Here is a 51,739-nt window from a genome sequence, read left to right on the forward strand (position 1 = left end):
TAAAAAAAGGAAAAAATAAAAGAAAATTAAAAAAAAAGTAAATGAAATAAAAAAGAAAAATTAGAACACCCATTCCTGACTTTCAGGAGCTGAATGTTTCTTTCCTTCTTCATCAATATAATATTTAGTTCCATCGCTTCTGTGATGTATGTAAACATGACAGTCATATCCTGCCTTATCAGAAAGGTCTAAATCTTCTACCCATTCTGTAACCCCATTGTTATTAGAACTGGAAGTGCTAGAAGCACTGGATGCAGAATGTTCTGCCTTAGTAATTGCCTTTGCAGTTACAGTGCCATTTCCAACAGCAACTTGTGTACTGTCATCAGTAGCCAATTTGACATCTGCACTATCCAACACATTTCCTTCCATATCATAAAGGGTTACAATTGCACGGTCAGGATATTTGGCAAATGAATCCTTGCTTTCACATACAACGCTGCCATCAGAACCGACTGTTTTTGTAGACTTATCACCATCATTCAAGTTTTTTCCATCTCTGCTATATAGAATATCCACAGAGATGTTTTCATTAGAATGATTGGATCCTACATTTATAGTGCAAACAGTCTTTGCATCTAAAGAATGGTCTGTTGAAAAGCTAGCGTTTATAATATGCATAGGTTCTTTTTCTGCAAATAAATTCAAATCGCTGCCAGAATTCAAGTAAATGAATATGCCTATAACAAAAGTTGCACATAATAAGGCAACAACAATAATTATTGTTTTATTATTATCTAATTCCATTTTTTTCACCCCCTAAAATATAAAATAAAAAAACTAAAAAACTAAAATATCTTATTTAAGAAATTTCTGATTAAAAAACTAAATATCATATTTAAAAAATTTAGGATTAAAAAATTCAAAAATCTTAAAACCATTAAACATAGAAGTCATTCCAGTAAAACAATGCCATAACAGAAATAGCTGTCATTTTCCTTATCAATTCCTAAAATATCATATCCATTATTTTCTATTGTCTTATGAATGTCTACACCACAGGCTTCACCAGAGGGACGGGCCTGATTTGGATATTTGCATTCATCCAAATTGCATTCCTCTCCTTTTGAATGACAGATCATACATGGGCCTGCTCCCATTCCAAATGCCTTATAATATCCAAAGTGAGCACAAAGATTTTCAATATCACAGGATATCTTGCTTATTCCTCCAACATCATCTTCAATGGAAGCTAAACTGACCTGAAATAGGATTGCTGTTTTATATGAATTCACCATACCTATAAACTCCTCAGCCTTAGGAGCGTAAGGGGGACATACAAGAGTTTTTCCATAATTAGGACAGCCAAATTGACATTTTAGTCTTGTCCATGGCTCAACCACAATGGTTTTTGTGTCAATGTATTTAAATTCAAAATTCTTATAATCCTTAGTTAAATCATTAATCTTAACTGACAATTCATCAAAATCGATCATAAAACAACAACCTAAAACATTCTTAATTTTAAAATGAAAATCCCTTATTTTCCAATATGAGGGATTCTTTCATTTGTATTATGGCGAGCCCAATTGGTACCCATGCTTGAATAGAAATTCCCTACATTTCTTTTGACATTAGCAGTTAAAGAATAGTTAAGTCTGACAATCAAACCAGGAGTGTCATTGGCAAATCTTGATTTCACATATTTGACAGTTAGCCATTTAGTCGGCATTTTATCAGCTCCACCGTTGTATTCTCCTCTTGAATTTGAAATCAAGACATTTTTACCGTCTTTGCTAATGTCTACAATCGCCAAATAGTGACCTCGAATATGGAATATTAAAGCAGCCCCCTCCTTTTTTAAGTTCTTTAAAAGCATCATTTATGCCACTTTTATAATAAAATGAACATTTAAAATGATTTTTCTCCAATGCTCTTTTAAGACCATCAGGATGGGATCCATAGCCTCTCCTAGCACCAGAAAGCTTTACCAAATAACTTTCACATACATAATTTCTTAAAACTTGACTGCACATGCTGCTTGATGTAGGACCACATGAATAAACAAGATTCTGTTCATCTCTCACTTCAGCGTATGTGTAGGATTTGCATTTTAAGGATACAGTGATTTGAGGCCAATAATCTCTTTTATTCATTTTAACTATTTTGGTATTAAGTGCCCTTTCAATCACATTCCACTTTTTACGGTAAATGATATGATTCAAAGTAGGTGCCCATTTAGATTGGAAGAAAGTGTACTTTGAAAGCTTGTTATTTAAAAATAAACAGTAACTTCTCTTCTAATAACACTTAAATATTGTGACTTATTTAGAGAGTAGATCATTTGTCCATTAGCAAGAGCATAATTTCCCCCTAATACATCTACATCTGGACGGCCATTCACTAATGGAATCTTATTCTTATAAGGGCTTTTTATATCTCCCACAACACCTTTAATAGTTTTCTTTGCTAAAGATGGAGCAATTTTTGAGTTTCCATTAAAAACAGCAGATATGTTTATCACTCCAGTACCTGCTTTAGGCTTGAATATCATTATTCCTTCCTTATTTGTGGTTTTATTGAACTGCTTGCCATTAACAGTAATCTGTAGAACCTTATTTCCAATGAGTGATTGATTTTCACATCTAAGATAAATCCTCAGATAACCATTTGTTAAAAGCTTTGCATTTCCAATGCTAATTGCACTTGCTCTTGGAACATATAAATTCAAGGATTTTATAACTGCACTATGGTTTTCATCACCATTATAAGTAATTTTCAAAGGATAAGTTCCAAGGGCTAAATTAACCTTAAACCATGCTTTTCCTTGTGCATTGCTTACTGCACTATATGTCTTTCCATTAACTGCAAATGAAACTTTTTGATTAGCCAATCTATTGCCTAATTCATCTTTCAAGTATATGTAAAAATATTTGCCATTAGCCACCAAATTGCTTACAGGGCTAATAACTGAATTAACTTTAGAAGAGCTAACTGGATCCACTGGTTCTTCTTGTGTGATTACATCATCAGATTTTGCTTGTATTACCTGATTGCTGTCTTCCATTTCATCTTGATTAGCGACTTCAGTTTCATCTTGCATTTTTTGAATAGGGACATTTTCCTCTGCATCAAGAATTTCATCACAGGAATCATCAGATATGACTGTTTTTTCTTCAATAAGTCCAAGATCATCAATGGAAGATTCTTGAACGTCTCCATCGACTAAACTGACTGACAATCCATTGGATGGGATATCATCAGATGCATTAACAGCCCCCAATGTTAAAATAAGTAAGAAAAACAAACTTATTATTAAAATATTCTTTATTTTCATGTTATCCCCAACAAAAAATTCAATAAATATTATAAAAATTAGCAATTGTTAAAAAAATTCCCCAATAATTATAAATTTAAAGTATAGATTTAAATATTTGTCTATTTAATTTCGCAAAATTATAAGAAAACAATAATAATAAATTTAAAAATTTAGCAATTAAACTCATAAAATCATAAGCAAACAACAATAATAAATTTAAAAATTTAGCAATTTTACCCAATAATAAGCAAACAACAATTATAAATTTAAAAATTTAGCAATTTTACCCAATAATAAGCAAACAACAATTATAAATTTAAAAATTTAGCAATTTACCTCATAAAATCATAAGCAATCATCAAAATCTTCAATGATTAAAGTGTTTAAGTCATCATCAGATATGTCTTCAATATTCACCAACCTATCTGCTTGATTGGAAAGAACTTTCTCAAAAATGTTTCTGACATATCTTCCGTTTGCAAAATTATCTCCTCTGCATTTATAAACATCTTCAAAATGACCTTTTAAGAAGGATTCTGCCTTTTTATCAAGCTTTAGATTTGATTCTTCCTCCATAGAAACGAATATGTCAAACAATTCCTGAGGATTATAATCTTCAAAGAAGAGATGCTTATTGAATCTTGATTCCAAACCTGGATTGGAATGCAAGAAGTCGTCCATCAGCTGAGGATAACCTGCCACTATAACGATAAAATCATCACGATTGTCTTCCATAGCTTTTAGAATGGTGTCAATAGCCTCTTCACCAAAATCATTTTCACCTTTTGAGGATAGTGCATAAGCTTCATCAATGAATAAGATTCCACCCATTGCCTCTTTGATCTTATCTTGAGTTTTAATTGCAGTTTGACCTACATAACCCATTCCTTCTTGTAGTATTTCCCCTACTTTTTGTTCTAGTTTTAATTGCAGTTTAACCTACATAACCTGCGACAAGACCACTTCTATCAGTTTCAACCAAATGACCTTTAGACAATAATCCAATTTTCTTATAAATTTCAGCAAGCAATCTGGCAACAGTTGTTTTACCAGTTCCTAGATTACCTGAAAATACCAAATGCAAAGACATGTCCGGTTGCTTTATGCCTCTTTCTTCCCGGATTTTTCTAATCTGAATAAGGTTTATTAAGGAATTAACATCACTTTTAACATTTTCAAGACCAACCAGATTGTTTAATTTTGCTAAAATATCCTCTAAGCTTTCTTCTTCAACAGTTTCTTCAGCTTCCTCTTCTGCCTTAGTTTCAGCATCCTTTTCATCATTGGCATCTGAATTTTGATTATTTTTAAAAGCGTCAGGTACACTGTCTAAACCTTTTTTAAATTTATTCAATGAATTATTATCCAAGTCATATTTTGACTCATCACCATCATTTTCATCAAGTTTTTTGCTGGAGAATATGTCATTTAAAACATCCATATAATCAGTGTTAAATGAAGATCCATCAGCAAACATATCATCATTGATAATCTTTAAATTCTCTTTTGAGATTACATCCTTAAACTTATCATAATTAATTATATCTTCCAATAATTCGGTGTTCAATGCATTGCCCATAAGCTGATAATTATAAGTCTTTAAATCATCTAAATTACGTCTTAAATTAATCATATAATTATCAAAAGCAGTTTTCAAATCACCACAATTATTAGAAGCATCATCTGAATCTTTGCTAGAATCATTATTTGAATTGTCTTCCAAATTAAGGAATTGTTGACCTATTCCCCCATAAATGTTAAATAATGATTCAACTATCTCTCCAGAGTTAGGATTCCTGTTTTCCTTAACATATTTGTCAAATTCATAAAAAACAATGAATGATGAAGGCAAGGAGTCTTCATAATCATCAAAGGAATCAGATGATAAATTATTTAAAAGATCATCTTTAGAGAAGTTTATGTCTAAAATGTAATTAATGAAATTCAACTCATCATCACTGATTTCCCCATCATTAAGACCTAAATAGCTTAACCAAAGAAGTATATCATTAAATAAAATAGAATCAAGAGTTACATTATAATTCTCTTTTGCATAGTTCCATAAAGGTGCAGAATCTTTATTTAAGATATTAGAAGATTTTTTTGAAAAATCATTAATTTTTCCAATGAGACTTTTTAAAAGCTTGCAATCTCCATTGTCCATATTATTCCCCCTAAACAAATTTAAATAAAAGGAGTCTAAGATATCATCTTAATAAATAATTATATATTTTAACTAATAATAAAATTTTCTAAATTAAGATTGTGTTGAAAATTAAAAAAAGTACATAATAAAAAAACATAAAAAGAATTTAAAAATATAAAAAAAGAATTTTTAAAAGAATTAGTAAAAGAATTAGTAAAAGAATTAAAAAATGATAAAAAAAAGAATTAAATAAAAAAGATAAAAAAATTATTAGAAATTTAAAGCATATTTTTTGATTTTAGAATTATTTCATCTGGTTTTTCTATTTTTACTTTTGATTCATCAGAGCTTTGCATTTCTACTCTTGAGTCTCTATTTCTTTCCTTAAATTTTCGATATATTATTCTAAAGAACAGATAAAAGATAAAAATATAAAATACAAAAATCAATATAATCCATTGCAATACTTTTAGCATATCCATTTTATACCCTCCTAACTTTTAAAATAATAAATCCTGAATTCTTTTTAGGAAATATTTTAATTGATTTCAACCGAATCATAAAAATTAATTTATGAAGTATAGGTATACCCTTATGGGTATACGACAAATTTGAAAAAAAATAGATTAAATTCTTTATGAAAAAATTCTAAAACCATAAAGAATTTAACCTATATTCTTGAATAGTATTCTAATATTGTAGAGACATCATTTAAAGCCTCATCACTATCTCCAGCTTCAATTGCATTCTTAATACAATTTTCAAGATGCCCTTCTACTATAATATAACCTACTTTGTGTAAAGCAGATTTAGAAGCATTTACTTGCATTAAGATATTCTCGCATGGAATATCTTCATCTATCATACGATCAATTGCATTCAATTGACCTATTATCTTTTTAATTCTTCTATGAAGATTATCAGAATCCATACATTGTTTCAAAATTACACCACCAAAATAATTGATATACCTATTAGGGTATACCTATATTAGAGTTGAACTTTTTAGTATATAAATGTTTCGTGAAATTGAAAATATTGAAAAAAAAAAAATAATCTAAAAAATTAAAAAAATCTAAAACAAAAAAATACAGATGAAAATAGTTTAAATTAAAAATTAAAAAAAAAAAACAGCGGTAAAATACTGATTAAAAAAAATAGTTTAAAATTAAAAACTTGAAAAATAATAAAAATAAGATAATTAAAATAAGATAATTAAAATAAGATAATTAAAAAAAATAAAATAATTAAATTAATTAAAAAATTAATCTAATTATAATTGACCAAATTGTCTTAATTTTTCTGGGAAATATGTATCTACTACATATTCAAGCCCATATTTGGAGAAAGATTGCTGTTCTGCTTTTTTACCTATCTTAAGCATTTTCTTAATTTCGGTTTGCCAGAACTCAGTTTGATACCTTGGGTCTTTTGAAAGCTCTTTCAATCTTAAAACGTCGATATCTTTCAATGGATCAGTTGGAAGATCATATTCAATGATGTCAGTAGCGGTTACTCCCATAAATTTAGCATCAGGAGTAGCCAAATCATGATTTACATGAGCTAATTTTGCACTGCCAGAAATAATTACCTGGCCAATGTGGAATCCCCAAGGGTCTCCGTCGTTACAGATATATACAGGAAGGCCTAATTCTTCATTAACCCTTTTAATAAATCTTCTTGTAGCACGAGCAGCTTGACCTTTAAGTCCTACAATCAAACAATTGAATTTCTTATAAGCATCCTCTTGAACTAACCTGTGGAACATCCCCATGGTTTCCACTGCAAGTACAAAGTCAGCGCCACAATCCAATAGTTCAACTTGGTCAATGGTTGGAGAAATGGTATAACCTGATTTACCAGCTCTTGAAGCGTTGATTTCATAATCTCCATCAAGCAAGGTAATGTCACCATATACAGATGCACCGTCTTCCTCTGGCATTAATCCTAAATCTTCACGGGTAGCACCTAATGCAACTTCCAAGTCTTCACCTACAATGTTAGACTCTTGCTGGTTATTGAATTCAATACCCCAACCTTCTGAGATATAATACATTTCCCTGATAGTTGCGGTTTTGTCTCTTAAAACCAAATCCTTACAGAAATTAGCAACATATACCATTTGACCTAATTTTCTGATTTGCTTTACATTACCAAGTGACCTTTTACCAAATCTGTCACCAAGAATGTAGTAACGTTTATCTTGATCATATACAATATTACCAGTTCCTCTGGAAGGAATTCTTAAGGTAGGAACTTTTTCTTTTTCAATGTCTTCTATAATTTCCTGACCAAAAGCCTTGAGTTTATTAAAGGTATATTGTCTTCTTTGCTCTTTGTGAGTATGTTTATGAGTAGTAGTTTCTTCAGACATCTAATCATTCCTCCTGGTCTTCTAAGTCAAATAATGTAGATTGTTCATCCTTTTTGGATTTTCTTGGCTTTTCATCATCAAATAATGCTTCATCCAAATCAGATTCCTGAACCCTATCCTTACGGCTTGAATGTTCCTTGTCTACTACATGACCAAATTCGTCAAGCTCTTCAAGTAAGGAGTCTACGTAATCTTCCTCTTCTTCCTCTTCTTCAATTTTTTCGCCCATCAATTCTGCTAATGCTCTTCTTGTAACCTTAGCAAGAACCGGTTTATAATCTGGAACACCAGTTTCAGCAAGTGCTGCTGCTTCTTCAATAATAACAGGAACATAATCTTCAAATATCTTGGATCTCATTGCTTTTTCCTTTGCAGCCTTTTTGGATCTGATATGTCTTTGAAGTTTCCTTGCAATTTTCATGGTAGCTTGTCTAATCTCATGAACAATCTCTGGCTCTGGTGCAATACTTTGCTTACCAGTGGATAGATAAGGAACTTGAGTTGAAATGATGTTTACAAATAAGGTTAGTGGAGTATTGTCTAAATCCCTTAGACCGTATCTTCTCCAGTCAATGGATCTTAATGATTCTGTAATTGCACAACTTCCTGCATCAAAGGTCAATGGAACCCTATTAGCAAACCTTAAAATCTCGGATTTTCTTTGTTCATTTACAATTCTACCTGCATCTCCACCATAAGCAATACCCGCTTCGACGATAAATGCAACCCCACCTTTATAGGTGACAGGGCTTCTTGTAATTGTAGTGATGAATTCAGGCTTTAGGATTAATTTCATACCCTTTTCAATTTGCTCTTCACCAATAGGAATAAGTCCTGAAGTAGGAGGAGCCATGAATTTCATTTTGCTGAATGCTTCAACCATAGCTTCCGCTTCTGCCCAAGTCATGTTTTTTGGACGTCTTTTCATATCAATACCAGTGATTTCTTCAAGCTCCTTAATTTTCTTAGCAGACATTCTTGACAAATTGGTAGTCAACATGCTTTTGTAGTTTCTCTTATCAGTGGCTTTTGCAATATGGGTGATATCGTCAGCAGTTACACCTTTAGGGTGAGGCAATACTTCTTTAGGCAATACAGGGACAATTTCTGCTGCTCTTTTAAAGATGTATTTATGTCCTTTAGGATCTCTAAAGGTAATTTTTGCATGTGGGTTAGCAATCATGGTTCTACGAATGTACTCAAATGCACCTTGTTCAGCTAAGGAGTATGATACTTCCTTGAATTGAAGCTGGATACAAACACCAGTGCTTTCTGGAGTGAAATATTCTGTTTTGATAACATCCCCAACATTGTTTTTCACATCCATCTTAAATTCCATTTTGACTCCCTTGAGCTCACCTTTTTCTTTCCAACCGGAAATTACATGGGTAGACTCACCAGTAGTCATTTGGGATAAAAGCACACAACCACTACAACCTAAACCTTGTTGTCCTCTTGATTGAATGTTTCTGAATTTAGAACCTGCAAACATCTGACAGTATACTTGAGTTACAAATTCTTCTGGAATACCTGGACCATTATCTGAATGCCTTAAAAGATAATGTTCCTTTCCTAATTGCTTTAAATCAATTCTGATTTCCGGTAAGATTCCTGCTTCCTCAGCAGCGTCGAAACTGTTTGTAATCAATTCGTGGAATACAATAGTTAAAGATCTTATTTTACCGGAAAATCCTAACATCTGTTTATTTTTTCTAAAGAACTCTGATGGAGTTAATTGGTCAAAATTCTCAAAGAGTTCTTGTGCTTGTTGAGACAAATAAAACCTCCTTTACATATTTTTAATTAATTTAAAAATTAATTAAAATAATAATACTATAAAAAATTTTCCTCATTAAATATATAAAATTATTATTTTTAAAATGGTAATGTATTAATAAAATTATAAATTTAATAAAAATCATTTTAAATAAAATGAAAATTTTATTAAAATTAAACAATAATTAGTTTTATGGAAATTTTTTAAAGAAAGATGAAAAAATTACTAAAATTTTAGACAAAGTAATAATGAAAAAATTATAAAAGTGTGTCAAAACCATAGTAAATACAACACTATATATACATATGTACTTGAAAGTATATAAAAGTTTTCAATTAGTATAAAAATTTTAATAAAAATCTCACCACATACCATAAAAAAATAGGCTAACTATAATTAAATTACATCCCATCAAAAAATTTAATATAAAAATGTTAAACCATACATATATCTTTAATGAAAAATAACAATTAATTAAGAAAATTGATTCGAAACAATAAAAACATTTTCAAATTGTAAAAATAAAAATTTATTAAAATATTAAATAAAAATGAAATTTTTAATTAAAATCTAAAATTAAATTAAAAGCTATAATTTAATTAAAAGTTATAATCTAATTAAAATCCATAATTCGAAAGATAATTAAAAACAATTAGTGAAAAAAGAAAAAGAAAAAATAAAGAATAAATAATAAAAGATAAGTGATTTTGAAAATAAGAATAAAAAATTAAAAAAAAGTAAAAGGAAAAAATTATTTTTAATCTAAGTCATCACGGAATTGAATCTCATCTCTTTCTATTCCAACAACTTCCTTAAATTCTTTCATTTTACGTTCGTTTTTCTTATTTTCTAAAAATGAATAGACAGACTTATGTCTTGATCCATTAAGAATCATTTCAACTGCCTCTTTAGCGACCATAACATTTTCAAGTTCACCAATCAATGAAACAGTTTTTCCATAAATAGCCATATCCACTTCAGCCATATCAACAATTATTTCTCTTGTTTTCCCATCTTTTCCAATAATCCTACCTTTATATCTTGCCATAGCCTTTTTGGATTTTCCAACATACAAAGGCAATTTAATTATTTCCAAATAAGTATCATCTTTATTTAATTTTAATGCCACTCGAGGATTGAATCCACGAGCAATAGCTTTTACAATATGATTTGCTTTCCATACACCAAGAGGATCTTCCATATTTTCATCAGGATAAATAGCTACGGTACATTCCTCACTATCTATATCTAAATGAGTATTGGTTGCATTTTCTATTAATTGTTTGGTTTCACCTTTTGTTCCAATTAAAGCACCTACTCTATCTGCAGGAACTTTAAGATATTCAGTTTCCGGCAATTCATTCACCTCTTTGATTCTTAAATATAAATTCACTTCGTTTAGCTGTCGATTAAAACAGCTTTAAATAAATTATTGAATATCCGATTAATTCTAAATTTAATTCTAAATTAATTCAAAATAAATTCTAGATTAATCCTAAATTTAATCTTTAATTAATTATAAATTAGTTATAATTTAGTTTATAATTTAGTTTTTATTTTAATTTATAAATTAGGTTATATTTTAATTTATAATTTAGGTTATAATTTAATATTTATAATCAGATTTAATAAATATTTTGATAAAAAAATCTAAAACAAACATTTTAATTAATTAGAACACTCTATGGAAACCTTTAGGAACATTAAAAATATTTATTTAATATTTATAAAAAATAGATTTCCTAAGAGCATTTGAAAACTAATATTCAAATTAGTGTTTTCCTATTAAATATCAATTAGTCCTTTATCAATCGATTGGTCAAATCTTCAATGGAAGTATCTACACCCATCTTTGAAAATTCAAAGCTAATGTTCTTCATGTCTCTTTCAAGGAGTTCATTTGCAATTATATGGTCTTTCACAACAGATTGGGAAACATCAATAATTACAGGTTCCTCATCAAAATTGAGAATATTATAACTTGACAAATCACCATGAATCAAATGAGCCTTATTTATGAACCTATCCATTTGATCCACTAACTTTTCATAAAAGTCATTTGGGTCTTCAGGGGGAAGGTTCTTGACAGTTGGTGCAGGATTGCCATCTTCATCACCAATAAATTCAATGATTAGAACATTGTTCAAGCTGGTTATTGCTTCTGGAACATATACTCCAGCATCCTTAAGCCTTGTCAGATTACGAAACTCCTTGTTAACCCAATTGTTAATCAATTGTCTTTTATTGCTTGATCTAACATTAAAACGTGGGTCTCCTGCAATGTAATATTGCATTTTCTTAAAATCAGAAGTAGCTATCCTATAAATCTTTACAGCAACAATGGAACCATCCTCTTTTATTCCCTTTAATACATTAGCTTCCTTTCCAGTACTTATTGCACCATTTAAAACGTCTAAATGTCCTTGATTAGCTAATTTGTAAAGGACTTGCAATGTTGCCTTGTCAAAGATTTCACTAGATACCTTCCTATCTTCAGAATCCTTTATTCTCTTTTGTGAAATCAATTTTTGAATTTCTGCATCAGCTTTAGCTACTCTTGGATTTTCTTCCATAAAAACACCATTTTAAAATTAGAAAATTCGACTAAAAAAAGTTTTTGAAAACATAAAAACAGAAAAATGATATAAATAGAAAAATAATATTTAATAAAAAAAGGATAAATAAGGTAAAAAAAGTAAATATTGCATTTACTGAATTTACATAGTTAAATAACCTTTTCTTTCAAGCCAATTGGATTCGGTTCTTGTGTATCTCCAAATTACATCCGCTTTTTCATAAGATTGGAAATCCCATGGTTTTACAAGAACTACATCACCTTCACGTATCCAAATTCTTTTTTTCATTTTACCTGGAATACGTGTCATTCTGATATTTCCATCAGCACATCTGACTTTAATTTTTCCATGTCCCATAATCTGTTCTACTACTCCAGGAATTTCACCTTTTTTTGGAGTTCGAACTCTTCTATATTCTTGTTGTTGATTATTTTGTGGTTTACTCAAAAATTCTCCTCCTACAGATTCTCCAAATTATTTATAACACATCATTTTCATAATAAATTAATAATTTATGAATTAAATTAAACAAATATTAAATATACTAATTTTTAAATTAAAATAATTTGTCTTGAAATAAATTAATATACTGATTTGCATTATAATTTTTATAAAATAATTTTTTAATTTAAAAATTTTTAAATAAAAATATTGTCTAAAAGCAAAGTTAATAATTTATTATTATATATTATATATTTCTTAATATAAATACTAACAAGATAATTTATAAATCTTTCCAATTTTTTGATGAAATTTTTACACAAATATATACACAAAAATATATAATCTAATATATATTAAAATACATATTATAAATAAAAAACTTATTATAAATTATAAAAAAGGTTAATGCATTCAAAAGAATGAAAAACATATTATAATTATAAAAAGCATTAATAAATTCATAAGGTTATAAAATGGGTGTAGAATTTTTAAAAATCAAAGGAGTAGACGAAGCAAAGGAAATCATTAATGAAAAATTTAATGAACTCTATACTCCACAATCTGAAATCATTGATATTTCAGAAAGCAACAATAGAATAACATTTAGCAAAATCGAAAGTGAAATTGATTTTCCACCATTCAATAGATCATTGAAGGACGGTTTTGCAATTAAAGCTGAAGACAGCTACGGTGTTAATGAGGAAAATCCTAAAAGGCTTAAGGTCATTGACTTTTTAGAAGCAGGTTCATTTAGCGATAAAACTGTTGAACTTGGAAAATGTGTTGAAATCAGTACAGGTGCACCAATTCCAGAGGGTGCAGATGCAGTGGTCATGGTAGAATTCAGCAATAAGCCTGAAGACAATAGCGAGCTTGAAGCAGATGAGATTGAAATTTTAACAAGCGTTACACCTACCCAAGATATTGGCCAAAAGGGTTCAGATGTAAAGAAAGGACAAACAATCCTTGAAGAGAAGATAGTTCTTAATCCTCCTAAAATAGGTGTGATAGCAGCTCAAGGAATAGATAAGGTGGAAGTCTATAAAAAGCCTAAAGTTGGAATTATCTCAACTGGAAATGAATTATTGACTAATCAGGAAGAATTAAAGCCTGGAAAAATCTATGATGTTAATAGTGAAATGATTAAGGCTGCAACTGACAATTGTGGAGCAGAAGGAGAATGCTTAGGCATTGTTAAAGACGTTTATGATGATTTAAAAACAAAAATTCAAGATTCCTTGGAAGAATGTGACATTTTATTATGCTCTGGAGGAACTTCTGCAGGTGTTGGAGACAACATAAGACATATTCTTGACGAACTTGGAGAAGTTCATATCCATGGAATTACAGTCCAACCTGGAAAACCAACCATTCTTGGAGTGGTAAATGGAAAGATAGTCATTGGCCTTCCGGGAAATCCAGTCTCAGCAATCGTAATATTTAATGTATTCGTTGCTCCAGCAATTAAGAAATTAGCTGGATTTAAGGATGAAGAGGAGCAAAAAACAGTTAAAGGAACTTTGGCAAGAAGAATCCATTCACCGATTGGAAGAATGCAATATCAATTGGTAAGAGTTGAAGGAGATACTGTTTATCCTATTTTCAAGGATTCTGGAGCTATTTTCTCTCTTGCAAGTGCAGCAGGATATACAAAAGTTTCTAAACAGACTGAATTGCTAGAGGAAGGAGAGGAAGTTGAAGTGATTTTGTTTAATTGATTGTTATGCAATTAAAAAAAAATCTATAAATTCAAAAAATCAAAATAATAGAATTAAAAAAAACTCTAAAATTCAAATAATTAAATAAATAGAATTGAAAAAATACTTCTCCTAAAATTCAAAAAACAAATAAATAGAATTAAAAATTATAAAATAAATATTAATTATCATGCTTAAGGTGTAATCATGGAAATTATAGAAAAAACAATAGAAGACCAAAAAGTAGCTATCATGAATTATAAAGGTTCTTTAAATGATATGGAAGTTTTGATTGGTAAATTAAGCGGTTGGATTGAAGTTGAAGAGATTGAAACCATTGGAGACTTATTTGCCATATACTATAATAATCCAAGAACAGTTAAAGAAAACGAAGTTGTTTATGATGTAGGAATTCCAATCAATCCAGAATTAGACCCTGATGAAACTGAAGAAATAAGAATAGTGACTCTCATTGAACATAAAGTATTATCTGGAATGCATTATGGAAGCTTAGATAACATCCAAGAAACCTATAACATCATGGCAGAATACTCTGTAGAAAACAAATATGATATTATAGGATCCCCTAAGGAAATTTACATTAAAAACAAATTTGAAGTTGAAAATGAAGAAGACATGATAACTGAAATTCAATTGCCAGTTATTAAAATGGGATAAAAGTAAAAAAAGACACAAATGGGATAAACCACCCCATAAATCTTAAATTAAAAACTATTATAAAATGGGATAATCCAACCCATAAATCTTAAATTAAAAACTTTTAAAAAGAAAAAACACAAACTGCTAAAGGATATGATAAAATGGCCAAGGAAAAAAACACTCAAAGATTATCTGCAAAAGAAGAGAAAAAACTTAATGAAAAGGTAGATAAACTAATCGAAAAGAATTTTGCAGATTTTTCATCTCAAGACCAATTAGAAAACTTTATCCAAGATGCTTTTGATAAAAAAGTCTCTAAGTTCAATAAAAACTTAAAGAAAAGAGAAAAGGAAATCAATCAACAGGTTGCAAAAGCATACAAAACAGACACCAAAAGAATAGACAGAAAAATGAAGGAATTGGATAAAAAAGTCAATTTAAGATTTAAGAATATTGGATAAAAACAGAAAAATTTATCATATCCAATCAAATATAAAAAAAGTAAAAAATTTGGTCAAAGGTTTTAACACCTCTGCCAAGTAAAAATATTTTTTCTCCATGTTTGCGTTGCCGAAAGCAACAGAAAACTGGGGATTAATTACCAACAATCCTTACATCATGCAAGAGCAATTTAGGAACAATAAATGATCCTCTTTGCTTTATCTCATCACCTACAGCTATAGCATCACCTAATAAATCATATATATTACCAGAAATCATAGCTTTTTTAATAGGTTTCCTTACACCATTATCCAATAGGAATGAATTGCTTGCTTCTACTGAAAAGTCACCAGTAATTTGATTTGCAGTATGTGCTCCTAAAACATCTGTGACTAAAAATGCATCATTGATTTCAGATTCCAAAAGGCGATTCTTAAAATCAAAAATAATATTTGAACCGCTTACAGAAGGGGTTCCTGCATAAGAACCTCTAAATCCATTTGCAGTGCTTTCTACACCATCCTTATTTGCAGTGTAAATATCATAGAGATAAGCTTTTAGAATTCCATCTTCAACTAAAGCAGTTCTTTTGGAAGCAGTTCCTTCATCATCACAAACAGCAGAACTTAAACCGCCTTCAACAGTACCATCATCAAAAATGGAAAGATTTTCAGAGACTATCTTTTCACCGATTTTCCCAGCAAGTCTTGATCTTCCTCTTTGAACATTATCTGCACTGAACCCGCTCATGAAAATTGACAATAAGCTAGTGACTGCATGATAATCCAAAACAACATCCTTATTTGAAGTTTCAATATTCTCTCCTCCTAAAGAGGATTTTGCTAAATCACAAAGGTCTTCAGCTAATTTGATTCCATCTAAATCATAAAAGCAGGAAGAAGTTGAATCATAAGCAGTTGCCAAATCATCATCTTTTATGGCATTGATGGAAACACCTAATGAAAATCCAGTAGACTTGTCATAAGCTTCCACACCATTAGAATTGACAATCAATGCTTCCCCTTCTGCTGCAGAAAATCCTCCAGAAGTTGTTTGACAACCATGATCATCAATGCAATTCAAAACAGCCTTTAAGGAACTTGTAAGTTCATCCAAATCAAGTCCCCTGAATTTCTTATCAAAAGTGCCCTTGACTTTTGGCAATTTTTCCACTTGAGCAAAAGAGAAGTTTTCATCCTTAGAATTGAGCTTAGAGTTTAAATAAGCATTTTCACAAGTTTTTGCAATCTCATTCATATCAGAAGTGAATGCAAATCCAACTGCTCCATCCTTAATAACCCTTATTCCGATTCCTAAGCTAATTTCTTCTTTAGCAAAATTCAAGTCAGTCTTTTGAGAGTCCAACTGCAATAATTCAGTGTTTTCCAAATAAATTTCATAATCATCAGAATATTTTGAAATTTCCCTTTTTGCCTCTTCAGCCAATTCATATATCATATTATCACAAGTAAATTTAACAGTAATTCTTATTCATAGAATAAAATTTAACAGTAATTCTTATTCATTGAAAACAAATTTATCAATAGCTTCAGCTACACCGTCACCATATTTTTTTTCACAGACATAATCAGCCAGTTCCTTAAGCTCATCAGAGGCATTGGCCACTGCAACCTTAAATCCTCCAGCTGCTAAAAAATCAATGTCATTTTCACTGTCGCCAATACACATGATGTTTTCAATATTATAATCCAAAAGTTTAGCCAATTCCACTAGTCCAGTTCCCTTATCCACATCAGGGTCGGTTAAATGAAGTGCGAATCCACTATCATAAACTTCCACATCAAAATCCTTTAATAATTCCTTAAGTGGTTCTGAATCCATATTCTTATAGAAAGTAATTTCAGAAACCCTTGCATCAGCACCCTCTACAATTTTAAATGGTATTTCATCTCCAAACTTATCATATAAAAAATCATATGCCTTTTGAGCTTTAGAAATATCTCCTAAAACAATTACCGCATTGTTATTATATCCATCTTGATAAATGACTCCACCATTTTCACAAACCAAACCACCACTGGTTCCAACTAATGTAGCAACTGCATATGCAAAATGAGATATGTTTCCAGTTGCAATTATTACCTGAATGCCAGCAGCTTCAGCTTTACGTAGAGCATCCAATGCACTATGACAAATTCTTCTTTTACCATCTGTAATTGTTCCATCTACATCTACAGCGATTGCCTCTATTTTAACCATAAAACCACTTTATAATATTATAAACTTATCCAATTATCTAATCAGCAAATAAGAAGTTCATTAATTAATATTATCTACTATATCTATGAGCAATATTACAGGTTCCTTCCTTACTTACCATACATGCACCAATAGGATGCATTGGATTGCAAGCCTTTCTAAATAGTTTACAGTCAGTTGGCTTAGCCATACCTCTTAATATAGGACCGCAGATACATCCTTTAGGAGCTTCAGTAACATCTTTAACTTCGATATCATACTTTTTCCGAGCATCCCACTGTGAAAACTCATCATTTACATCCAAGACAGAATTAGGTATTTTTGGGAAACCTCTCCATTCTCTGCTTTCCACATGGAAAACTTCTTCCATCATTTCCTTACCTATTACATTACCTTCAGTCCTTACAGCACGCTTATACTCATTATCTATTCTTGGAGTTCCATTATCGATTTGCCTTAAGATCATGTAAACAGACATTAAAATATCCAATGGATTGAATCCAGCCACTGCTTGAGGAATGCCATATTCAGTGGAGAACTTTTCAAATGGTTCAGTTCCTAAAATTGTACAAACATGTCCCGGTTGAATCAAAGCATTTAAATTGGTTTCTCCAGAGTTGATTAAGAAATCAAGTGCCGGAGGAATCAATCTGTGACATGAAATGATTGAAAAGTTTTCAGGAGGTTTCTTTAATAGTTCAGATGCTGTTGCAGGAGCAGTTGTTTCAAAACCTGCAGACATGAATACAACATCATTATCAAGTTTTTCTGCAATTTCAACTGCATTTGGAATACCATAAACAACCCTTACATCAGCACCTTCAGCTTTTGCTTCAGCTAAAGAGCCATTTGAACCTGGAACCCTTAACATGTCTCCAAAAGTGGTTACAGTAACTCCCTTTTCTATCAATTGTAAACATTCATCAATTTCTCTTGATGGAACTACACAAACAGGACATCCAGGACCTGCTACAATCTCAACTTCAGGAGGAAGCAAAGACCTGATTCCATGTTCCATAATAGTATGTTCGTGAGACCCACAAACATGCATAATCTTAACAGGAGTAGCTAAATCATTGATCCTTTTTATTAAAGTATCAGCCATCTCTTTCATACTAGCCATTTTAACACCTTGAATTATTTCAAAAATAAATCATCTAATTAATTTTTTAAAATTGGTTAGATTAAAATTCTTAATTCAATTATCCAATTAATTTTCTTAAAAATGATTAAATTAAAATTCTTAATTCAATTATCCAATTAATTTTCTTAAAAATGATTAAATTAAAATTCTTAATTCAATTATCTAATTAATTTCTTAAAAATGATTAAATTAAAATTCTTAATTCATTTATCTAATTAATAAAATTTAATATTAATTAATAATATACTATTATTAGTTTGTCTTAATTAATAATATTTTTTAAAATTCAAACAAATTAAGAAATAAATATTTTAAAAAAATTAAAAAAAATTTTAATCATAGAAATTACTTATAACAATAGCTAAAGGTTTTAAAATGTATAAAAATAATAAGATTCTTGTTGTAATACCTGCTAGAGGAGGTTCAAAAGGCATTCCTCGTAAAAACATCCGTCTTCTTGGAGGAAAGCCTCTTATAGCACATACAATAGAAATGGGAAATACATCAAAGTATGTGGATAACATCGTTGTCACAACAGATGACAATGAAATTAAATTCATAGCAGAAAAATTTGGTGCAGAAACCATAAAAAGAGATGGAAAACTTGCTGAAGATTCCATTCCTTTAGACCCTGTAATATATGATGCTACAATTCAAAAAGAAAATGAGATTAATGAGGAATTTGATGTAGTGATCACTGTCCAGCCTACTTCCCCACTACTTAAGACAAAAACCTTAGATTTAGCTATTGAAACATTGATTGATTCCAATGATGAAGACAATAAGGACGAAAGCGAAAGATATGACACCATCATAAGCGTAGTTAATGATAGACACTTAAGCTGGGGTTATGACGAAGAGAATAAAAAGTACTTCCCACTTTACAAAGAAAGGGTAAACAGACAATATCTTCCAAAAGCATATAAGGAAACTGGAAGTGTTTTTGCAACAAAAAGGGAATTTGTAACTGAAAACAGCCGTCTTGGAGATAATATTGGACTTATTGAAATATCCAAGCAAGAAAGCATAGACATTGACAACTATGAAGATTGGTGGGTAGCTGAAAGAATCCTGAAGAAAAAGAAAGTCCTTATTAAAGCTGATGCAACCCACGAAATAGGAACTGGCCACATTTACAGAGGCTTGTCAATAGCTTCCAAATTAGTTAACCATGAAGTTGTATTCCTTCTTGATGAGGCACAGCCATTGGGAATTGAAATCGTCAGCAATAACAATTATCCTTATATAACACATAACAGCGATAAAGGGGAAGGAAAGGAAGCGGATGAAGCAGGAAAAGAGGAACTGATTGAAAAGATAGTGGAATATGACCCAGATATTGTAATAAACGACATACTTAACACCAATTCCAAATACACTAAAACCTTAAGAGAGAAAGGATTCTTTATAGTGAACTTTGAGGATGTGGGAGGAGGAGTGAAATATGTTCATATGGTATTTGATGCATTACATGAACACAAGATACCTCTTCAAAACCTTTACTCAGGACATAAATACTATATACTAAAGGATGAATTCTATTATCAATCATTTAAGGAAATTAAAGAGGATGTGAATAGGGTGCTCCTTACATTTGGAGGAACCGATCCGAATAATTTAACTGAAAAAGTATTGGAAGCAATTTTAGATAGCAAATACCAAAATAAGATTGAAATTATTTTAGGACTTGGATATGCAAACAAAAAGCAAATCCAAGATAAATACAAGGATAATGATAGAATAGAAATCCATGAAAACGTTAAAAACATGAGCGAACACATGCATAATGCAGACTTGATATTCACATCAGCTGGAAGAACCATGTATGAAATAGCTTCACTTGGAGTTTCTTGCATCTGCCTTTGTCAAAATGAAAGAGAATTGAGCCATATCTTTGGAAATGTAGAACATGGTTTCATTAATTTAGGATTAGGCTCTGATGTTTCTGCGGAAGAAATTAGGGAAACATTTGAAAGCACAATAGAAAACTATCCATTGAGATGTGAAATGAATAAAAGAATGTCTGAAGTAGACTTAAAACATGGATTTGACAATATTAAAAAGCTGATTAAAAAGGAATATAAGAAATGGAAAAATGAAAATAAACTATAATTAATGATAATGAATGATTATTAATGAAATAAATGATTACTAAGAAGAATAAATGATTATTAAAGATAATAAATAATTATTAAGGTTAATAAATGATTATTAAAGATAATAAATAATTATTAAGGTTAATAAATGATTATTAATGATGATGAATGAATATTAAGAATAATAAATGATTATTAAGGATAATGAAGATTATTTATAATAATGAATGATTTTAAGGATAATGAATAAAAGGTGAAAATATGAGCATATTCAATGAAGAGCCATTTTTAATAGCGGAAATTGGTGTAAATTACTATGATATTGCTAAAAAAGAAAATATAAGCAATATGGATGCTGCTAAATTAATGGTTAAAGAGGCAAAAGATGCAGGATGCAATGCAGTTAAGTTCCAATCATATAAAGCGAATACAATAGCTTCAAAAAACTCTCCAGCATATTGGGATACAAATGAGGAACCTACAACTTCACAATACGAATTATTTAAAAAATTCGACTCATTTGGAGAAGCAGAATATAGGGAAATCGCAGATTACTGCAATGAAATTGGAATCATGTTCCTATCAACACCATTTGATTTTGATTCAATAGATTATTTGGATGAATTTATGGATGTCTACAAAATATCCTCATCAGACCTTACAAACATTCCTTTTATTAGAAAAATAGCCAAAAAGGGAAAAGACATCATAATATCAACTGGAGCATCCGATCTTGATGAAATAAAATTGGCAATTAACACAATAGAAGAAAGCAATGAGAAATACACAAATGGAGATGCTGGAATAGGAATCATGCACTGTGTCCTTTCATATCCAACAGACAACAGAGATGCAAACCTATTGATGATTAAAAACCTTAAGGACTTATACCCCAACTATGAGATTGGCTATTCAGACCACACAAAGCCTGATGAGAATATGCTTATCCTAACAACAGCTTATCTTTATGGGGCAACAATCCTCGAAAAGCATTACACTTTAGATAAAACATTGCAGGGAAACGACCATTATCATGGAATGGACCCAGAAGACATTAGAAAATTCAATAAAAACATAGAGCTTATCAAAACAATCAATGGACAATATGATAAGGTTCCTCTTCCTTGTGAGTCAGAATCAAGAAAACAGGCAAGACGTTCCATTATTGCAAAAGAGGAAATTAAAGAGGGAACTGTCATAACAGAGGATATGCTCACTTACAAAAGACCCGGAACAGGCATTTCACCAAGTGAAATAGCCAATGTTGTTGGTAAAAAAGCAAAAATACTCATCAAAGAAGACGATTTAATCGAATACGAAAATCTGGAATAAAAATGATGATAAGTGGGAAAAGCTAAAAAAGAAAAAGGCTGAACAAAACAAAAAGACTTAAACCAATCAGAGAAAATAAGGAATTCTTATGACTTTTACAGTAAAAGAAATTTGTCAAAATATTTGGAATCTTGAAGAGAAATATGAATTGAATCATAAAATGATTCAAAATTGCTACCCTTGGCAATTAATTAGAATGTATTTATATTACGAAATAACAAGAAAGACAAATGTCTTTGAATCTGCTCAACAGTCAAGCCTTTCCCTATTTGATAAAATAAATTCATTCTTGCCTTTTGTAAAAAACAGCATCTTATCAAATCCTTTAAGTGGAAAGGAAAAAGCGGATGTTTTGATATTTGACCATCCAAGAAAAGTCATATTTAAAGATGAATATCAGGACATTTACAGTTATTTCCTAAAGGACACATTGAATCAATATGGAAAAAGTTTTGAAACCATAGAATCCCCATACCTAAATCAGCATTTTAGAAGCAAAGAAAACATTAAGGAAAACAATGTGAAATTCAATGATAGAAGTCTTTTAGGTTCATTTATCAATAAAACAAGAAATAGGGGAAAATTGCCTTTTACAGAAGATGAAAGGAAATTGATAAATACTGTAAAGAAAGAGCTTGAATCTATTTTTAAAATTGAAATTGACTTGTTTAGAATTATTGAAGATCATATCCTTAATTTCCATTACGATTATAAAAAATATATTGAACTTCTTGAAAAGAGAAAGCCTAAATGGGTTTTCCTTGTTGTAGCCTATGAAAACAAGGCATTGGTTGCAGCATGTAAAAAAATGAATATAGAAATCATAGAATTGCAGCATGGAACCATAAGCCCATACCATTTAGGATACAGTTATCCTGAAAATACAATGAAATCCAATGGCGAGGTAAAGGAAATTGAATACTTCCCAGATAGGATATTGAGCTTTGGAGACTACTGGAAAAATGCTTGTCCATTCCCTATAGAATCTGACAAGATCATTTCAATGGGCTTTCCATACTTTGAGGAAAATTCAAAGATATATATGAAAATAGCTGAAGAAAAAAACAATCAAGATGGGGAAAACAAGCAGATACTATTTATTTCACAAGGAGTTATCGGCAAATATCTGTCCCAATTAGCTTATGAAATAGGGACAAAGACAAATGACAATTATAAAATAATCTATAAACTGCATCCAGGAGAATATGAAACCTGGAGAGAAAACTATGAATACTTGAATAAGGCAGTAGATGAATTTAAAAACTTTAGTGTCATTGACAAAAGCCAGCACCCATTATATGAATTGTTTTCAAAAAGTCATTATCAAGTAGGTGCATTCTCTACAGCAATCTATGAAGGGCTTGCATTCAATTGCAAAACTTTTATCATAGATGTTCCAGGAGTGGAATATTTAGATGACCTAATCAGCAAAAGCATTGTAAAAAAAGTTAAGAATAGTGAAGAACTAATAGATTATTTAAATGAGGAAGAAATAGATTTTAAGGAATATGATAAGGATTATTTCTTTAAAAGCTATGACGAATCTATATTTAATGAAATTTTTAAATGATTATCAAATAATTAAAAAAATTATAAATGATAATTAATCATCATTTTAAAAAAAAAAATCTTAAATGATAATTAAGCATCGTTAAAAAATATAAAAAAATCTTAAAATAATAATTAAGCATCGATAAAATAAAAAAAAAAAAAAAAAAAAAAAAAAAAAAAAAATCTCATCAAATTATTATAAAAATAAAAAAGTGATCAAATGAACGAATATGTGCGATTTATACAAAGGATAGGATTAGTAGGATTGACAAACATCCTAATCTCCCTCAGTGGTCTAATCTTTATTCCAATCATTACAAAATCATTTACCACAGCAGAGTATGGTATGTGGGCACAGGTAAATACTACAATCGCACTCGTTCCAAATATTGCAAATCTTGGTCTTCCATACACTATGGTAAGGTTCCTTTCTGCAGAAAAGGATAAGGAAAAGATTAAAGACTCCTTCTATCCAATGATCACTTTAACATTTATTTCAACATTGGTCATTTGCGCATTGTTCCTTATCTTTGGAAATCAAATCGCAAATGCATTATTCAATGGAAGCATGCAGATATTGTACATTACAACTGCAATTTCATTCTTCGCCTGCATGAACCTTATGCTTATCACTTTCTTTAGAACATTCCAGCAAATGAAAAGATATTCCCTATTCCTTGTTCTTCAAAGCTATATAGGAGTATTTGTAAGCATATACCTTACATATGCAGGATATGACATTGAAACTGTTGTTCTTGGTCTTTTAACAGGCTATGTAGCAGTGTTCATTATGATGTCAATTTTAATTTTAAGATACCTTGGAATCGGAGTTGGAAAATGGTCTAACCTAAAGGAACAGCTTGAATTTGCAATACCTACCATTCCAAGCAATGTTTCAAGTTGGGTAGTTGATTCAAGCGACAAATATGTGATTGGAATTCTTATAGGATCTGTTGCAGTAGGCTGCTATTCACCAGGATACGCTTTAGGAAGCATTCTGCTTATGTTCCTTTCCCCATTTGCTGTTCTGCTACCTGCTATATTGCCAGAACATTACGAGAAAGGGAATATTGAAGAGGTCAACAAATACCTAAACTATTCCATGAAATACTATCTTCTACTTACCGTTCCAGCAGGAGTGGGAATGAGTGTGCTTTCAAAACCATTGCTATACATAATCACAACTCCAGAAATTGCTCTTGGAGGTTATTTGGTTACTCCATTTGTTTGCCTTGGAGCAATATTCATGGGAATGTATGGAATTACAAACAATATTCTCATATTGGAAAAGAACACTATGATTCTTGGAAAGTTATGGATCATTGTAGCAATTTCAAATATAGTTCTTAATTTAATCCTTGTTCCCCACTTAAATATCATTGGAGCTGCTATTGCTACACTCCTATGTTATATTCTTGCATTTAGTGTAACTGCAATTGCAAGCAGGAAAACCATGAAATTGCCATTCAATGGAAAAGAGATTTTAAAAATAGCAATTGCATCAGCAATTATGGGAATTGTAGTTTATATGATGCATCCAAATGGAATTATTAATGTGTTGATATCCATTGCTGTAGGAGTAATTGTATACTTTGCAATCATCTTCATTTTAAAGCAGTGACAATGAAAGAAATTGCAATCTTTAAAGATTTGATTCATTAAATTAAGGCTGAAATTAATTTAATTGAATTAAATTTTTTTGTGAGAAATCACATTTGTGCAAAAGTGAAAAATTTTTCTAAAACAACTTCACATTATCTAAAAAAATACTCATTTTAAAAATAATACACATCCCATTTATCAGTTCGCCTTTTGATACACTATTTTTATGTTAAGACTAAGAGGGATATTTTTCAAAAATTAAAATGAAAGCAAGTACTTACATGCAAAAATCTTTATATTCATACATTAATAGATAATTAATTAACTTAAGCAAGAGCACAATGAATTTTTAAAAAGTGAAAACTTGATAAGGAGGGGTCATGTCTCTCAAAAATGGAATAAAACTTAAAAAAACAATGTTTGTTGTAACTACAAAATGTAATATAAAATGTGACAATTGCAATTCATTCATCAATAAATATATCTTCCCAATATCCTATGATAGAAAAACTTTAGTGTCTGATGCTAGGAATTTATTGGAATTTGTTGATTCAATTGAAGAATTGGTGATTTTAGGTGGAGAGACTTTTTTAAATCGAAATTTAGATTATCTATTGGAATATTTATTTGAAGGAGAATACTCAAATAAAGTTGAAACTATCACAATCTCAACAAATGGCACAATTATTCCAAATATTGAAACATTAAAAATTCTAAAAAAGCATAAGGAAAAAAACACCATCATTATAAGCAAATATTTTGACATGTGCGAAACCATTGTTCCGGAATTAAAGAAATTTGATATAAATTACGTTATTAATGAGCAAGTCCATGGCGAAAAAATGGAAAAATGAATTTGCATCATAGGTCTGAAGAAGAATTAGATAAATTGTATAAAGGCTGTTTCTTTAGAAATGAATATGATGGTTTAGTGCTCAATGGAGAGCTCCACATATGCCCAATATCTGCCCACGCTAAAGATTTGAAAATTATTCCAGATTATAAATCAGATTACCTTAAATTTAGAGAAGGTTCAGTAAGTTCAAAAATCGAAGGATACGATGTTTTTAATAATCAAAGCCATTTGCAATGTTGTGACCATTGCGAAGCAGTTCTCAATGAAATTGTGGAAAGAACTTACACTTGTATGCATGTTAAATATTCCAGAATAAATAAACTTAAAGCACAATTAAATTCAATTGATTAAAATCTGACTTTAGTTTTTAAAGATAAATCCTTGAAAAAACATTAAAAAAAAATGGAATGTCTTAATAAAAAATAAAAGAAATAATAGACTAAAAAATAAGAAATAAACTAAATAAACTTAAAAAAATCTTAAAATAAAAAAATTAAGAAATAATAGAAAAAAGATTAAAAAAATCTTAAAATAGAAAAATTAATGAAACTTAGCTTCTTTTTTTAATTCTTCATAATGATCCTTGTCTCTTGAAGAAAATACCCTTGCAGGGTGTCCACCGGCAATTGCATACTTAGGAATATCACTTACCACTACACTTCCAGCTTGAATGATAGCTCCCTCACCAATAGTGACTCCAGGAAGAACAATTACACGATTTCCCAACCATACATTATCTTCAATGATGACATCCTTTGAAATAACCGTTTCATCATAAGGAATGGCTTCCCCTTCATAATTATGGCTGTCAGTGATTATCATGCATTCAATTCCAGAATGGAAATTATCCCCAATGACAACATTGGCAGTTCCTTGAATTTTCATTCCATTGAAATTGACATTGTTTCCAAGACTTGTTTTAGGAGTGATATAGGAATAATTATTAACAGTTAAATCATATCCACATGATTTAGAAACTCTTTTTACTCTAAAAGTATAATATTTTCGTTTAATTGATTTAACAATGCCAAAAATCTTTGAAATCATATAATCACATAAATCCTTTTAAAAATAAAATTTATTAAAATATAAAGAAACTAAAAAATTAAAATTGAATAAAAAAAAGAAAAAATTAACTTATTATAATACAGAACAATCTGCAGAATAATAAGATAATAGTCTTGCTATTTTAGCAACAGTCAATTCATCAATTCTTTTTTGTCCACGAATCATCTTATTGAACAATTCATCAATGAATAAGTCTTCATTAGTAAGTATGACGTTCAAGATAGCTAAATCATCATTTACAAAACCAATAAGAGGTTCAATGTAAATTCCACTAAATCCTTTATGATCTAAGAAAATAGCTAAGTCTTCATTTAACTCTAAGGCCTTGCGTTTGATTTGACTATTGTCTAAGAAATGGATTTCCTCATTTCCAAATTCAAATCTTGTTTGTTGGTCTTTATAATCAGTTTGAAGCTCTAAGGTATTTTTTCTGTCTATATAATTTTGGATTGAAGCAGAATCACTTACCATAGAGTCAGTTTCATTATCTGATTTGACCTTATTCTTATAATCCTTAGAATCATATCTTTTGGAAAGGATAGTGAATACTCCAGTTTGTCCAACAACCACATGGTTGATAATATCCTTAGATTGTGGTGGCTGAACAGCATAGAATACATAAAAGTCATTTGGAAGAGCAAGCAATCTTTCACGAATGATTCTTCCACGTGCAATATAATTGTTGAAGGCATATCTCTTATAGATACCAAAACTTAAAATAAGCACGCCTAATGCAACACCAATTAAAGCATACCAGAGTTTGCTTATGAAGAAATAATAGGCAGCGGAAACAACTAAGGCAAATGCTCCAATCAATATGTAAACATCTGCATAAGTTTTCTTAGGTTCATAAGTCCTATTTTGAGCCTTAATTAGCTCAACTGTCTCTTGAGTAATCAATGCATCATCTTCACTTGCCTTTAGGTTACCTTGTATAACGCTTTTTTCTCCTCTTTTGATTAAGCGTTTAACTGGACTTCCCTTGTAGAACTCTTTTTCCATAGACCTTAAATAATCATCCTTAAGGGAATCTGATAAGGCTACATAGTATTTATAGCGTGCAAGCTTAAATGCCTCATATTCCTCAGGGCTATCAAAGACCATTTCATTTTGAACTCTTGCAAATAATTTTTGGTCTTCTTCAGACAGCTCTCGCCTGCTTAATGAAACTGGAGATTCAGGCATTTCATCTTCAGGAATGTCAGTGACTTCAACAAGCTTTTGCTCTTCTTCAACTTCCTCAATCTCTTCAGCAGGATATGCAAATCCAGTGGCAATATCCCTTGAAGTTTCCATATACCTTTTTTCAGCATGAATAGGAATAATCTCATCAGCTTCTCCAAGTGAAGAGTCATATATGGAACCATATGAAATCACCTCATCTTCAACTTCATATGTGGAATCATCAACGATGTACTCCTCTTCATAGGAGTCATCTGCATATTCCTCCACATAAGCGGTTTCTGCATGAATAGGAATGATTTCATCATCAGAAGCAGAAAAATCAGCATAATTAGATTCAGCATGAATAGGAATAATGTCATCTTCAGAATCAGCAAAATTAGCTTCCATATGCATAGGCACTATTTCATCAACATATTCAGTTGTATCAGGTTCTGCATGAATAGGAATAATCTCATCAACATCAGAACTGGAATAATCATCAAAATTAGCTTCTGCATGAATAGGAATAATCTCATCGACTTCAGTGAGTGGGTTTTCTGTGAGTGGGTTGTCTATAAAACTAGAAGGAGCAGCAGCATCTACAGATGCAGAGCCCATATTTGAAAGGTAATCCAATGATCCTCCACAACTATTACATTCAAATTCGTTTATATCGTCATTTTCGCTTAATTGATATTTCAATCCACAATTTGTACAGTAAACAAGTACCAAATCAGAAAATACCTGTGGATTATAATCTGAGGAACTTGGTTCTTCATCAGTTGAGAATTTTTCCAATTCCTCTAAATTTCCAGAACAAACAGAACATTCAAATGCGTCAATATCATCTGCACCGTCAAGCTGATATTTTGCACCACAATTCTGACACGCTACAACTTTCATCTTATCCCTACTCACCTTATATGTGATTGATCATTTGATAAAAAAAATATAAAAATCACACTTTAATTTAATAATAATATAGTATATATAATTTATCAGATTTAAATATTATGTATTTATTTTACTGAAAAATCATATTTATTAGATTAAAATTAGAAAATTTAATAAAATATTGATTTAAATTATAAAACAAAATTAGATAAAATATTATTTCAAAAAACAATTATTTTAAAAAGAAATAATAATGATGCAAAAAAGAAAAAGTTTAGAAATGAAAAAAAAGCTAAAAATTTAAAAAAGGAAATGATAGTTTAAAAAAAGATAGACATTGAAGATTTAGAAAGAATTTAAAAAAAAAGTGAAAAAAATAAACCCTAAAAAACATTGAAGATTTAGAAAGAATTTAAAAAAAAGTGAAAAATAAAATCATAAAAATCTTTTATAGATGCTTATGATTTGATTGTTAATCATGTCCCAATTATACTTTTCATTAATGAGCTTCCTGCCATTTTCGCCAAATGAATTAGATAATTCTTCATCAAATAAAAGCTTTTCAATAGCTTTTCTCAAGGAATCCCTATCATCATCACAAGCGATGCCAACGTTACCATCGACCCAATCATGAATATGATTGTTTTTTGTTAAAACCAATGGTTTTCCACATGCCATTGCTTCAAGTCCACTTGATGTAAATGACTCGTATTTAGAAGGCATTACAAATAAATCTGAGTCTACTAAGGCTTCCTGCTTTTCCTCTTTATACAAGAGACCAGTAACGATCACATTCCCTTCCAATGAATACTTCTCAATCTTTTCTTCCAATTTAGATAAATATCCATCATCAGGACCAACAATAGCTAATTTAATAGAAGAATTTTCATCATTATCCCCATTATCATGAATCAAATCATTGAAGGCATCAATCAATAAGTCAAGTCCTTTAATCTCATGGAGCCTACCTACAAAAAGAACTAATTTATCATCATCTCCAATATTGAATTTAGATTTGAATTTGCCCTTTTCAGGAATATTTTCATACTCTTCCAAATTGATACCAAGAGGAACAATTTCAATTTTATCCTCATCTACACCCATTTTCAGATACTGTTCCTTTTCAACTTCAGTTAATGCAAATACACATGATGCATTATGAAGAATCCTAAATCCGAATGCCTTATCAAAAAGATTTTTCAATCCTTCCTTTTGGAAAAATGGAAGTACAGATCCATGAGCCTGTACAATATATGGAATATTGTTTTTTCTAGCAAAATGACTTACAATTATAGCCAATGTTTGCCTATGTTCGTGAATATGGATGATTTCATAATTCTTAATATCCTTTCTGATTCTAAAAGGAGCTGCAAGTGGTGTGTCTAACATTGTAGCAAGCTTAAATCGATTTGACAGGTTTTTAAAGTAATCAACCTTGATGCCATCTACATCAACATCATAACGACCATTAGGGAATTTTAATCTTTCCTTACATGAATCTGAAGTAATCACCTTTACATCATTATCCTTGCTCTCCTTAGATGCAATTTGATAGCTGGCATTAACTACTCCACCAGCAGATAAGCAAGGGATAAAGAAATGTGCAACATGTAATATTTTCATAAAATTCACCATATTAATTATTTTTATTATTAACTTTTTATTAGTAACTTTTTTTATTAACTTCTATTATTATCATCTTATCGGCTTTTTATTACTAACCTTTTATTATTAGCATTCATTATATGCTTTTTATTGCTAACTTTATTAGCACCACATTTTCACCATTATTAAATTTCATCCAAATTAAAAAAATTCTTAATTATTCCGTTCATACAAGTATAATCCATCCTTATCATAAATCATGGTATAATTCACTAAATCAAAATTGCCATCGGAAATGTAATAGGTTATATTGCTTGCTTCCAAATAGTCTAACTGATCATCCCTTAATGCAATGGCATTATCCTTTAAATACCAATTAAGAGACCTTTGACTATATGCTGCAATCTCTTTTGAACTATAATCAGAATCATAATTAATCAGATAATCTGCAATCACTTTGTTCTTATTGAAATCTTGGTCATAATGAACAGTTCCAGGGAATGTGAAGGCAGAGAATACACAGAATATAATTAGGATTATTGGAATAAGATTTAAAATATTTTTACTATTAATCTCTAAAAACTTAAATCTTTGAGACAATTCTAAAATTCCATCAAGTGCTAAAATAACAAAGTAAATGAAAGATGGAAATACAGTAATAATATATCTGTTCACCTTAATGTTCAAAAATGTGAAAAAGATAAAGTAAACCAAAAACCATGCAATCATAAGGACATTTAATGAATAATCATCTCTGGAAATGCCTTTTTTCCTAAAGATTGAAAATAGGATTACAAAATCAACCAATAGAAGGCCAATTGTTATGATTGAATTAATCCTAAAGCTTAATACTGCAGCTACAATAATTCCAATGAATATAACTGCAACAAAGCAGTTAAAGACCAGTTTAAAAGATTTGTTTTTCAATCCTTTTTCTGAATTTTTTCCATCATCAATAGCTAAATCATTATCAGAACAATTATCATAATCCTCATCCAAATCATCTTTTTTTCTGCCCTTAATTAGTTTATATGCAGATAAAACAATTCCAAACGCAAACAATCCAATCAACAAGTATGAAAGATATGTAGAACCAATCAAAACAGGTATTACATTGTCAAAAATCACATGGTCTGCAAATAGGAAATTTGGGAAATCATGAAGGTAGAAAAATGTGTCATCAGTATATGCATTATCTATTACCTCACCTTTAGACCCAGATGCAAATGTAGAGCCTTGTGTTAAGAATGACAAATGTGAGCCAGAATTTATGATTGCTGCGGAAATCAATGCAAATAAAACAAATGCCAATACACAGGCTTTTAATATGTTTCTAAATTCTTCCCATTTAATGTATTTTTTTAGTTTTCCTAGAAATTTCTTCCAATCTAAAAACAATAAGTCTAAATTAGTGAAGAAATCATGATAGGAAAGATAGTAAAGTAATATCAAAGGCAATAGGAATAATGTAGTGTAGCGTGTGAAAATAGCTAAAACCAATAATGGAAAAGCCAACAGATAATATTTTGAATCCTTATCAATAGCACAAATGATGAAAATCATTGTCCATATTGATAGGCTTACAGCAGGGACATCCAATGTTCCATTAGCCCACCAAAGAAGATTCAGAGAAAAGCTTCCAAAAAGGATTCCTCCACAAAGGCTTAACAAAGAACTGAACCTGTTCTTTAAAAATACATATATTCCAATATTTCCAAAAATGGCAAATGCGCCAGTAACTATGTAAAGAGAAACTTCAGACAATAATCCTAATCTAAATAAAATAGATGTTAAAAAGCAGATTAAAGGAGATAAATAGAGATATTCTCGAGTAGCACCATAACCTGCAAGGGCTAAAGAATTAGTTAAGTAAATAAATACATCTGAACAGTATAATCCAATATTCTCATTGAGGTTTATAAGGGAATATGTTATGATGATGCTGAAAACTGTTAAAATAAATAAATAAAAACAATCCTTTCGGGAGATATTCAAATCTTTGGAAATATTCTTAAAAATCATTCTAACACTAATCCCATTTATTAATCAAATTTAATATTGCATCAACTAACACTATTCACAAATCCAATTTAATTTGCATCAACTAACACTATTCACTAATCCAATTTAAATTATTCACTAATGCTATTCACCATCATAATCAAAAACAAATAAAATAATAAGAATTATAAAATTTGTAAAAATAATAATTATAAAAAAATACCTCATTAAGCAAAACTGAAAATATTAAAAGATCCAACTACAAATGCTACAAAACTGATTAGCATCGCAATCTTAAGATTTTTAGAAACCTTTGCACATGTTTCTTCCGGAGGATTCAATTTCAAGCTATAAGTGCTGTATAGGAATATGATTATTGGAATTATCATGATAATCATATATGAAATATTGAAAATCTTGAAGATATAAAGAATTGGACACATCAAAGTAGTTACAACAATTAAAATAATGGAAATGATTGATGAGATTTTCTTTCCATATAAAATAGGAAAAGTCCTTGCCCCTTCCAACTTGTCTCCTTCGATGTCCTCCATATCCTTAACGATTTCACGAGCTAAAGTCATAAAGGTTGCAAATAATCCTAGGTATATTGAAATGAATAAGATCTTTAATGAATTAGTTGCACAAGCTATGACAGTACCTGCAATTACAAAGCAGAACCCTGTTAAAGTAGCAACAGTGATATTTCCAACTAAAGGCATAGCCTTTAAGTTTCTTGCATAAAGATACATTATGATTACAGCAGGAATGACGATTACAGAAGGCCAAATTGAATTAACTAAATAGCTGCACACTAAACTTAATGCAACTCCAATTGCAAATAGGAAATAAGAATATTTTCTTGCATTTTCAACGCTTATCCTTCCAGAAGGAATCGGACGACTCGGCTTGTTGATTGCATCTATCTTATAATCAAAAACATCATTTATAGTATTTCCTGCAGCTGTACATACAAAAACAATCAATGCACAGATGATTATAGGCAAATCATAATAATGGCCAACAAACATCATCAAGATTACGGCAATAGCTGCCATAACTGCATTTCCTGGACGAATAATTTCTAAATAAGCGTTCATTAAATCCCTCTGTAATTTCAGTAATCCATATCAATATAAAATATATTATTTTTTAAGTATAAATTTATTTATTATTCAATTATTAATTATTTTATTCTTTACTAATTGACATTTATTATTTTTCATAAAAAAGCCACCACTTACTTTTGGCTTATCTTTTATTCAATTCATCTAATAAAACAGCAAATTTCTTAGCCATATTTTCCATGGAATAATCTTTAATGTCAATGTCTGAATTTAATTCAATAGCCCCATTTTCTATAAATTCATTATAAAGTTTTAATAAGACATCTTTAGTTGACTCCAAATCTGAGACATGATATCCCACATTAGTCTCTTCAATCAAATCCTTTAATGAACCTTCCTTATAGCCAATGGATAAGACAGGTTTTCCAAGTGCAAAGTATTCATAAATCTTTCCTGGAATGAACATCCTTTCCTTCTCATCATTCCATGAAATCAATAGAAGTATGTCACTATCCAACTGCTTTTTCAACACATCTTCGTGAGGGATTTTTCCTCCAATTTTTACAATAGCTGAAAGACCGTATTTAGAGGCAATCTCTTCTAGATTTGTGCTGTCTCCATAAAATTCCAGAGACAGTTTTGATGAGTCCAACTTATTTTCATCCCCTAATTGACAAATGGCCTTAAAGAGATTTGTAGGATTCCTTTTTCCACCATATAAAGATCCTGCATAAATGAATTTTAATTTATCAGACCTTGATAAAGCATCATCTTCATCATTAACTTCATCAAAATCCTTATTTTCAATGATTGAATTTAAGAATCTAAAGTCATCCTCATCATAACCAGATAATATTGGAACTATTCTGCTCTTTGGGTGTAAAGTGGATAATGTTTTTCCTGCCAAATCAGTTGTAGTTGTCAATACATCCACATTTTCAAATGTCCTTAATTCCAGTTTCCTTTCAAAATGATTTCTTATAAAAGTGTGTGAAACGTAGGGATTCAAGTTCCAGAGATCCCTTAAGTCTGCAATCCATGGAATACCATAATTGTCCTTTAAATCCTTTGCAATTGTGTGGCAGGTTATAGGCCATGAAGAGCTTATGATTCCATCAATTTCCTCTTCTTCAATAATCTTAGAAGCTGCATCATATGCAGAATTATGCCAATATTTCATCCCATCAGGATATGCAAAAACTTCTCCTGCAATTGAAATAGCCTTTGAAACCAATGGATTTGAAAAAGAGCTTGAATCCTTTAGCATTTCTTTGGAATCATTTGCTTCATCATATGCATCAGATTCCTTGCTAAAATCTGCATTAATGTCTTTTTTAGAAGTTTTGGAAGGTTTTAGCTTATTAGAAAAATGAGCAAACATATCTTCATATTCTGTGTAGACTATTCTGCAGTTTAAATCATTGTTTTCTTTTGGAATTGAACCTAAGTCCGGAACAATCACAATAGGTTCCCATCCAAACTGAGGCAAATATTTTGCTAATGCCCTTAAACGCTTTGAAGCAATTTCATTTACCTGATTGAAATAAAATGCTATTAAAATTACTTTACCCATTTAACCACCAATAAAAAAAAGTCATTAAGAATACAAATTATATATAGAATATAAAAAGATTTATAAACTAATTAAAATATATTAAAATAACATAATTTATAATTTATTCAATGAAGTTTATATAAATTTATGAAAATATCTAATTGAACATAATTTAAAAAATATTCCAAATTGGATAAAAATTAAAAAATAAATTTAAAAGAATTATTAAATAATTATTGTATTTACTGGTGAAAGAAATGAGTAAAATTAAAATAGCGGTTGTAGGAATTGGAAACTGTGCAAGCTCTCTTATACAAGGACTTTTTTATTATAAGGATAAAAATCCTGAAGATGCAATTGGTCTCATGCACTGGAAAATTGGAGATTGGAATCCAACTGACATTGAAGTAGTTGCTGCTTTTGATATTGATGAAAGAAAAGTAGGCAAAACTGTGGATGAAGCAATCTTTGCAAAACCAAACTGTACTACCATTTTCCAAGCAGAAATACCAAAAAGCGATGTAGTTGTTCAAATGGGACCTGTCCTTGATGGTGTAAGTGAACATATGTCTGAATTTGAGGAAGACTACACATTTAAAGTTGCAGACTGTGAACCTGTTGATGTTGTTGAAGTCTTGAAAGAAAGCGGAGCAGAAATATTACTCAGTTACTTGCCAGTAGGTTCTGAAGAAGCAGCAAGATTCTATGCACAATGTGCATTAGATGCAGAAATTGCTTATATCAACTGTATGCCAGTATTTATCGTAAGTGACCCAGAATGGGATGCTAAATTCAGAGAAAAAGGAATCCCTACTGTTGGTGACGACATTAAAGCACAAATTGGTGCAACCATTACTCACAGAACTTTAAGTAATTTATTTAAAGAAAGAGGAGTGAAATTAGTCCACACCTATCAAATCAATACTGGTGGAAATACTGACTTCTTAAACATGCTTAACAGAAAACGTTTAGACTCTAAAAAAGAATCTAAAACTGAAGCTGTTCAATCAGTTCTTGCAGAAAGAATGGATCCTCATGACATCCACATTGGTCCAAGTGATTACGTACCATGGCAAAAAGACAACAAGATCTGTTTCTTGAGAATGGAAGGTAAAACCTTTGGAGATGTACCAATGGATATTGAACTTAGATTAAGTGTAGAAGATTCTCCTAACTCTGCAGGTTGTGTGATTGATGCAATCCGTTGCTGTAAATTAGGTTTAGAAAGAGGAATCGGTGGACAATTAACATCCATCTCATCTTATGTTATGAAACATCCTCCAATCCAATTTACTGATAATGAAGCAGCAGCAAATGTTGAAGCATTCATCAACGGAGAAATAGAACGTTAAGATTTATTTCTTAACTTTTTACTTTTTTTCTTTTTACTTATTTTACTTTTTACATTCTTAGCTTCTACTTATTTTACTAATTAACTTAAATAAAAATTAATAACTTTTTTTACTCTTTAAAATTAATTTAAAAAATAACTAAAATAAAAATTAATAACTTTTTTTACTCTTTAAAATTAATTTAAAAAATAACTAAGATAAAAATAATAACTTTTTCACTTTTCACTGTTTTTACTAATTAACTTAAATAAAAATTAATAACTCTTTCACTTTTCACTGTTTTTACTAATTAACTTAAATAAAAATTAATAAATTACTTACTAATTTACTTGATTTTTGATATAATCATCTAACTTTTTTTATTTTTCTAATAAGATTCAGTTAAATTAATTTTTAATACAGTAAATTACTATTTTTAATTTTTTTAAGGAACAAACTTCACATATAAACTAATTAATTTATTATTAACTATTAACATAAAATAGATAAAATTTATTAGTAATTATAACAATAAATAATAATATAATAAAAAATAATCTTATGTGATTAGAATTTATTGTTAAATAAAACATTAACAATTTAATAAAATTTACTAAAATTTTAGAATATTAGTGAGGTGTAAAGATGAAAGTAAAAATTACAGAAACTGCATTCAGAGATGCTCACCAATCCCTCTTGGCAACCAGAATGAGAACAAGAGATATGGAGCCTATTATTGAGGAAATGGATAAGGTTGGTTATCATGCTATTGAAGCATGGGGTGGAGCTACCTTTGATACTTGTATAAGATATTTAAATGAAGACCCATGGGAAAGATTAAGAATATTAAAGGAAAATTTTACAGAAACTCCATTGCAAATGCTCCTCAGAGGCCAAAACTTATTAGGATACAAACATTATGCTGATGATATCGTAACAAAATTTGTAGAAAAATCCTATGAAAACGGTATTGACATTTTTAGAATTTTTGATGCAATGAACGATATAAGAAATATGGAACAATCCATTAAAGTAGCTAAAGCTCAAGGCGCTCATGTTCAAGGAACTATCAGTTACACTATCAGTCCAGTTCACACTGTAGACAAATTTGTAGAATTTGCTAAAGAGCTTGAAGCACTTGAATGTGATTCAATAGCTATTAAGGATATGGCTGGTTTGATTAGCCCAGCAGTCGTATTCGAATTAGTCAGCAGATTAAAAGAAGAAACTGATTTGCTCGTAAACTTACATTCACACTGTACCAGTGGTATGACTCCTATCAGTTATTATGCTGCATGCCAAGCAGGTGTAGATATTTTAGACACTGCAATCTCACCTATTGCTTGGGGTACTTCCCAACCACCAACAGAAAGTATTGTAGCATCACTTCAAGGAACTGAATATGACACTGAACTTGATTTGAAAATTTTAAATCAAATTAAGAAATACTTTGAAACCCTTAGAGAAAAATACGAAGGATACATCGATCCAATCAGTGAAAGAATTGATACTGATGTATTGATGTACCAAATCCCTGGAGGAATGCTCTCCAACTTGATTTCACAATTAAAGCAACAAAATGCTTTAGACAGATATCAAGACGTATTGGAAGAAATGCCTCGTGTAAGAGAAGACATGGGATACCCTCCACTTGTAACTCCAACAAGCCAAATTGTTGGTATTCAAGCAGTAATGAATGTCATTAATGGGGAAAGATACAAAATCGTATCTAACGAAGTAAAAGATTATATGAAAGGTTACTATGGACGTTCTCCAGCACCAATCAATCAAGAAATTGCTAAAAAGATCATTGGTGATGAAGAGCCTATTACCTGCAGACCTGCAGATTTAATAGAGCCTGAATATGAAAACTTCAAGAAAGAAGGGGAAGAATTAGGAATCATCAACAAAGAAGAGGATGTTCTTACCCTTGCAATGTTACCTCCAGTAGCTAAACAATTCCTTAAAGGAGAACTTGAAGAAGAAGAATTCCCAGAAGCTAAAAAAATCGCAGATGTTGGCGATAATGACTTAGGAGCTATTCCAACCGAATACTCTGTAGAAGTTGATGGGGATGTCTTTGATGTCAAGATCATACCTACAGGATACTTGCAAATTGAAGAGAAGAAAGGTGGAAATGTAGGACCAGTACAAGGTGCACTTACTGCATCCATGCAAGGTATGGTACTTAAAATCAAAGTAAATACTGGTGATAAGGTACAAAAAGGTTCTGTAGTAGCAGTTCTTGAAGCTATGAAAATGGAAAACGATATCTATGCTGAAGAAGACGGTATTGTTGAACAAATTTTCGTAGAAGAAGGAGATACTGTTAATGCAGGAGACAGCTTAATGCTGATTAAACCTTTAGATGAATAATGGTAATTCTTATTACCATTTATTATTTTTTTTTAGAGATTTTCTAATCTCTTTACACCTTATTTACTTAACTAAAAAAAAACTATTTTTATTGAAAATTTCTAAATAACAATATAAAACTGCTCCTTTTAAAAATATTCATATTAATTCAAAGTATTTTTATTTAAAAAAAGATAACTGAAATTTTATTTTTAAAAAAAAGATTATAAAAAATTATTAGAAATATCGATTTAATTACTTAAAAAAATATAGAAAAAAGAATTGAAATTATCCATTTCCAATTCCTAAAAAGAAATAGTCATATGTGTTTTGTAATGTATCTGGTGCCATCCAAGGATAAGTTTTTGCCAAATATTCCTTTATTTCATCAGCACGTAAAATAACATCTGCCTTATTGGCAAACTTCTGAGAACGGAAATAATCATTTAAGTCATCACTGATTTCACGAGATTCCTCATATAAATGCATCAAATGAGGTATTGGAACATGAGGCAAAACCTCATGAAGAATATCTGCTGGAATCAAATCAAAATGATTGGCAATTGCAAAGTTAAAGATTACATTCAACAAAAGATCTTTTGTATCGAGAACAACACGTTTTGGAATATTTTGAGCCTGCTTTTCAGTAATCACACCATCCTTTAAAGCACTATCAACATCTGTTTCAACAACTATCTTTAAAGAATTATTGAATCTTCCCCTTTTTATCTGAATAGCAAAAATAACCATGCAGACAACAGACAAAACCGCACATAGCAAAGATAGAATTAGCACTATGTCTGATTTGATAGTAAATTCATTGTAAATCAATGTTATTAGAGCCACTATGATAAAAAGTCTGGACAACAATGCCAAATTTAATCTTGGAATTTTCATATTTTCACATATAATAATTATGATTAGTTTTATTTAAATAATTCTATTTTATCTTTAGATATTTTTTTAGAAGTTTTAAAAATTATAAACTGAAATTTCATATTAAATAATTTTTCAACCATTTCTAAAAAATTATAAAAATTCTACTCCCTATTATTTTCTATAAAGTCACGAATCATAGTATTTGCAACATCTCTGATTTCGATTAAAGGAATGTCCTGCTCTACAGATATTCTACGCAAATCCTCATATTCAGGCCTATGAGAAATGATTTCATCACCAATTAATCCTATCTTAAAGTTAATTGTGTAGATATGATTTCCCACATTAATGTCTAAAGGAACAAACTGCCTTTCAGCCACTCCTCTATGAGTGTTTTCAGAAATTCTAATTCCTAAAGTGCCGGTTTCCTTAAACAGGATATTCACCAAATGGTCAACTAAACGTGGCTTGCAAATGATCTTAATCAAATGACCTGGCCTGTTTTTCTTCATGGTAATTGGAACCATTGAAACATCAGAAGCCCCTTCAATCAATAATAGGTCAAAGAGGAATCCTAATTCTTCACCAGACATATGGTCAATGTTTGTTTCAATAACGCAAATCTTATGTTTCTCATTTGTTTGCTTTGATTTGATGACTCTCAAAACATTTGGGAAATCAAAGTCTTTTGAACCGCAGCCATATGCAATCTCTTCAGGAGACATCATAGGAGCAAATTCCAAAAACTCATCACAGAATTCCATATATAATGCACATCCTGTAGGAGTTGCCAGTTCAGAGTTTACAGGACCTCCAATGCATTTGGCTTCACCTTTAGAAAAGTCTCCAAACTCACTATCAGACAATCCTTTAAGAATGTCTAAAGATGCAGGAGCTGGAACAGGGATTCTGCCATGAGCAGTTTCAACAACTCCTCCCCCAACAGCAATAGGAAGGCCAACAACCTTGTCCTTATCCATACCTAAATCAAAATAAGCACAAATAGAACCTAAAACATCTGCAACAGCATCTGCAGCACCTACTTCATGAAAATGAACTTCATCTAAACTTTTTCCATGAACCTTTGATTCGGAAATGGCTATTCTTTTAAAAACTGATTTAGCCATTTCAACCATTTCATCAGTTAAATTTTCAATTTCGCCAAATTTTAAAAGGTCTATCTTTTCAATAAAATCTGAAAAATGAATATGATGGTTATTCTCATGCTCTTCATTAAGTGTTTTGACATTACAAAATGTTGCATCAATACCTGCCTTATCCACTTTAGATAAGGACACTTCCACTTCACCAAAATCAAATGCAACATCTTCCATGAGATTCTTTACCTTGTCTTCATCAGCTCCCAAATCAACAAGAGCTCCAATAATCATATTCCCAGAAATTCCTGCACTCTGTGGATCTATAATATAAACCATAAAATTACATCCCTGTTATAAAATAATCATTTAAAATTCAATTAATTTCAATTCTAACAATGATAATGATATAAATTAATTTATATAAAATCTTCAAATTAATATTTATAATTATAATTAAATAATATTTGTTATATAAATATATTTAAAAATATAGATTAAATGATTAAGGATAAAGAAATCATTAAATAAGATAAAAAACCATTTAAATAGAATAATAAAATCATTTTTAAGATTATCAGACAATTTAAAAGAGGAATCTAATTGGCTAAAAAAAATAAAAACAAAAAGGAAATTGCAAGCATCAAAAACAAATTGGTTAACGGAGAACTAATAAGAAATGAAGATGCATTGTATATAAACAATCCAGATTATTTTTTAACTTTCAGCGATTTGGAAATAAGCGATGGAATCGACATAATAGAAAATATCATGATTCTCTCAAACAATTACATAAACTTTAACAGACAAAATGAGGATGATGACTTAACTGATGTCGAATTAATGGAAATCACTGAAGAATATAAAGAAAATAATGCAATTGAAGGAGGATATATCTGCCAAAGATTTGATAAGGAAGAGCATATCATCAATAGCTACGATGACATTACAGTCATTACAGTCATTTCCAATGACCTTGAAGTGCAAGACTTTTATAATGATTTGAAGGTTGTAAACAGTTGGAAAGGATTTGAAAATGCCAAACTTAATTTTGGACAAATAATACTGTTGAATCATGCATTCAGTCCTAAACTCCTTATACAACTTTATAAAATTGCAACAAAGCAAAAGGCAAGATTCTTTGAATCCCTTCACTTTCCAATCCACATAAACAATATACTAAACAATGAAGATTTCCTGGTGATTGCATCTAATCTTCCAGAGGAAACCTTAGACCAGGATTATATTATGGAAATTGGCTTGGACATAACCAATATGGAATACGAAGATGATGAAGTTGACCTTAAGGAATTTACCCAAAGAATAGAGGATGCTGTTGTCATCAGCTGTGAAGATGCTTTAGAAAAAATCAATTTAAGCATAGGAATATTAGATTATCTTGTCAGCGAAGGAATTCTCATAAAAGATGTTATTGAAGTTGGAATGAGCCTTTTGGAAGGAATCGAAGAAAGCGATGAGTTAAAGGAAAAATTAGAAAAGCAATTGCTTAAGTCAGTGAAAGATAAAAATATCAACGCCCTTTTAATTGGAGCCATCCGCATGGAAGAGGACTTTAATAAAGGAAGAGTTCGTGAAATTAATTTAAATGAAAAATTGGTTCATTTTTACCCAGATCAACTTATTGGAGCAACAATTGCAAATCAAATAGCTGGCACTAAGGCCCTATTAAACTTTAGAAGATACAGCCAAAGCAAGCCAGGAATATTATATGGATTAGGACCTATATTATCAAATGCATTTGCAGGATTAATCGCTGGTTGCATGACAAAAATACTTGATGAATAAAAAGATATGGATTTGATGATATGAAAGAAGAGAATAATGATGATTATTTTGAAAAGCAAAATCCCTCTGTTTTACGCTCAATTGGAGGATTGCTTACTTTTTCAACTATCCTTCCATTAAACATTTACACAACAATCGATGAAATGGCTAAAATGACTTGGTTTTGGCCAGTTCTTAATGGAATTGTTGGATTGCTTGCAGCGATAATTGCATATGTTTTAGCAAGATTTATCCATTTTGACCCGCTCCTAATAGCTGCAATCGTTTATGGATTCCTATTGCTAATCAATGGATTCAATCATTTTGATGGATTGATGGACTTTGGAGATGGGGTGATGGTTCATGGAAGCCCTGAGAAAAAGCTAAGCATTATGAAAGATCCTATGACTGGAGTGGGAGGAATATCCACAGGATTCATTGTAGGAACAATTACAATTGCTGCATTTGCATCCTTAATCAATTATGCTTACACAATCAATTTCAACATGATTTTATTGATCATTGTTGCTGAAATCGCAGCTAAAATAGGATTAACAACCTGTGCCATATGTTCTGCATCAAGTGATGAAGGAATCGGCAAATATTTCATAAAATATATGAACTTAAAGAATTATGTTGCTGGATTAATAATATGCTTAATATTAGCTGCAGCACTTAGCCTAAAAGTAGGATTCCACATAGGAATAATAGGAATTATTGGAGGAGCATTTGGCGGTTCATTAACTGCATTGATTGCTAAAAGACATCTTAAGATTGCAAATGGAGATGTCCTCGGAACTTCAAATGAATTAGGAAGACTTTTCTCATTGCTTGGAATGTTAATGGCAATTTCAATAAGTTTTAGTGCTTTAATTTAAATATTATGCAACAATAATAAAATAATAAAATAATAAAATACAATAATCAAATAAAAATAATAAACTAAAATAATAAAATAATAAAATAAACTAAAATAATAAAATAATAAAATAAACAAATAAACTAAAATAATGAACTAAAATAATAAAATAATAAAATAAACAAATAAAACAAAAAAAATTAGGAATTTATACTAACTATTTAATGAAAAAATAAAGAATGACAGAATTAAAGAGTGAAAAAATGAATATAAACGTTTTAAGATTAGACCACAGAATTGGAAGAGACACCCGTATTACAACCCATGTTTGTTTGACTGCAAGAGCATTCGGAGCAAGCAAAGTATGGTTAGCTGGAGAGGAAGACCATAGCATGATGAAAAGCGTTCGAGACATTGCAGATAGATGGGGAGGAGACTTTGAAATAGAATATAACAATTCATACATGGAAGTCATAATGAACTGGAGAGAAAATGGTGGAAAGATAGTTCATTTAACAATGTATGGATCTCAAGCTCATGAAATTGTAGATGAAGTGAGAGAAACCGGTGATGACATATTGATTATCGTAGGTGGGGCAAAAGTACCTACAAAAGTTTATAAAAATGCTGATTGGAATGTTTCTGTAACTACACAACCTCATTCTGAAGTTGCTGCACTTGCTATTTTCCAACATCTATTAATGGATGGAAAAGAATTTGATTTGGAATTTGAAAATCCAGTATTTGAAGTTATTCCAACTGCTCATGGAAAAACAGTAAATATCCATGATGAAAATAGAAAAACCAATAAAGAAGAATAATCTTTATTTTTCTTTATCTTTTTTTAAAAATAGTCTTTTTAACATACATCCCATAATTAAGAAATAAAATCGCCTTAACGTTTAAACACATATCCCTAATTAAGAAATAAAATCATCTAAACGTTTTAAGGCTTTCATCTTATCATACTTATCTAATTTTGCCTGATAAAGAGCATCCTTTACAGTTGCTATAGAATGGTCATAAACATCTCTGCCAACAGGATATGGGAATCCATCCTTTCTCCGTGACTGAAGGAATATTTAACTGGATCTTTCCAACTTGCAGGCTCACCAAAGACCAAATCAGATATTAAAGCTAAAGCCCTTATCTTTTTAGGGCCAATCCCCTGAAGCAAAATCAAATCTTCATATTTTTCAGGCTGAATTTCCCAAGCATTTTTTTAAGACTTCAAACTCCTTATCAGATAAATCCATATCTAAAACCTGATGGTGAGCAGGCAATGTGAGGGAATTGGTCTCTTCAATGCTAAAGTCAGTGAGCAAAAGTTGATTAGAATCTTTTCTTTTAAAATAGCTTCTTAAATAGTCGGGATTGTCATTGATTAAATCAACACTGATTTTTTTGAGCTTCAGCACTATCCTTTGAAGCCATATTTAATGCCTTGCTTTCCTTTTTATCACAGGAAATTCCATTATGTGGGTCTTCTAAAAAACTGGAAACATTTTCTCCCATCCAATGATAGCGCCTTGCATATTTTGTAGCTGTGTTCATCCCTTGCTGAACTACTGCCCAATTTCCCTTTTCTGTAATGAAGAAGTTATGAACATATAATGTATAGCCATCTTGAATACATGAATTGTCTACCTTTGCAGACAATTTGCTTGAATTAATCATGTCAGTTACATTGGAACTTTTTAGATTGAATATTTCTCCAACTAATTCAATTCCCTGAGGAGTTTTTCGTGAAGCGGTTCCCTTTCCTCCAGAGATAAAAATTCCATGCTTTTCAGGATCAATTGAAGATTTCAATGCACCGAGAGTTGTTGTGGTTGTACCTGAAGAATGCCAATCAAATCCAATGACACATGAAAATGCTTGAAACCAGTAGGGATCAGATATGCGGTTTAAAAACTCATTAGTGCCATATTCTTCTATAACAACTTCACTGATGGCACCAGATAGCTTTGTCATCCTGTCAAAGAGCCATCTAGGTGTGTGACCTCCATGTAATGGTAAATTGGTTGTCCCTCTTCGTTGCATAGAATATCTCCTTAAGGTTTAAAAAAATATTAATATTTAAAAAAGTTTTTCTAATTATTATTTTATAAAAAATAGTATTTAAAATTAAAAAGAGCATTTGAAAAATAATATAAATCTCCATAAATTCATAGATTATTTTAAAGATTCCCCATGTGCAATAGCTACAATACCTGGAATATCCTTTACTTCCAATTGGAAAAATGCTTCCATTCCTTCCTCTTCATAGGCAACACATTTTTTAGAGATTACATTGTTTGTTAAAAGTGCAGCAACAGGTGGGGTTACAATAGAAACAGAATTATGCTCATTTAAGCTTTTTTTAGTCTCTTCAGATAGAGACCCTTTCCCAATGTGAAACTTAACTCCTGAAGCAGATAATGTGGGAATTGATGATTCGATTTCAGCCTTATTGCTTGTAGTTGGAGCAATCCCTGCAACACTAAAAGCGGTATGCATTATGACCATGCCTTCAAAATCAAATGGATATTTCTCTATATCATCATTTTCTATGGATTTGACTAATTTTGGCAAGACTGCATCTCTCCCACAATACATAATCCCAGAAAGGGATATCTTATCTCCAACCTTCAAATCATTTATTACATCATCACTAATAGGAGTAACTATTTTTTTCATATAATTAAATATTTTTTTTAGAATTTATAAAATTTTCCAATATCAAAAGTTCCAATGAAAAAAAATAATGAGAAAGAAAAATTAAAAAAAATAGTGAAAAATAACAATTGAGCAAAAGCAAAAATATGATAAAAAATTTAAGTTAATTTAATTAAAAATAAGCCCAATTAAATAAATGTTGATGAGGAATAATATTAAAAATATACAAGGAATTTTCAATATAATAAAGTACAATAGCATATAATAAAAAATTTTATTGGAAATATGTATATGTGAAGCCTAAGAAAAATTAAATATTAGAAAAAAATGAAAAAATGATAAGTGAAAAATAATAAAAAATTGTGAAAAATAGAAAAAATAGAAAAAATAGTCAAATGATTAAAAATAGAAAAAAATGAAAAAATAGAAAGAATAGTTAAATGAGTAAAAATAAAAAAAGTTAAGAATTTAAAATAAAACAATTATTCTAAATTACCATCAACTACACCAAGCTTTTCTTGGTCTTTATCATATGAAGAACCTATCAATTCACCAGATTCGGAGTCATATTGGCGGAAACCTCCATCTTTGTAAGTGACTTCACGATATGATCCTTCACCATTTTGGCTATTAGGTTTAACAATTTCACTAACAATATCGCTGCCGCTTCCACCATTTGAAGAACCGCTTGAGCTATCAGATGAAGTAACTTGATCTACCTTATCTGCTACTTTATGAAAAGTGCCTGAATCATCATTATCAGCAACATTTGCAATATCATGCATGAAATTTAATGCAAAAGCACCACCTACTAAAAGTACAACTACAATAACTATTAAAGCTAAAACAGAGCCTTTCATTTTATCACCTCGTTTAATCTTTCATTTATTTTATTAGACATACCTATTAAAATAGTTTTCTATTACAATATGAAATAGCAAAAAAATAAAACAATATTCATTTGAAAAAAGGAAATAAAGTCAAAAAAGAATAATAAACAATATTCATTTGAAAAAAGGAAATAAAGTCAAAAAAGAATAATAAACAATAAGGATTAAAAAAAGAACTAAAAATAAGAACCAAAATAAAAAAATAAAAAAAAATTAGAATAAAAAAATAAGAAAAAATAATAGAATGATAGAAAGTAATAAGAAAAAGAAGTAAAATAAAAATAAAAAAATAAGAATAAAAAAATAAATAAAAATAATAAAATGATAGAAAATAATAATAAATAAAAAGAACTAAAAAACCTAAATAGACTTAGAAATCTCTTCTAAATCATTTATAAGTTCAACTAAATGCTCTTTTTTAATATGATTCATTAAAATAACCCGAATTGCTTCAGGATAAGAGGAGCAAGAAACTTTCCAATTTTTATCTTCAAGCAAATTAGCCAAATCATCAGTTTCAATATCTGGATGATTGAAAGCAACTATATTCAATTTAGGCTCTATAATCAATTCATAACCTAAATTTTTAAGATTTTCTGCAAGGAAATGAGTTTTTTCCATAGCTTCAATAGCATTTTTAGCATATCCTTCTTTTCCTAAATAGCTCATTACTGCATAAGTTGCAGCTGAAGCGGCACCTAAACGGGTTCCAACAATAGTGGATTGATGCTTGACTGTCAAATAAGGAAAATCAACAGATATTGCGTCCAAATAGGATTGGTCTCTAAATAATATTCCTCCAGAAGGAATTGGAGAAAGCCCCATCTTATGAGGGTCAACAGTAATTGACCTTACCCCTTCAAGTGAAAAGTCAAAATCAGGAAAATCATATCCTCTTTCTTTTAGGAAAGGAATTGTAAATCCTCCAAATGCTGCATCCACATGCAAGTGAATATCATTTTCAACTGCTATTTTTGACAAGTCTTCAATTGGATCTATCATGCCTAATTCAGTAGTTCCTGCTATGCCTACAATAGCTACAGTATTATCATTAACACACTCTTCAACGCATTTGGTGTCAATGAGGTAATTTTCATCTAAATCCACACGAATCAATTTTAAATTTAACATATCTGCCGCTTTTTTGAATGAAAAATGAGCAGACTTAGGAACTATCATCTCACCATTTTCAATTCCCTTATTATCCCTTGCAAGATTTCTTGCAGATCTTATTGCCATAATATTGGCTTCAGTGCCACCAGTAACCATATGCCCTGCAGGATTTTCAATGGATAAAAAGGAACCAATCATTTTCAATACGGTATCTTCGATTAATTTAGTTCCTTTGAAAAGACCAGGATCCCCTAAATTAGAATCAATAAATTTAAAAAAAGCCTCTTTTGCAATAGGATGTGCTTCTGTACACATAGAACCTAAGATTCTTCCATCAGAATATTTGCAATCCATTGCTTGAAATTTATCTAATTGAGAAAAGATCTCATCATGGAATATTGGTTTTTCATTCATAAAAATCACCTTAATTTTAAAATAAAGAAATATTATTTTTTTAATGTTATCCCATCATAAAAATCGATAGAACTTAAGCAATCATCAAATAATAAAAATAATATTAAAAAAATAATAAGACATAAAAAGAATAAACAAACTGTTAGAAATAAAAAAATAAAGATTTAAAAGATTTAACTTTTAAATCAATAAATTTAGAATTATAACTGTTTTCTTGCTGCATCAAGCATGATTTTCTTTTCAGCTCTTGCAACAGTTTTTCTTACTTCTTCTACTGCATCAGTATTGGAAGATACACTTGTAATTCCAAATTTAACAAGTTTTTCAACGATATGAGGTACACTACCTGCTTGACCACAGATACTGCATGTTACACCTGCTGCTGCACAATGCTTAATGGTTCTTTCAATTAAAGCCATTACTGCAGGGTGTTCTTCTCTGTAGTGTTTTGCAACAAGGTCATTGTTTCTGTCTACTGCAAGAGTGTATTGGGTCAAGTCATTGGTACCAAGACTTACAAAGTCAATTCCTTCTGCAATGTATTCATCAATTAAGATTGCAGCTGCAGGAATTTCAACCATCATACCAAATTCAACATCCACTTGAGGTTCCATACCTACTTCTCTACATAATTCCTTAGCTCTTCTAAGCTCGGAAGGATGTTGTGATAATGGAATCATGATTCCAATGTTTTTGTAACCTTTATCGTGAAGCTTTTTGATTGCTTTGAATTCAGCTTTTAAGATTTCAGGTTCATCCAATTCTCTTCTGATACCTCTCCAACCTAACATTGGGTTGTGTTCTCTAGGTTCATCTTCTCCACCTTCAAGGGTGATGAACTCATCAGTAGGAGCATCAAGAGTTCTGTACCATACAGGTTTTGGATAGAATTCATCTGCTACTTTTAAAACACCTTCAGCAATTGTATCAATCAATTTATCTTCATCACCATCAAGGATGAATTTTTTAGGGTGGACACCAGTAGATAACATCATGTGTTCAGTTCTGAGTAATCCTACTCCATCAGCACCAGTAGCTGCTGCTTTAGGAGCTGCTTCAGCCATACTTACATTTGCTTTTACTTCAGTAACAGTGATTAAAGGAGTTGCAGATACTTGTACTGCAGCTTCAGCGGTTTTTTCACTTTCAGCACCTTTGATGATGCCTTTGTATACTAAACCTTTTTTACCGTCAGCAGTAACTTCATCGTTTTCCTTTAAGGTAGTGGTTGCATCACCAGTACCTACTACACAAGGAATACCTAATTCTCTTGAAATAATAGCTGCGTGACAGGTTACTCCACCTTCATCGGTTACAATACCAGTAGCTCTTTTCATAGCAGGAACCATATCGGGAGTGGTCATAGTGGTGACCATTACGTCTCCTTCTTGGACCTTGTCAAGTTCATCAAGTTCTAAAATGACTTTTACAGTACCTGATGCTAAACCTGGACTTGCACCAAGACCTTTGATTAATACTTCTAAATCTACTTCCTCTTCAGAGGATTCATCTTTAGCATCACCTAAGGTAGTGATTGGTCTGGATTGTAATAAGAATAAGTTTCCATCATGGAATGCCCATTCGGTATCTTGAGGTTTGCCGTAGTGACCTTCCACTCTTTTAGCCATTTCAACAAGTTCAATTAATTCATCATCAGACAAGACCCTTTCGTTTCTTAAGTCTTCAGGAACATCAACTTGAATGGAGATTCCTCCTTCTTCATTTGTAAACATGGTTTTCTTGTCACTGATTGTAACATTTAAGACCTTGTTGGTTTCTTTATCTACAGCATAGTTATCAGGAGTTACAGATCCACTTACTACAGATTCACCAAGTCCCCATGATCCTTCGATTAAAGCAATGTTTTCACCGGTGGATGGGTTTACAGTAAACATTACCCCTGCCTTGTCAGAGTCAACCATTTGTTGAACAACTACTGCAATGTACACTTGAGAGTGTTCAAAGTTGTTTTCTTCTCTGTAGAAAATAGCTCTTGCTTCAAATAAGGAAGCCCAACATTTTCTTACATATTCGATTACGTTTTCTAATCCTTGAACGTGTAGGAAAGTATCTTGTTGACCTGCAAAGGAAGCTTCTGGTAAGTCTTCTGCAGTAGCGGAAGAACGAATAGCTACATCTGCTTCATCTTCCCCAACTCTTTGGGATAATTGGTTGTAAGCTTCAATAATATAAGTTGAAATATCTTCAGGTATAGGAGTTTTGATAATAATGCTTTTAATTTCTTCAGCAGCTTCTTGAAGTTCTTTAGTGTTATTAATATCGATTTGGTCTAAAATATCCATAACACTATTAAAAATTCCAGTATCTCTCATAAACTTATCATAAGTTTTAGAGGTTACTACAAATCCTGGAGGTACAGGAATACCTGCTTGGGTTAATTCACCTAAATTAGCACCTTTTCCACCAGCAATACCTAAATCATCTTTGCTTAAATCTTCAAATTTTTTAACATACATTGTTTTTCCTTCCTTTAAACACAATTATTAAACAATTTACACTAAAATTGAATGTTAATAATGTTTGGATATTAACTTAAGATCCAAAAAATATAATTTTGATGAAAAAATTAAAAAAATAAAATTATTAAAAAAAGAAAATAATTAAAAAGCAAAAAGCTTATTTAACTAATTCTGCTCCTTTTTCTACAACGATTCTGCAGGATACAGGCATTTTCATACCTGCTCTTTTTAAAGCGGTTTTAGCGTCTTCGAAGTTTTTAGGGTTTACATCAATAGACATGATCTTTTGATTGGTTTTTACTAAAGCTTCTACACTGATTGCTTTACCGAAAGCATTTCTCATACCGCT

44 protein-coding genes and 1 pseudogene are annotated in these 51,739 nt (G+C 30.5%); 14 read left to right on the top strand and 31 right to left on the bottom strand.

Features of this window, described 5'->3' with window-relative positions; genetic code table 11:
* Window positions 1–60 precede the first annotated feature (60 nt).
* The 14 genes from QZV12_RS01000 to eif1A form a co-directional block, all read right to left on the bottom strand.
* Window positions 61–747 carry a hypothetical protein gene (locus tag QZV12_RS01000; RefSeq protein ID WP_295615812.1) on the bottom strand — a complete coding sequence of 229 codons (687 nt, stop codon included), beginning with the start codon at window positions 745–747 and terminating at the stop codon, window positions 61–63.
* A gap of 146 nt (window positions 748–893) precedes the next feature.
* Entirely contained in the window at window positions 894–1,436 is a 543-nt protein-coding gene (locus tag QZV12_RS01005) for a DUF2284 domain-containing protein (RefSeq protein WP_295615816.1), read from the bottom strand.
* Window positions 1,437–1,480: 44 nt separating this feature from the next.
* Window positions 1,481–1,756 (bottom strand): hypothetical protein, encoded by a 276-nt coding sequence (locus QZV12_RS01010; RefSeq protein WP_295615819.1) that lies wholly within the window; start codon window positions 1,754–1,756, stop codon window positions 1,481–1,483.
* Window positions 1,737–2,165 (bottom strand): hypothetical protein, encoded by a 429-nt coding sequence (locus QZV12_RS01015; protein ID WP_295615822.1) that lies wholly within the window; start codon window positions 2,163–2,165, stop codon window positions 1,737–1,739. The genes QZV12_RS01010 and QZV12_RS01015 overlap by 20 nt, the downstream gene beginning before the upstream one ends.
* Before the next feature lie 50 nt (window positions 2,166–2,215).
* Complete coding sequence (locus QZV12_RS01020; protein ID WP_295615825.1) at window positions 2,216–3,277, bottom strand: Ig-like domain-containing protein; 1,062 nt, start codon at window positions 3,275–3,277, stop codon at window positions 2,216–2,218.
* Window positions 3,278–3,604: 327 nt separating this feature from the next.
* A complete protein-coding gene (locus QZV12_RS01025) occupies window positions 3,605–4,144 on the bottom strand; it encodes an AAA family ATPase (RefSeq protein ID WP_295615828.1) in 540 nt (179 codons plus the stop codon).
* A 49-nt stretch (window positions 4,145–4,193) separates the two neighbouring features.
* Complete coding sequence (locus QZV12_RS01030; protein WP_295615831.1) at window positions 4,194–5,423, bottom strand: hypothetical protein; 1,230 nt, start codon at window positions 5,421–5,423, stop codon at window positions 4,194–4,196.
* Between the two features lie 260 nt (window positions 5,424–5,683).
* The gene (locus tag QZV12_RS01035) at window positions 5,684–5,887 is read right to left on the bottom strand and encodes a hypothetical protein (protein ID WP_295615835.1); all 204 of its coding nucleotides are present in this window, start codon (window positions 5,885–5,887) and stop codon (window positions 5,684–5,686) included.
* 188 nt (window positions 5,888–6,075) lie between these two features.
* Window positions 6,076–6,348, bottom strand: a complete 273-nt coding sequence (locus tag QZV12_RS01040; protein ID WP_295615838.1) for a metal-sensing transcriptional repressor — start codon at window positions 6,346–6,348, stop codon at window positions 6,076–6,078.
* 330 nt (window positions 6,349–6,678) lie between these two features.
* On the bottom strand, window positions 6,679–7,779 hold the full coding sequence (locus QZV12_RS01045) for a DNA topoisomerase IV subunit A (RefSeq protein ID WP_295615841.1): 1,101 nt from the start codon (window positions 7,777–7,779) through the stop codon (window positions 6,679–6,681).
* Between the two features lie 4 nt (window positions 7,780–7,783).
* Complete coding sequence (gene top6B, locus QZV12_RS01050) at window positions 7,784–9,556, bottom strand: DNA topoisomerase VI subunit B (RefSeq protein WP_295615844.1); 1,773 nt, start codon at window positions 9,554–9,556, stop codon at window positions 7,784–7,786.
* Between the two features lie 757 nt (window positions 9,557–10,313).
* Entirely contained in the window at window positions 10,314–10,913 is a 600-nt protein-coding gene (locus QZV12_RS01055; protein ID WP_295615847.1) for a KH domain-containing protein, read from the bottom strand.
* A gap of 439 nt (window positions 10,914–11,352) precedes the next feature.
* Window positions 11,353–12,129, bottom strand: coding sequence for a serine protein kinase RIO (locus tag QZV12_RS01060; RefSeq protein WP_295615851.1), 777 nt, complete (start codon window positions 12,127–12,129; stop codon window positions 11,353–11,355).
* A 144-nt stretch (window positions 12,130–12,273) separates the two neighbouring features.
* Entirely contained in the window at window positions 12,274–12,579 is a 306-nt protein-coding gene (gene eif1A / locus QZV12_RS01065) for a translation initiation factor eIF-1A (RefSeq protein ID WP_295615854.1), read from the bottom strand.
* A 470-nt stretch (window positions 12,580–13,049) separates the two neighbouring features.
* Between eif1A and glp the strand changes: the two genes are divergently transcribed.
* The 3 genes from glp to QZV12_RS01080 all read left to right on the top strand — a co-directional run bounded on the left by glp (window position 13,050) and on the right by QZV12_RS01080 (window position 15,394).
* Window positions 13,050–14,294: a gephyrin-like molybdotransferase Glp gene (gene glp, locus QZV12_RS01070; RefSeq protein WP_295615857.1), complete on the top strand. Its 1,245-nt coding sequence runs from the start codon at window positions 13,050–13,052 to the stop codon at window positions 14,292–14,294.
* A 186-nt stretch (window positions 14,295–14,480) separates the two neighbouring features.
* Window positions 14,481–14,951, top strand: a complete 471-nt coding sequence (locus tag QZV12_RS01075; RefSeq protein WP_295615860.1) for a GyrI-like domain-containing protein — start codon at window positions 14,481–14,483, stop codon at window positions 14,949–14,951.
* Between the two features lie 143 nt (window positions 14,952–15,094).
* Entirely contained in the window at window positions 15,095–15,394 is a 300-nt protein-coding gene (locus tag QZV12_RS01080; RefSeq protein ID WP_295615863.1) for a hypothetical protein, read from the top strand.
* Window positions 15,395–15,527: 133 nt separating this feature from the next.
* On the opposite strand, the gene QZV12_RS01085 is transcribed toward QZV12_RS01080, so the two are convergent.
* From QZV12_RS01085 to hypD, 3 genes are all read right to left on the bottom strand, one after another.
* Window positions 15,528–16,832, bottom strand: a complete 1,305-nt coding sequence (locus tag QZV12_RS01085) for a TldD/PmbA family protein (RefSeq protein WP_295615866.1) — start codon at window positions 16,830–16,832, stop codon at window positions 15,528–15,530.
* A gap of 60 nt (window positions 16,833–16,892) precedes the next feature.
* Window positions 16,893–17,594, bottom strand: a complete 702-nt coding sequence (locus tag QZV12_RS01090) for a phosphoglycolate phosphatase (RefSeq protein ID WP_295615869.1) — start codon at window positions 17,592–17,594, stop codon at window positions 16,893–16,895.
* Between the two features lie 70 nt (window positions 17,595–17,664).
* The gene (gene hypD, locus QZV12_RS01095) at window positions 17,665–18,708 is read right to left on the bottom strand and encodes a hydrogenase formation protein HypD (RefSeq protein WP_295615947.1); all 1,044 of its coding nucleotides are present in this window, start codon (window positions 18,706–18,708) and stop codon (window positions 17,665–17,667) included.
* Window positions 18,709–19,113: 405 nt separating this feature from the next.
* On the opposite strand from hypD, the gene QZV12_RS01100 reads away from it, so the two are divergent.
* The 6 genes from QZV12_RS01100 (at window position 19,114) to QZV12_RS01125 (ending at window position 26,526) form a co-directional block, all read left to right on the top strand.
* Window positions 19,114–20,850 carry a cytidylyltransferase domain-containing protein gene (locus tag QZV12_RS01100; RefSeq protein ID WP_295615871.1) on the top strand — a complete coding sequence of 579 codons (1,737 nt, stop codon included), beginning with the start codon at window positions 19,114–19,116 and terminating at the stop codon, window positions 20,848–20,850.
* A gap of 245 nt (window positions 20,851–21,095) precedes the next feature.
* The gene (locus QZV12_RS01105; RefSeq protein ID WP_295615874.1) at window positions 21,096–22,166 is read left to right on the top strand and encodes an N-acetylneuraminate synthase family protein; all 1,071 of its coding nucleotides are present in this window, start codon (window positions 21,096–21,098) and stop codon (window positions 22,164–22,166) included.
* Window positions 22,167–22,254: 88 nt separating this feature from the next.
* Entirely contained in the window at window positions 22,255–23,736 is a 1,482-nt protein-coding gene (locus QZV12_RS01110) for a sialyltransferase (protein ID WP_295615877.1), read from the top strand.
* Between the two features lie 201 nt (window positions 23,737–23,937).
* Complete coding sequence (locus QZV12_RS01115; RefSeq protein ID WP_295615880.1) at window positions 23,938–25,338, top strand: flippase; 1,401 nt, start codon at window positions 23,938–23,940, stop codon at window positions 25,336–25,338.
* Between the two features lie 361 nt (window positions 25,339–25,699).
* Window positions 25,700–26,173 (top strand): radical SAM protein, encoded by a 474-nt coding sequence (locus QZV12_RS01120; protein WP_295615883.1) that lies wholly within the window; start codon window positions 25,700–25,702, stop codon window positions 26,171–26,173.
* Entirely contained in the window at window positions 26,170–26,526 is a 357-nt protein-coding gene (locus QZV12_RS01125) for a hypothetical protein (protein WP_295615886.1), read from the top strand. Before QZV12_RS01120 ends, QZV12_RS01125 begins: the two co-directional genes overlap by 4 nt.
* A gap of 189 nt (window positions 26,527–26,715) precedes the next feature.
* Here the strand turns inward: QZV12_RS01125 and QZV12_RS01130 are convergent, their stop codons facing one another.
* From QZV12_RS01130 to QZV12_RS01155, 6 genes are all read right to left on the bottom strand, one after another.
* Window positions 26,716–27,222: a DapH/DapD/GlmU-related protein gene (locus QZV12_RS01130; protein ID WP_295615888.1), complete on the bottom strand. Its 507-nt coding sequence runs from the start codon at window positions 27,220–27,222 to the stop codon at window positions 26,716–26,718.
* Between the two features lie 93 nt (window positions 27,223–27,315).
* Entirely contained in the window at window positions 27,316–29,310 is a 1,995-nt protein-coding gene (locus QZV12_RS01135; protein ID WP_295615891.1) for a hypothetical protein, read from the bottom strand.
* Between the two features lie 426 nt (window positions 29,311–29,736).
* On the bottom strand, window positions 29,737–30,924 hold the full coding sequence (locus QZV12_RS01140; RefSeq protein WP_295615894.1) for a glycosyltransferase: 1,188 nt from the start codon (window positions 30,922–30,924) through the stop codon (window positions 29,737–29,739).
* Between the two features lie 195 nt (window positions 30,925–31,119).
* Window positions 31,120–32,928, bottom strand: a complete 1,809-nt coding sequence (locus QZV12_RS01145) for a glycosyltransferase family 39 protein (protein WP_295615898.1) — start codon at window positions 32,926–32,928, stop codon at window positions 31,120–31,122.
* Window positions 32,929–33,134: 206 nt separating this feature from the next.
* A complete protein-coding gene (locus QZV12_RS01150) occupies window positions 33,135–34,007 on the bottom strand; it encodes a UbiA family prenyltransferase (RefSeq protein ID WP_295615901.1) in 873 nt (290 codons plus the stop codon).
* Window positions 34,008–34,158: 151 nt separating this feature from the next.
* Window positions 34,159–35,547 (bottom strand): glycosyltransferase, encoded by a 1,389-nt coding sequence (locus tag QZV12_RS01155; protein WP_295615904.1) that lies wholly within the window; start codon window positions 35,545–35,547, stop codon window positions 34,159–34,161.
* Between the two features lie 239 nt (window positions 35,548–35,786).
* Here QZV12_RS01155 and QZV12_RS01160 point away from each other — a divergent pair, with 239 nt between their 5' ends.
* A complete protein-coding gene (locus QZV12_RS01160; RefSeq protein ID WP_295615906.1) occupies window positions 35,787–36,881 on the top strand; it encodes an inositol-3-phosphate synthase in 1,095 nt (364 codons plus the stop codon).
* Window positions 36,882–37,505: 624 nt separating this feature from the next.
* On the top strand, window positions 37,506–39,236 hold the full coding sequence (oadA, locus tag QZV12_RS01165) for a sodium-extruding oxaloacetate decarboxylase subunit alpha (protein WP_295615909.1): 1,731 nt from the start codon (window positions 37,506–37,508) through the stop codon (window positions 39,234–39,236).
* A 267-nt stretch (window positions 39,237–39,503) separates the two neighbouring features.
* Here oadA and QZV12_RS01170 read toward each other — a convergent pair whose 3' ends face one another.
* Together QZV12_RS01170 and larC are read right to left on the bottom strand one after the other, a co-directional pair.
* Window positions 39,504–40,112, bottom strand: coding sequence for a hypothetical protein (locus QZV12_RS01170; RefSeq protein WP_295615912.1), 609 nt, complete (start codon window positions 40,110–40,112; stop codon window positions 39,504–39,506).
* A 143-nt stretch (window positions 40,113–40,255) separates the two neighbouring features.
* Complete coding sequence (larC, locus tag QZV12_RS01175; protein WP_295615915.1) at window positions 40,256–41,530, bottom strand: nickel pincer cofactor biosynthesis protein LarC; 1,275 nt, start codon at window positions 41,528–41,530, stop codon at window positions 40,256–40,258.
* 264 nt (window positions 41,531–41,794) lie between these two features.
* Here larC and QZV12_RS01180 point away from each other — a divergent pair, with 264 nt between their 5' ends.
* From QZV12_RS01180 to QZV12_RS01190, 3 genes are all read left to right on the top strand, one after another.
* Entirely contained in the window at window positions 41,795–42,997 is a 1,203-nt protein-coding gene (locus QZV12_RS01180; RefSeq protein WP_295615918.1) for a phosphatidylglycerophosphatase, read from the top strand.
* A 20-nt stretch (window positions 42,998–43,017) separates the two neighbouring features.
* The gene (gene cobS, locus QZV12_RS01185) at window positions 43,018–43,854 is read left to right on the top strand and encodes an adenosylcobinamide-GDP ribazoletransferase (protein ID WP_295615921.1); all 837 of its coding nucleotides are present in this window, start codon (window positions 43,018–43,020) and stop codon (window positions 43,852–43,854) included.
* A 244-nt stretch (window positions 43,855–44,098) separates the two neighbouring features.
* Complete coding sequence (locus QZV12_RS01190) at window positions 44,099–44,656, top strand: tRNA (cytidine(56)-2'-O)-methyltransferase (protein ID WP_295615924.1); 558 nt, start codon at window positions 44,099–44,101, stop codon at window positions 44,654–44,656.
* Between the two features lie 99 nt (window positions 44,657–44,755).
* Here the strand turns inward: QZV12_RS01190 and QZV12_RS01195 are convergent.
* From QZV12_RS01195 to QZV12_RS01220, 6 genes and pseudogenes are all read right to left on the bottom strand, one after another.
* Window positions 44,756–45,878, bottom strand: a pseudogene (locus QZV12_RS01195) (DUF763 domain-containing protein).
* A 132-nt stretch (window positions 45,879–46,010) separates the two neighbouring features.
* Entirely contained in the window at window positions 46,011–46,514 is a 504-nt protein-coding gene (locus tag QZV12_RS01200; RefSeq protein WP_295615927.1) for a fumarate hydratase C-terminal domain-containing protein, read from the bottom strand.
* Window positions 46,515–46,975: 461 nt separating this feature from the next.
* On the bottom strand, window positions 46,976–47,353 hold the full coding sequence (locus QZV12_RS01205) for a flagellar protein, FliL (RefSeq protein ID WP_295615930.1): 378 nt from the start codon (window positions 47,351–47,353) through the stop codon (window positions 46,976–46,978).
* A 390-nt stretch (window positions 47,354–47,743) separates the two neighbouring features.
* Window positions 47,744–48,910, bottom strand: coding sequence for a tyrosine decarboxylase MfnA (gene mfnA, locus QZV12_RS01210; protein ID WP_295615933.1), 1,167 nt, complete (start codon window positions 48,908–48,910; stop codon window positions 47,744–47,746).
* Window positions 48,911–49,110: 200 nt separating this feature from the next.
* A complete protein-coding gene (gene ppsA / locus QZV12_RS01215) occupies window positions 49,111–51,387 on the bottom strand; it encodes a phosphoenolpyruvate synthase (RefSeq protein WP_295615936.1) in 2,277 nt (758 codons plus the stop codon).
* 160 nt (window positions 51,388–51,547) lie between these two features.
* Window positions 51,548–51,739, bottom strand: a 192-nt coding sequence (locus QZV12_RS01220) for a ribosomal protein L16 (RefSeq protein ID WP_295615939.1), incomplete at its 5' end; no start/stop codon positions are given.

Source organism: uncultured Methanobrevibacter sp., from assembly GCF_902769175.1.
Classification (GTDB): Archaea; Methanobacteriota; Methanobacteria; order Methanobacteriales; family Methanobacteriaceae; genus Methanobrevibacter.

Coding starts and splice junctions, on each gene's coding strand:
- QZV12_RS01000 (WP_295615812.1), bottom strand. CDS start 747: ATGGAATTAGATAATAATAAAACAATAATTATTGTTGTTGCCTTATTA.
- QZV12_RS01005 (WP_295615816.1), bottom strand. CDS start 1,436: ATGATCGATTTTGATGAATTGTCAGTTAAGATTAATGATTTAACTAAG.
- QZV12_RS01020 (WP_295615825.1), bottom strand. CDS start 3,277: ATGAAAATAAAGAATATTTTAATAATAAGTTTGTTTTTCTTACTTATT.
- QZV12_RS01025 (WP_295615828.1), bottom strand. CDS start 4,144: ATGGGTTATGTAGGTCAAACTGCAATTAAAACTCAAGATAAGATCAAA.
- QZV12_RS01030 (WP_295615831.1), bottom strand. CDS start 5,423: ATGGACAATGGAGATTGCAAGCTTTTAAAAAGTCTCATTGGAAAAATT.
- QZV12_RS01035 (WP_295615835.1), bottom strand. CDS start 5,887: ATGGATATGCTAAAAGTATTGCAATGGATTATATTGATTTTTGTATTT.
- QZV12_RS01045 (WP_295615841.1), bottom strand. CDS start 7,779: ATGTCTGAAGAAACTACTACTCATAAACATACTCACAAAGAGCAAAGA.
- QZV12_RS01060 (WP_295615851.1), bottom strand. CDS start 12,129: ATGGAAGAAAATCCAAGAGTAGCTAAAGCTGATGCAGAAATTCAAAAA.
- glp (WP_295615857.1), top strand. CDS start 13,050: ATGGGTGTAGAATTTTTAAAAATCAAAGGAGTAGACGAAGCAAAGGAA.
- QZV12_RS01075 (WP_295615860.1), top strand. CDS start 14,481: ATGGAAATTATAGAAAAAACAATAGAAGACCAAAAAGTAGCTATCATG.
- QZV12_RS01080 (WP_295615863.1), top strand. CDS start 15,095: ATGGCCAAGGAAAAAAACACTCAAAGATTATCTGCAAAAGAAGAGAAA.
- QZV12_RS01085 (WP_295615866.1), bottom strand. CDS start 16,832: ATGATATATGAATTGGCTGAAGAGGCAAAAAGGGAAATTTCAAAATAT.
- QZV12_RS01090 (WP_295615869.1), bottom strand. CDS start 17,594: ATGGTTAAAATAGAGGCAATCGCTGTAGATGTAGATGGAACAATTACA.
- hypD (WP_295615947.1), bottom strand. CDS start 18,708: ATGAAAGAGATGGCTGATACTTTAATAAAAAGGATCAATGATTTAGCT.
- QZV12_RS01100 (WP_295615871.1), top strand. CDS start 19,114: ATGTATAAAAATAATAAGATTCTTGTTGTAATACCTGCTAGAGGAGGT.
- QZV12_RS01105 (WP_295615874.1), top strand. CDS start 21,096: ATGAGCATATTCAATGAAGAGCCATTTTTAATAGCGGAAATTGGTGTA.
- QZV12_RS01110 (WP_295615877.1), top strand. CDS start 22,255: ATGACTTTTACAGTAAAAGAAATTTGTCAAAATATTTGGAATCTTGAA.
- QZV12_RS01115 (WP_295615880.1), top strand. CDS start 23,938: ATGAACGAATATGTGCGATTTATACAAAGGATAGGATTAGTAGGATTG.
- QZV12_RS01120 (WP_295615883.1), top strand. CDS start 25,700: ATGTCTCTCAAAAATGGAATAAAACTTAAAAAAACAATGTTTGTTGTA.
- QZV12_RS01125 (WP_295615886.1), top strand. CDS start 26,170: ATGAATTTGCATCATAGGTCTGAAGAAGAATTAGATAAATTGTATAAA.
- QZV12_RS01130 (WP_295615888.1), bottom strand. CDS start 27,222: ATGATTTCAAAGATTTTTGGCATTGTTAAATCAATTAAACGAAAATAT.
- QZV12_RS01135 (WP_295615891.1), bottom strand. CDS start 29,310: ATGAAAGTTGTAGCGTGTCAGAATTGTGGTGCAAAATATCAGCTTGAC.
- QZV12_RS01140 (WP_295615894.1), bottom strand. CDS start 30,924: ATGAAAATATTACATGTTGCACATTTCTTTATCCCTTGCTTATCTGCT.
- QZV12_RS01145 (WP_295615898.1), bottom strand. CDS start 32,928: ATGATTTTTAAGAATATTTCCAAAGATTTGAATATCTCCCGAAAGGAT.
- QZV12_RS01150 (WP_295615901.1), bottom strand. CDS start 34,007: ATGAACGCTTATTTAGAAATTATTCGTCCAGGAAATGCAGTTATGGCA.
- QZV12_RS01155 (WP_295615904.1), bottom strand. CDS start 35,547: ATGGGTAAAGTAATTTTAATAGCATTTTATTTCAATCAGGTAAATGAA.
- QZV12_RS01160 (WP_295615906.1), top strand. CDS start 35,787: ATGAGTAAAATTAAAATAGCGGTTGTAGGAATTGGAAACTGTGCAAGC.
- oadA (WP_295615909.1), top strand. CDS start 37,506: ATGAAAGTAAAAATTACAGAAACTGCATTCAGAGATGCTCACCAATCC.
- QZV12_RS01170 (WP_295615912.1), bottom strand. CDS start 40,112: ATGAAAATTCCAAGATTAAATTTGGCATTGTTGTCCAGACTTTTTATC.
- larC (WP_295615915.1), bottom strand. CDS start 41,530: ATGGTTTATATTATAGATCCACAGAGTGCAGGAATTTCTGGGAATATG.
- cobS (WP_295615921.1), top strand. CDS start 43,018: ATGAAAGAAGAGAATAATGATGATTATTTTGAAAAGCAAAATCCCTCT.
- QZV12_RS01190 (WP_295615924.1), top strand. CDS start 44,099: ATGAATATAAACGTTTTAAGATTAGACCACAGAATTGGAAGAGACACC.
- QZV12_RS01200 (WP_295615927.1), bottom strand. CDS start 46,514: ATGAAAAAAATAGTTACTCCTATTAGTGATGATGTAATAAATGATTTG.
- QZV12_RS01205 (WP_295615930.1), bottom strand. CDS start 47,353: ATGAAAGGCTCTGTTTTAGCTTTAATAGTTATTGTAGTTGTACTTTTA.
- mfnA (WP_295615933.1), bottom strand. CDS start 48,910: ATGAATGAAAAACCAATATTCCATGATGAGATCTTTTCTCAATTAGAT.
- ppsA (WP_295615936.1), bottom strand. CDS start 51,387: ATGTATGTTAAAAAATTTGAAGATTTAAGCAAAGATGATTTAGGTATT.